The organism is Flavobacterium sp. UBA7680 (genome assembly GCF_002482975.1).
Taxonomy (GTDB): Bacteria; Bacteroidota; Bacteroidia; order Flavobacteriales; family Flavobacteriaceae; genus Flavobacterium.
Map to the genome: position 1 here is coordinate 138,247 of NZ_DLHA01000031.1, position 46,001 is coordinate 184,247.

A 46,001-nucleotide genomic window follows, 5' to 3' on the forward strand; every position below is an offset into this window, starting at 1 on the left:
TCAGGAGTTGATCAACAATATCGCGAAAGGTCACGGTGGACTTTCAGTATTCGCAGGAGTAGGAGAAAGAACACGTGAAGGAAATGACTTGCTTCGTGAGATGTTAGAGTCAGGAATTATTAAATACGGTGATGATTTCATGCACTCTATGGAAAATGGAGGATGGGATTTATCTAAAGTAGATATGCCAGGAATGAGAGAGTCTAAAGCTACTTTCGTTTTCGGACAAATGAATGAGCCACCTGGAGCTCGTGCACGTGTGGCACTTTCAGGATTATCTATCGCTGAGTATTTCCGTGATGGAGCTGGATCTGATCAAGGTAAAGATGTATTATTCTTCGTAGATAATATCTTCCGTTTTACACAAGCAGGTTCTGAGGTATCGGCACTTTTAGGTCGTATGCCTTCTGCAGTAGGATACCAACCAACTTTGGCAACAGAGATGGGAGCTATGCAAGAGCGTATTACATCTACAAACAAAGGATCTATTACATCTGTACAAGCGGTTTACGTTCCTGCGGATGACTTAACTGACCCGGCGCCGGCTACAACTTTCGCCCACTTAGATGCAACAACAGTATTGTCTCGTAAAATTGCTGAGCTAGGTATTTATCCAGCGGTTGACCCGTTAGATTCTACTTCAAGAATTTTGACTCCTCAAATTTTAGGAAACGAGCACTACGACTGTGCACAAAGAGTTAAAGAAATTCTACAAAAATACAAACAACTTCAAGATATTATCGCGATCTTAGGTATGGAAGAATTATCAGAAGAAGATAAACTTTCTGTATCAAGAGCTCGTCGTGTACAACGTTTCTTGTCTCAGCCGTTCCACGTAGCAGAGCAATTTACAGGTATTCCTGGAGTTTTAGTAGATATTAAAGATACTATCAAAGGTTTCAACATGATTATCGATGGTGAATTAGATCACCTTCCAGAAGCAGCTTTCAACTTAAAAGGATCTATTCAGGATGCTATTGAAGCTGGAGAAAAAATGTTAGCAGAAGCATAATCAAGCATAGCTTGATAAACATCAAAAAATAAAAATTCCAAATTCCAAAATTGGGATTTGGAATTTTATAATTTGGAATTTAAAAAAAAGTTATGATTTTAGAAATAGTATCACCAGAGGCAAAATTATTTTCAGGAGAAGTAACTTCGGTTACACTTCCGGGAGTTGATGGAAGCTTTCAGATTTTGAATAATCACGCTCCTATTGTTTCTATTCTAGAAAAAGGAACTATTAAAATTGCAGCGGCAAGCTTTGATTTTTCTAAAGAGGTAGCAAATAAATTTACGAAAGTGAATGACCAAACCTATACATTAGATATTACGTCAGGAACAATCGAAATGAAAGATAACAAGATAATTGTTTTAGTAGACTAATAACAATTTCAAAATAATCTTAAAAAAGCCATTCACATAGTGAGTGGCTTTTTTTATTTTTGATATATGAAACATCAACAATTAGATAAATTAGTTTATATGTCAGAAAGACCTTTTTGGCATTTTCTTTTGGCAGCGCCACTATATTATTTTACCATTTCTATGTCGCTTAAAATGTTTGATCTTTTTTATACAGGCAGGATTATGAATGGTTTAAAATTTACTTTAGCAGTCTTTTTTATGTTTGTCTGTGCTGCCGGATTGACTTTTACTAAAAAAGTATATACAAATTCTGCGAAGAAAAATGTTCGTTTCAATTTTACTTTATTTAATATTCCTTTATGCAAAGACATTCTTTTTAAGGAAATACAATATGTATCTGTATATAAAAATCATTCAGATCGAGATTTTGAAGTTCAAATCTGGTTATCAGAAACCAAGAAAAAATCTGTCTCTGTTCATTTTAATTCTCTGTCTGCTTTTAATTTAGCGTCTAAAATGGCAAATGGATTGGAAGTTAATTTACTAGATGCTACTGAAAGAGGAAATTTTAAATGGATAGAAAAAGAAAATCTATAATATTTCGAAAGCCAAACAGAAATGTTTGGCTTTTTTGTTTTCGTTTAGATTGACGATTTTCTATTATTGTATTATTCCCCAAAAACCAGTGGAAACATAAGCATTTACAGTAAACCCTGAGATAATTCCCCAAGAGATAATCCCGAAAACACTTACAGAAAATGCTTTTAGTAATTGTAGTTTGGTACTTTTATTTAAAAACTTGTAATAAAAGATCGTAAAGTAAAAGAGCTGAAAGAGTAGAAAAAGCAAAGCCTGATAATTAGACGATAAGTGAAATAATAAAGAAATCGGTAAAATTAATAGGGTATTCACTAATATACAAAACCCCAGCATGTACATGCCTGCGACTAGATGTTCTGTATAGTTGTAATTCTGTTTTTTATAAAACAGCCAGAAAAAAAATGTAGTAAGAGGTAAAGCCATCATTGCCATTAAATTAGAATACTTTTTCATGAAATGAATCATTTTTTCTTTTCGTTCATAAACATGTATGACTTTTTCTTTTTGAATAGGATCTGAAATAGCTTTAAGTTCCTGATTTTCTTTTTGGATGTTGATAGGAGGTGTTTCTTTTGGAATATTGGAAATGAAAACAAAGACGGCGGCAACCAATAAGAAAAAATTAAGTGGAGGAAAGTACTTTTTTCTTTTACCATTGATGTATTCCTTAGCTACAACTCCACTTTTTAAAGCCAAATCCCTAATGAGTTGAAAAATGCCTTTGTCGGCATGTGTAAAATAATGAACAGCTTCATGAAAAACCTCGTGCGGACTTATACGATGCAAATTAACTTTTTGACTGCATTCAGGACAATAATTAAAATTTGGATAATTAGGTGTTTCACAGTTTTTACAAATGATCTTCATTCTTTTCGTTTTTAATGCAATATACAAATTACTGAGAATCAGTTTGTAATTTGAAAATTAGAAATATTAATGTTTTAATTAACAATAATATCTATGTTGAGACTAGGTAATTGAGTATTTCAAAATAAATGATATAGCTAAGTCGTATTGTTTGGCTTTTTTTTATTTCCTGTAATTGATTACTTTTGAAGTATTAAAATCTCTTTATAAAATATTGATTCAATTATAAAGGCTCAGTAAGCTTTTATGTTTTCGTTTTATCGATTTGATAAAGCGTAAATTATTTATGTCAAATTTTATAAAAATTACATATGAAAAATATATCAAAAGTCGCTGTTCTGGGCGGCGGCGGAAGAACTGGAAAATATCTTGTAAACCAGTTATTAAAAGAAGGATTTAGTTTAAAACTTTTATTAAGAAATCCCGAAAATTTCGAAATTCAAAATCCCAATATTGAAATTATTCAAGGTGATGCTCTTGATTTTGAATCCATAAAATTATTGTTGAAAGACTGTCAAGCTGTTGTAAGCACAATTGGCCAGAGAAAAGACGAACCTTTGGTTGCAAGTGCCGTAACAAATAATGTCTTAAAAGCAATGAATGAATACGGAATTGAATGCTACGTTCTTCTTGCGGGTCTTAATATTGATACTCCATTCGATAAAAAAAGTGAAAAAACAATAATGGCAACAGATTGGATGAAAACCAATTTTCCTGTAATTCAGGAAGATCGCCAAAAAGCTTATAATCTTTTAGTCGAAAGTGATGCAAACTGGACGCAGGTTCGTGTTCCTTTTATTGAATTCACAGATAATAGTTCTGATATAGCAGTTAATCTTGAAGATTGTTTAGGTGACAAAATCAGTGCATTTGATATTGCCGAATTTATGGTTAAAGAAATGACCGGATCAAATTATAGCAGGCAATCGCCTTTTATAAGTGTCATTTAGAATACACTAAAGAACAGCGGGAAATATGAAAAACCCGCTGTTTGTTTATATCAAGTTTCAATTTCATAACTTTGTTTTTATGAAATTACCTGAAAACCTTAATCAGAAACTTGAAAACCGAAAGCAGAATAACTCGTTTCGCAAACTTCCTGTGTTTAATAATCTGATTGATTTTTCTTCTAACGATTATATTGGATTTTCAAAATCCGAATCAATTTTTAAATTGACACATGCTTATCTGCATGAAAATGAAATTTTTCAAAACGGAGCTACAGGTTCAAGATTAATTTCGGGAAACCATTCTTTATATCATATTGCAGAAAACTTTATTGCGCAATTTCATGACGCAGAAGCCGCTTTAATTTTTAATTCGGGTTATGATGCCAATTTGGGTTTTTTTAGTGCTGTACCGCAAAGAAATGATGTTATTTTGTATGATGAGTTAAGTCACGCTTCCATTCGGGATGGAATTGTAATGTCAAACGCAAAATCATACAAATTCAACCATAATGATTTTGAAGATTTAGAACGACTTATTCTAAAATTTCCAGATACAAATATTTACATCGTTACCGAAACTGTTTTTTCTATGGATGGCGACAGTCCGAACTTAGAAGAATTAGTAAAACTCTCTGAAAAATACAACTGTTATTTGGTAGTTGATGAAGCCCATACTTTGGGTGTTTTTGGAGATAAAGGAGAAGGTCTTCTTCAATATTTGGAATTACACAACAGAATTTTTGCCCGAATCATGACTTTTGGAAAAGGTTTAGGTTGTCATGGCGCAGTTCTACTTGGAAGCCCTGAACTGAAAGAATATCTAATAAACTTTGCCCGAAGTTTTATTTATACTACAGGATTATCTCCACATTCTGTTGCAACAATTTTAACGGCATATCAACAACTGGAAACTGAAAAAGAAGCGATCGAAAAGTTACGCCAAAATATTGTTTTCTTCAATCAGCAAAAAAACTTATTAGGCTTAAAACCAATGTTTGTTCGAAGCAAATCAGCAATTCAATCTGCCATTGTTCAGGGAAATGAAAATGTCAAGAAATTAGCCCAGCAATTACAGGACAAAGGTTTTGATGTAAAACCAATACTTTCTCCAACCGTTCCTGAAGGTCAGGAACGTTTACGTTTTTGCATTCACAGTTACAATTCCGAAGAAGAAATTAGTTCCGTATTAGAACTTTTGCGGGATTTTATATTTTAAGATGTAGTTGTCAGGCTGAGCGAAGTCGAAGCCCATTTTTAGTTAGCGAGCCCTTCGACTCCGCTCAGGGTGACATTTGGTTAACGAAATCTTGCATTTTATCAGCAGGCTAAAATAATTTTTAATATTTATCTGTAACGTTTTGACTATTCCTATACTTACAACTCGTAATTACAAAATGAGTTTTAGTCATTAACTTAATCAACCCTCAAAATGAAAAAAGTATTCCATTTATTTATAGCATTTATATTAGTTGTTTTTAGCATAAAATCACAAGCTCAAACCAAATCTCCTAAATTAGAAAATTCTCTTTTATGGGAAGTTTCCGGAAACGGACTTTCTAAACCTTCTTATTTATACGGAACGATTCACATGATTTGTTCATCAGATTATTTTCTAACTGAAAAAACTAAAAAAGCCTTAGAATCTTCAGAAAAACTAATACTAGAAATCAACTTTTCTGATCCAAAAGAAATGTCAGAAATGCAGCAATTGGCAATGGGAAAAGAACCTTTAAGCAAAAAACTGAACCCGGAACAGCTGACAAAATTAGATGCAATTCTCAAAAAAACTACCGGAATGACCGTGCAGCAAGTTGACAGCTTTAGTTTGCTGACTGTAATGAGTTTGATTTCAATGAAAAGTTTTGGCTGTGCCGATTTAAAATTCTACGAAATGGAATTTATTGAGCAGGCTAAAAAAAGAACTATTGAAATTGGCGGGCTTGAAACTGTAAAGGAACAATTCGGAATGTTTGATAAAGCATATTCTACTGATGAAATGATTTCAATGTTAGAAGAATCGACTCCTGAAGAATCGGCTAAATTAGTTTCCGCTTATAAAACCGAGAATATTGATTTAATGTATGATTTTACAACAGATAAAAAGTATACAAGCGAAAAGACCAAAAAGATTATTCTGGACGAAAGAAATTTAAACTGGGTAAAAAATATGCCCGAATTGATGAAGAAGAAAAGTATCTTTTTTGCCGTTGGATCAGCACATTTAGCAGGAGAATTTGGAGTTATTAATTTATTAAGAAAAGCAGGTTACAAGGTGAAACCAATTCTGAATTAATAGATTTTGAAAGAAAGGGAACAAGAGTTTTTAAATCGGATTGAAAGTCATAAAGGAATTTTGTACAAAGTTTCTAAAATGTACATGGATACACATGACGATCAGCAGGATTTATTTCAGGAAATTATTTGTCAGCTCTGGAAATCATATGATTCTTTTAGAAATGAAAGTCAGTTTTCGACTTGGATGTATCGCGTTGCTGTAAATACGGCAATTGTTTTCCTGAAGAAAGAAAAACGAAAACTTGATAAATATGAAATCGCTTCAGAAAATGTAAAAGAAGAAGAAGGCGATTCTCAAATTAAAGAAAACCAAATAGAACACTTTTACAAAGCAGTTCAAAAACTGGAGAAAATCGACAAAGCCATTATTTTTTATCAGTTAGAAGGATTTTCACATAAAGAAATTGGAGAAAACCTCGGAATATCTGAAGGAAATGCCAGAGTAAAACTGAACAGGGCAAAAGAAAAATTAAAAGAAATAATTAAAAACCAAGGATATGGATTTTGATGAAATACAAAACGCATGGAATAACGATAAACCAAAAAACGTTGTTGTTCCTCACAATTTAGAAAAAATACAATCGGCAAATACACCTTTGGATAAAATCAAAAAAAATCTAAAAACAGAATTTTATTATCAAATCCTGTCCATAGTTTTCATTGGTACAGTTCCTTTAATTGCAAATCTGCCGCCAAAATGGACTTTTTTTTATTATCTACTTTTTAGTCTTTTTGTGGCCGTTTGTGTTTATTATTTATTAAAGCTTTATTTCTTTTATAAAAGATTAAATAACACCACTTTAACAACAAAAGACAGTTTGTATGAAACTTATTTTGACATACGATTGAATATGGAATTGTACAAAACATTTGGTTTTGCCTTAACGCCGTTTTTGGTTTTATATCTTTTGGGAATTTATTATTATGCATTTTCAAAAATTCCGGGATTTTTTGATCATGAATTTTCAAATGGACAATTAGTTGGATTCTTTTTGGTTGTTGTTTTTGGAGTACTTTCTATGGGGATTTCTTTAGAATGGTGGGTTCAGAAATTTTATGGAAAATTCGCCAGTGAAATAAGAAAAGTAATTGACGAATTAAAAGAAGAATAATAAACAGAACCCATCGTAATGATGGGTTTATTTTTATTGGTATTTTTGAGGAAATTATTACACAGAGATACACAAAGAAAAACACAAAATAGCGCAAAGTATAAAAATAACTTTGTAAATCTTCGTGGTTCTTTGTGTATCTCTGCGAAACAACAAACCTATGAAAATATTCGTAACAGGAATTTCGACTGATGTTGGTAAAACAATCGCTTCTTCGATTATTGTCGAAGCTTTAGAAGCTGATTATTGGAAACCTATACAGGCTGGAGATTTAGATAATTCTGATAGTCATAAAATTCAATCCCGAATTTCTAATAAAAAAACTCAAATTTTTGAGAACAGTTATAAGTTAAATACACCGGCAAGTCCACATTTGGCCGCAGAAATTGATGGATTAAGAATTGAGTTAAGTCAAATTCACGAACCAAAAACAAATAAACATTTAGTTATTGAAGGCGCTGGAGGAATTTTTGTTCCCTTAAATGATAAAGAAACAATCATTGATCTAATAAAACCAGATTATAAAATTGTTGTTGTTTCAAGACATTATCTGGGAAGTATCAATCACACTTTATTAACGATTGAAGCAATTCAGAATCGCGGATTTAAAGTCGCCGGAATTATCTTCAGCGGAAGCGAAAACAAATCAACAGAAAGTTTAATTCTGAATAAAACCGGAATAAATTATATCGGAAGAATTGACGAAGAACCCTATTTCGATCAAAATGTAATTAAAGAGTATGCTGATTTATTTAGAGATAATTTGCTTAATTTATAGCGTAAAGATTATAGAATAAAGAAAATAGACTTTCCTATCTTTGCTTAAACAATTGAGTTTAGTCTTTTTTCTATTCTCTTTCTTCTATTTTCTTAAAAATGAGCTTAACAAAAAAAGACCGCCAATACCTTTGGCATCCTTATACACAGCATAAAACTTCACAAACGCCAATTGCAATTACTCGAGCAGAAGGTGCATTACTTTGGGATGAAAATAACAAAGAATACATCGATGCAATTGCTTCCTGGTGGGTAAACCCATTTGGACATAGTAATAAATTTATTGCCGATGCTATTTACAAACAGTTGACGACTTTAGAACATGTTTTGTTTGGTGGTTTTACACATGAACCGGCAGTAAAGGTTGCTGAAAGATTAATGGAAATTCTTCCGAAAAATCAGCAGAAGATTTTCTTTTCAGATAATGGCTCTACGGCGGTTGAAGTAGCGATAAAAGTGGCGCTACAATATTTCTTTAATAAAAATGAAAAGCGAACAACGATTATTGCTTTTGAAAATGCTTTTCACGGAGATACTTTTGCGGCGATGGCGGCAAGCGGAATTTCATTTTATACACAAGCTTTTCAAGGTATGTTTATAGATGTAGTTCGAATTCCGGTTCCAATAAAAGGACAGGAGCAGGCAAGCTTTGATGCTTTAGAAAATGCAATTAAAAAACATAATTGTGCCGGATTTATTTTTGAACCTTTAGTCCAGGGAGCAGCAGGAATGGTAATGTATGAACCGGAAGCTTTAGAAAAATTGATTCAGATTTGTGCAGGAAATAAAGTCCTAACAATTGCGGATGAAGTAATGACGGGTTTTGGAAAAACCGGAAAAACTTTCGCGATGGATTATGTTTCAGAAGAACCGGATATGATTTGTCTTTCGAAAGCGTTAACCGGAGGAACAATCCCAATGGCGATTACAACTTTTACTCAGGATATTTTTGATGCATTTTATGATGATGATATTAATAAAGCCTTATTTCACGGACATACATTTACAGCAAATCCAACGGGTTGTGCAGCAGCTTTAGCTAGTATAGATTTATTGCAGACAACAGAAATGCAGCAAAATATTGAAAGAATAAATGCAAGTCATTTAAACTTTCAAAAGAAGATCGAGAATCATCCGAAAGTAATTACTGCCAGAACTTTGGGAGTTATTTTTGCTGTTGAAATAAAATCAGATTCAGAAGAAAGTTATTACGGATCAATGCGGACAAAGTTGTATAATTTCTTTATTGATAAAGGAGTTGTTTTGCGCCCCGTTGGGAATATCGTTTATATTTTACCGCCGTATATAATGACCGATGAACAACTTCATAAAGTATACACTACAATTGAAGAAGCCATTGAAATGGTATAATTTTGCCCACAGATTTAACGGATCAAACTGATGAACACAGATTAATTGTTTTCTCCGTGTAAATCTGTTCAACCCGTGTCATCAGTGTGCTATTTTTTATAGACCTTTGTGATAAATAAACTATTGTGAATACACCAAAAATTGCCATAACCGCTTTCTCATCAATTTCTCCATTAGGGAATAATGCTGATCAAGTTTGGGAAAAATATCTTGATAATAAACATTGTTTTACGAAACAGTTTTTGGATCACCAAGAAACCTCTGTTGCTGCTCTGGATATTGATTCAAAACAGATTATTGCCGAAATCCGTGAATCTGATATTAAGTATAAATTTTTAGATGATTCTGTTTTGTTTGCTTTAGCCGCTTCGCGAAAAGCAGTTGAAAATGCAGGCTGGAATTCAAATGATATTTTCGGAATCAATATTGGATCTTCTAGAGGTGCTACAGATTTATTCGAAAAACATTATAAGGAATATCTTGAAACTGGAAAAGCTCAAACTTTAGCATCACCAACAACAACTTTAGGAAATATTTCGTCTTGGATTGCGCATGATTTGCATAGTGTGGGGCCTGAAATTTCTCATTCCATTACCTGTTCAACTGCACTTCATGCACTTTTAAACGGAGTTGCATGGTTAAAATCCGGAATGGCAGATAAGTTTTTGGTTGGAGGAAGTGAAGCTCCTTTAACCGATTTTACCATTGGACAAATGCGGGCTTTGAAAATTTATTCGCGGATTGATCAGAATATTGATTTGTGGCCCAATTTGGCTTTTGATTTCAAAAAAACACAAAACACAATGATTCTGGGTGAAGGCGCAGCAGTTTGTTGTTTAGAAGCGCGAGAAAAAGAAAATGCAATCGCTTATGTGATTGGTGTTGGTTATGCGACTGAAATTTTGGAACATAATATTTCAATTTCTGCAGAAGCAGACTGTTTTCAAAAATCGATGAAAATGGCTTTAAAAGATATTGATTTAGAAAGTGTTGATGCGATTGTGATGCATGCGCCCGGAACTATAAAAGGAGATTTAACAGAATTACGTGCAATTGAAAAAGTGTTTGGGTCTAATTTGCCTTTATTAACGACTAATAAATGGAAGATAGGGCATACTTTTGGAGCATCTGGAATGTTGAGTTTAGAATTAGCACTTTTAATGCTGCAGAATGATACTTTTATAGAAACGCCTTTTTCGGAATCAAAAAAGCAAGACAAATCAATTAAAAGGGTTTTAGTTAATGCAGTAGGTTTTGGCGGAAACGCTGTGAGTATTTTAATTGAAAAAGCCTAAATATTTATCTTATTTAAAAACAAAAAATCCATTCCGTTTTCGGAATGGATTTTTTTATTAGAAGAAGTTTTTATTATTTAAAGATAATCTTTCTTGTTACTTCTGCTTTGTTTTCAAGAGTTACTTTTACCAGTAAAACCTGTTCAGCAGCCTGAAGATTTGAGATTGACAATTCCGTAGCTCCAACTTTCTTTTTGTTGTATAAAAGTTTTCCAGTAACATCAAAAACAGCAACTTCTTTGATGTTTTCTTTAGAAGACGTTACTTTGATTACTTTGTCTTTTACAGAAACCAAAAGTCCGTCTTTTACATTTTCGAAATCACCTGTTCCTAATGTTTTATTAGTATAACGTAATACAAAACGATCTGTAAAAGTTCCTATCTCGGTAGTAAATTTATAGTTTCCGGCTTTAAGGTCATAAATAGTACCATTTGTTTTATCTTCTAAATAAACTGCCTGACTGTTCAATAATCCATCAGTATGGTCAATTGCGATTGTAAATTCTCCTGCAACGGCAGTTTTGTACCCAAGGGGAACTAAATCGGTATCTTCAAAAGGAAGTTCACGCCCCTGAATCGTTAATTTTTTAGCATCACTAATGCTATAGAAATCTACATAAGTATTTCCGTTAAGGGTTGCTGCATCATAATTTTGATCCCAGCTGTTTGTTGCTCCTTCTATATAACCTACCAGGACTTGTTTAAATAACCCTGTTGTAGTTGACATATTCAGCCATACACGGTTTCTCTCAATATCGCCAGCTGTTTTAAAGAACTGGCTGTTATCGCCTGGAATTCTCATACTGTTTGTAAAAACAACATCACTTCCTGTACTTGCTTTAAAGAAAAATCCCTGACCTGCTGCAATTTTTCCACTTGCAGGTGGACCGTTTGAAGGACCTGTGCTTCCCGATAAGGTATATACTGAATAATCATCAGAATCATAGTTGTAAGTTTCGTTTCCAGTGTTACCTGCATCAGGTTGATTGGTGTGTGACCAGAAATACAATGCTCCAGTTCCTGCGTCGGTTATTAATTTGTTTGCACTAATTGCTGACGGGTATGGATTTCCGATTAAATGCCACTTTGTAGCTACAGGTGTAATGGTAAAATCCCCATTATTTGGAACTCCCGTAAAAGAAGCTTGAAAAACAAGCGGGCTTGCGTTCTCCTGTGGCCCTCTTACAATATATCCTTGTCCCGGTGTCATAACCTGAGTTCCGTTATAACTAATTACCCATCCACTTGATGGATTAAAACTTTGGTATTTATCTGCCAGAGTAGTTGGTGATAAATCATGAAGTGTTATACCCGGTGTTGCAGTAACTGGTACTGACCAGTAAACATAATCGTAACGATTTATAGGAGTTGTGCTTCTTAAATAAGTAATGTTTCCGCTGTTAACAGCATTGGTTGTTTGAACTAAACTTGCATTGTTCTCAAAAGTCAAAGTACTTCCTGTATTAACTGTTACGGCGTTGGTAACTGTTAGAGTATTTGTACTTCTTACGATGAAAGAACTATTATTATTTAAATTGATTGTATGGGCTTTAAATTCAGTATTTGTCCCTGTAATTTCTGGCTTGTTTGTGATAGCGATTAAATCTGGAATCACTACACAATCATCTACTGTAGGAACACCATTTGGAGTCCAGTTTCCGGCAACGTTCCAGTTTGTACTTAAACTACCGTTCCATGTTTTACCTGCATAAGCATTTACAGAAACAACTGTAATTGGAGATTCACAACCGGAACTATTTTTCGTAGTAACATTATATGATGATCCAGTTGCTACTCCTGAGAATATACCTGTAGTGTTATAAGTCGTTCCGTCAATACTATAAGTAATCCCTGCAGCTGGTGCTGGGCTTGAAACTGTAATAGTTGCCGTAGGTACAGCACATGTTGGCTGAGTTGTTACAGATGCAGTTGGCGCAGTTGGCGTAGGATTTACGGTTAATAAAGCAGAATTTGAAGTGATCGAACAAGTTCCAACTGTAATGATACAATGAACATAATTTCCAGAGTATGAAAGTGGAATGCCTGTAACATTTAAAGATGCACTCGTATGCCCTGTTACGCCGCCAGCTAAGTCTGTGTTTGTCCAGGTTGCATTATCGGGTGAATACTGCCATTGATATGTTGGACTTCCAGCAGAAGTAACTACAGTGAATATATGATTTTTTCCTTCACATACCGCAATTGGTTGTGGATGTGCTGTAATTATTGGTAATGCGTTTACATTAATTGTAGATGATGTTGCTGATGTTGCAGTACAGCCATTTGAATTAGTGTAATTAACAGATACAGTTTTGCTTCCGGATGTTATCCATCTTAATGTAACGGTATTACTTCCTGTACCAATTCCTCCTCCTGTAATGTTATAATCTGTGCCTGCTGTACCTGGAACAGTCCATATATAATTTGTCTGACTAGCTTCTGTTGTGTAAGTAACATCACTGTCTGCACAAACAGGAGAACTAGGAGAAGCTGTAAAAGTTGGTGTTGGTAAGGCATTTACTGTAAGTGCAACTGCATTTGAAGTTACACTAGAAGAACATGCCCCCGTAACAACTACAGTATAATTCCCCGCATTTGCAGCTGTTGGACTAGTTAATGTAAGAGTGTTAGTCCCTTGTCCAGAAACTACTCCTCCTTCAACAAGATCAACGCCATCTTTTTTCCATGTATATGCTAAACTTAATCCTGTAGCAGCAACAGAAATTGTTCGTACACCAGTACCAGAACAAACTGCTGCGGGAACAGTTGGCTGAGTTGTAATGACTGCTGAACTCATGTCAACAAAAACTGGAGTTGAGTTTACAGAAGAAGTCCCACAAGTAATTACAGCACGATAGTATGTTTTAACAGTTTGTGATGTTGTAAATTTAGATTTTGAATTAGCAGAATCTAAAAAGGTAATAACAAGATCATCTATACTATGTATATCTTTTAAACCTCCTGTACGTGCAGAAAATTTAAATTTCCATGTAGATTTATCAGTAGTGGAATAATTTGGTAAAAGAAGTTTAGAAACAATTGTTACCATTGCCGCACCGTCTTGAATTGCAAGAGATAGATACCCATCTGTATCTACATATAATTTAACATCTTTGTAAGTAGTAGTTCTTAAATTAATAGGATCATTGATTCCGGCATTAAAAATAGAAGCATTATTATACACAATCCTTACACGGCTTCCTGTCGCAACATCTTCATTGTCATACGTGTCAAATTGTATTCTAAGTCCAGAACCTTCTCCGCCTTCACCTCCACCTTCATTGGCAACAAAACCAGGTCCATAACTTAAACTTAAACCATCAGCTCCTACTGCGCCTCCACCGTCAATTTTATATTTAAAAGTAGCAGTAAATGGATTGATATTGTCTGTATTAGCTTTGTCTATAAAAAAACCTCCATTATGTCCATCTGGAGCAATTGTGGTTAAGATTAATTCTCCGCCTGTAATTTGAGTATCAACACCTCTTACACTTACATCTCCTACAGTTGTATTAAGCCCTTGAGCTGTTGAAAAATCATTATTATAAAATGCTATAGATGGTGTAGCGGCACCTGTCCAAGGTCCAGTGCTTGTTGGGCTAGTTTGCCATAAATAAGTTGCTCCTTCACCAAATGTGTTTCCTAATGAAAGTGTAAAAGGAACATTAGGACAAACAGTAGAAGCGGTTGAATTTGTACTTACTGAAACAGGAAGTGGTCCGACACAGTTTGATTGTAAACTAATCGTATAATCTTTAACCTGACCTATTCCTGAGTTTACTGTACAAGGAGTCGAGTTAGGAGTATTTCCACGTAAACCAATAATACGCATGGCTATATTTGTCCCAGTAGCTCCTGGAAGAATTCGAAAATAAGCTGAAGTAGCTTTATCATCAGCTCCAGAAGAGTTTCTTATTGTTCCAATAGATATTGGTCCCTCATCAGGATCTACAAAATCTCCATCACCATTCCAGTCAAAAAATGCAGTATAATACATATTATAGTCGCCATTTGTATTTCCTTTAATGACTAATGAATAGTAATCTCCTTTGGTTACTGTCGTCGTAGCTGTTGTACTTGGAATATTTTCATAAGATGTAGTTCCAAGTGGTGTAGAATCTAATGTGTTTAACTTTACAGAAGTTATTTGTGCAACTCCAGAGAAAGCTAAACAAGAATCTGTTGTAACAACAACCCTTCCTGCACCATTGTTAAAGGAGTTTGTGTCTGTAATTGTACCAGACGTTCCAGAGCCTCCATATGAACTTGCGGTTTTTGTAGAGCCCGCAAGTACTAATGCAGCAGCATTATGAACAAAAGTCGATAGACTTGCTTTAACACCAGAAGCTATAGAGAAAATATTGTTGATATTTGTTGCAGCTGAAAATATTTTATTCCCACTTCCTGTAAAATAAAGATTGTAGAATGTGTTGCTTGATGATGATAAAGTTTGATTAGCTCCTCCAAAATTAACTGTACTAGTACCAGCATTAAAATTGGTTCCAGTTCCGCCCCACGCCGTAGTAGAAGTAGAATTTACATTTAATGTACTAGATCCTCCATTTAATGTTCCAGCAGTAAGTGTAACATTTCCAGTAAAAGTATGTGATAAGCCAGTTCCTAAATTAAGTGTTCCTCCAGAACCATTAATTGTGAACGCAGCACCATTAATATTTCCTGTTAATGTAGCAGTATTTCCAGTTTTATTCATTAAAACTGTTCCTGTTGTTGTAAAACCTGCAACACTTTGACTTGATGTTCCAGAAATTGTAACACCTCCAGTTGTTCCACTTATTGTCCCATTTCCGTTATTTATAAGATTACCACTCAAGGTTAGTGAAAATGTAGACATAGCCAAACTAGTATCATTATTCAATGTTATTGAATTAGTATTTGTTGTAGCTGCCCCTAATGTCTTTGTACCTGAAGTTGATAATATTAAGTTTGAATAAGTTGTTCCTTTTATTGTTTGTGTTGTACCATTGTAATTTACGGTATTTCCAGCTACTGTGGCTGTAAGATTTGTTATAGGAGTTGTTGTTGCAGTAATATTTAATTGACTGGCAGCAGTAGCATTATTGAAAGTTGTAATAGTTCCTGAACTCGTTAAATTAGCAGTTCCATTATTTGTAATCCCAGCTATAGTGCTAGAACCACTAATGTTTAGAGTTCCAGTACTTGTATTTACAAAATTTGCTGTTACCGTATTAATAGCAGCTGATGCATTTATCGTTGCTGTTCCAGAATTTGTTATACTAGTTATTCCACTTGCATTAGTAGTGTTTATATTTAGGGTTGCTCCTGAATTATTAGTTAAGGAACTAGATCCTGCAAGTGTGTTGCTTACTGTTAGGGTTCCATTGTTTGAAACTCCGATATTAGCAGTTAATCTTGAGATACTGATTGTACCGTTTAAAACTTGTGCATTTGTGTCAAAAGTCTGAATTCCAGTGCCAGATGTAAATGTTCCATTATTTGTAATCCCCCCTCTAAATGTAACTCCTACATTCGAAGAATTATTCCAAGTTCCTCCTGAATTCACAGTTACCAGTCCAACATAAATTTTTGTTCCAGTATTGTTACTGTGTTGTAACGTTCCAGAAATTGTAGTGGTTCCCGAAATTGTAATGTTATGATTAACGACAACCAAGGATCCTCCAGTAGCAATTTGTAAACTACCAGTAATACTCCATGCTGCAGTAGTTGTCATGGTATCTCCATTTTGTATTATAAAAATATCTCCTGGAGTTGTAAAATTTGCAGGGTTACCACCTGTTCCATTCATATTAGTCCACCAATTACCTAAAGTACTAGGTGAGCCATTTACAGAAGTATAATAAGTTGTTGCATTTGCAGTCGAAAAAACAAAAAACATCCCCAAACAAATTAATCTTAAACTAAGTGTGAAAGACTTTTCTTTAGAAGAATTAGGGAATAATGAAAATAAAGAACGAACGAACAAAAGTAGTTTTCGAATCATAGTAGGTTGTGGTATTAAATTTGTTTTTGGGGCAAATTCAAATAAAAAATTTTAAGTTTCGTTATGAACGAAAAACTAAATTTTGAACTTAAATTCTTATTAATAACTGTTTAACAAACAGGGCAGTTTAACAAACAGAATTTACGCACAAAATTATTATTAATCCTGAGATACACAATAGTTTTTTGAAAGTCTTTTGTGAAATAGGAAATAAACATATCATAATTTAACATTTAAATGGTTATTTTTACCACTTATAGTTAAAAAGAAAGAAAATACTCATGAACTCAATTTGTACTCCAAAAGAAGCTTTACAGAAATTAGAACGCTTTTGTGTTTATCAGGAACGCTGTCATGACGAAGTTGTTTCAAAACTTTATAGCTTAAAAATGACTTCTGATGAGATTGATTCTATTATAGTTCAGTTAATTGAAAATAATTTTTTGGATGAAACTCGTTTTGCCTGTAGTTTCGCAAGAGGCAAACACAGAATCAAAAGTTGGGGAAAAATCAGGATTACAAATGAGCTTAAACTTCGAAATATTTCTTCAACAAATATTAATCTTGCCCTCAAGGAAATTTCTACAGAAGAATATTTTGAAACTTTTGAAAATTTATCTGAAAGATGCTGGAATACCATTCAGGAAAAAAACAATTTAAAAAAACGAAAAAAATTTTGTGATTACCTTCTTCGAAGGGGTTATGAAAGTAATCTCGTTTATGAAAAAGTTAAAGAATTAGAGCAAGAATAAACATCAGAAAATTATACTTAAAAGCATACTTTTTGCTTCTTTTCAAGGTTTCAAATTTTTATCTAAAACATCTTAAATTCCTTACGGAATAAAAAATAACCTCCAGTTGTAAAATATCGCTTTTCTGAGTATTTTTTATAAAACCAGACGTTTTTTCGATTATTACCTGAAAAAATCAGAGCAAAACACCTCATTGTTACGGATTTTTCTTATTTTTCAAGACTCCATTTTATAAGAATTTCCATAAAACACCAATTTTTATTATCCATTTCGTCGATTATTTTATCAGTTTATCGATTATATGGCTATTCTAAAAACCCTCATAATTTCTAACACGTATATGTATATATCTTTGCGGGTGAGATAACTCTTATGCTCGCATAACAACCTGATAGAAAACATATAACATGAAGAAAACATTACTTTTTAGTTTTTTATTTTTTGTAATTTCCTTTGTTTCTTTCGGACAAACCGTTACAAAAACTTATGTGACAGCTACAACTCCTAAAACCTTTACAGTTCCTGCTGGTGTTACAACCGTGGCAGTTGAATGTTGGGGAGGCGGTGGAGCTGGAGGAGGATCTACAAATGCTGTGGGAGCTACTGCAAGAACAGGCGGCGGAGGCGGCGGAGGTGCTTATGCAAAAAGTAACCTAACAGTTGCACCAACAAATGTACTTGATGCAACAGTTGGTGCCGGAGGAACAGCAGCTAGCGGTGCAAGTGGTGGTAATGGGGGTTTTTCTACTGTAAGTATAAATGGAGCTTCAGCTTCTGGTTTGATATATGCGGCAGGAGGATCTGGAGGAACGGGAAATACTAGTGGAGGGAACCCTATTTTGGGAGGAACTGGAGGAACAACCGGAAATGTTGGTGGAGTACAGGTCATTGCGGGCGGTACTGGAGGAAATGGAGAAAGTAATAACGGTGCAGACTCTGGTATTGGTGGAGCTGGTTCCGGACCAACAGGAGGAACAGGAGGAGCAATAGTAGGTGGTTCTGGAAATACAGCAACTGGTAATTCTGGAAATGTTTATGGTGGAGGTGGAAGTGGAGGCAGAACATCACAAACAGGAGGAAACAGAGCTGGTGGCGCTGGTGCAGCAGGCAAAGTTGTTATATCTTATGATTGTCCAACTTCTGCAGGAACTCTTTCCGGTAATCAATATATTTGTACTTATGGAAGTACATCTACTACTTTTGCATCTACAGTTCCAGGAGGAACATGGACTATTAGTCCAGCAGGTATAGCTTCAATCAATGCAAGTACAGGTGTAATAACTTCTACTGCAAATGGAACAGCTACTGTTACTTATACAATTCCATCAACAACAGATTGTCCTACACAGAGAACGGCAACCAGAACAATTTATGTTACGAATGGACCTGGAGTAGGGCCATCAAATTTGGCAGGTTCTCAAACTCAATGTCAGAGTTCTACAACAAGTTATACAATTAGTGCCGTTCAAGGTTCGTATGCTTACAATTGGTCTTATTCAGGAACAGGGGCAACTATTACACCTGCGGCGGATGGTCTTTCTGCAAGTATTACTTTTAGTGCTTCAGCGACTTCAGGAAATGTTCAGGTTACCTCAACAAACGCATGTGGTACAGGAGGACCATCAAGTTTATTTATTACAATAGCACAAACGAGCAGCGGAGGTACTTTGCCATCTGCAAGTGGCTGTCCAAATACTTATATTACATACTTAAATTTAACGGGATATATTGGTTCAGTAATTCGTTGGGAATCCTCTACAGATAATTTTGTAAGCAATACAACAACGATTAATAATACAAATAACGGAATTGATGTACAAAATTTAACACAAACAACGTATTACAGAGCTGTTGTGCGAAATTTACCATGTACTAATATTGCGTATTCAACTGTTTCAACAATTACAATTGGATCTACTTCTTATACTGTAGGTAGTGCTTCTTCAAGTCCAAATGTATGTATTAACACAGCAATAACAAATATAACACACAGCACTACTGGCGCAACAGGAATATCTAATAATGGAGTAGCTGGAGCAAATGGTTTACCAGCAGGTGTATCAGCATCATTTGCATCAAATACAATTACTATTAGCGGAACTCCAACAGCATCAGGAACTTTTTCATATAACATTCCGCTGACTGGTGGTTGTGGAAGTGCTACAAATGCTACAGGAACAATAATTGTTAGAACAAATACAGTAACAGGTGCTTCATCAAGTCCAACTACTTGTATCAATACACCTATTACGAATGTAACCCATACTACTACTGGCGCATCAGGAATATCTAACAATGGTGTTGCCGGAGCAAATGGTTTGCCAGCAGGAGTTTCTGCATCTTGGGCTTCTAATACTATTACTATTAGTGGTACTCCAACAGCATCAGGAACTTTTTCATATAGTATTCCGTTAAATGGTGGATGTGGTACGGTAAATGCAACGGGAACAATTACAGTTAATGCAGACAAAGCTGTGGGTGCTGCGTCATCAAGTCCAAATGTTTGTATCAATACAGCAATAACAGCTTTTACACATACAACTACTGGAGGTGTAACAGGAATAGCTAACAATGGTGTCGCCGGAGCAAATGGTTTGCCAGCAGGAGTTTCTGCGTCTTGGGCTTCTAATACTATTACTATTAGTGGTACTCCAACAGCATCAGGAACTTTTTCATACAGCATTCCAGTTAATGGCTGCGGTTCAACTGCGGTTAATGCTACAGGAACAATTACAGTTAGAATAAATACAGCGACTGCTGCTGCATCAAGTCCAACTACTTGTATTAATACAGCAATAACAAATATAATACATACTACAACTGGCGCAACAGGAATAGCTAACAATGGTGTTGCAGGAGCAAACGGTTTGCCTGCAGGAGTTTCTGCATCTTGGGCTTCTAATACTATTACTATTAGTGGTACTCCAACAGCATCAGGTAATTTTACTTATAGCATTCTGTTAAATGGTGGATGCGGTACAGTAAATGCTACAGGAACAATTACTGTTAATGCAAACAAAGCTGTTGGTGCTGCATCATCAAGTCCAACTATTTGTATTAATACAGCAATAACAAATATTACACATACAACTACAGGGAGTGTAACAGGAATAGCTAACAATGGTGTTGCCGGAGCAAATGGTTTACCAGCAGGAGTTTCTGCATCTTGGGCTTCTAATACTATTACTATTAGTGGCACACCAACAGCATCAGGAACTTTTTCATATAGTATTCCGGTTAATGGCTGCGGAGCAACTGCAGTTAATGCAACAGGAACAATTACAGTAAATGTCGTAACTGCAATTACAGTACAACCAACTGCTCCTGCCGCGGCATGTTCAGGAAGTGGTACACAAACAATTTCGGTTACAGCAGTAGGAGGTACATTAACGTATGTTTGGAAAAAAGATGGAACAACTCTTACTAATACTGGCGGTGTAAGTGGACAGGGAACAAATACTTTAACATTAACTAATCCAACAACTACAAACGTCGGGAATTATACTGTAGAAGTTAGCGGAAGTTGTGGTTCTACAGTGATATCAAATCCTGTAGCGGTAACTGTTATTACAACAGACAGAGGACGTACTCATGGAGGTAGACACATCTGTTATGGAACTCAGCCTAATAAATTGACATTGGCTAATGCCGATGCCCCTAATCAGGGAGATCCATATTCTTATTCTGCAAAAGTCGTAAGATGGGAATATAGCGATGATAACAATGTAACCTGGATTCCTATAGCAGGAACAGCAACTTTAATAGAGTATCAGCCTACAGAATTACTTTATGCCAACAGAGCTTATAGAGCGGTTGCACGAACTCCTGGTTGTCCACAAGGTTTTGCAGCTATCGAAACTACTTTTGATATTGATCCGCTGCCAACAGTTACTTTTACAAGTCAGGCAGGAACAAATACTTGTACAGGAACAAATGTGGTTTATACAACACAAGGAGGACAATCAAATTACGCTTGGACTATATCTGGAAATAGTGGAACTGACTATACTATTACCGGAGGAGGAATCGGGACAGGAAGTAATACTGTAACATTAAGATGGTTAACAACAGGAAGTAAAACAGTTACAGTTAATTATAGAAATTCTAATGGATGTTCAGCTGCCTCTCCAGTTTCTTCTACAACAACAGTAGAAACTTCTTATGCAGCTCCAGTACCGGGAACAATAGTTAGACCAACTTGCGCAGTTCCTACCGGAAGTGTTACATTGAATGGTTTACCAAATTCCGGAACGTTACTTTTTAATGGACCAAATTCAACAAACGGGACTTATAGTATTTCAGGAACGGGAACAATGACAATTTCGGGATTAGTTCCTGGGGATTATAGTTTTGCAATACAAAGTAATTGCGGATCAGTATATTCTGCAGTAGTAACGATACAATCAGCAAATAAATGGAATGGAACAGCATGGTCTAGTGGAGCAGATCCAACATTAAATGATATATTAGAGTTTGATGCCAATTATAGTTTAGACAAAGATATTAATGGATGTTCATGTAAAATTGCAAGCGGAGCAAACGTTACTATAAAAACCGGCAGAACTCTAACAGTTACTAACGCATTAAACGTTAATTCAGGAGGTTCTTTAACTTTTGAGAACAATGCAAGTTTAGTTCAGACTGCAAATGCCGTTAACACAGGAAACATTACTTATTTAAGAAGTACTACTCCTATCAATCGTTACGATTATGTATACTGGTCAATACCAGTTACAGCAACACCTGGTATGACGCTTCATGATTTATCGCCAACGACACTGGCAGATAAATACCAAAGCTTTAATCCATCAAGTGGATGGGTAATTAGTTATAACGGAACTTTGGTAATGACTCCGGGACAAGGATATATCGTAAGAGGGCCACAGGAAAATGTTAGTGCAGCTGTTTTTCAAGCCTCTTTTACTGGAGTTCCAAACAATGGAGATATTACTATTACTCCAGTAGCTACAAAGTGGCATTTAATCGGAAACCCATATCCATCAGCAATTAGTGCAAACAAATTAATAACTGACGCAGGAACTGGAGCATTATATTTCTGGACACACAGTAATCAGCCTGATAGTGGTATCGATGGAGATGCAACTTACAATTATGATCCGGATGATTATTCAGTATATACCTTATCAGGAAGTACGGGAACTTCAAACGGTCCGGCTGCAAGTGGAAAAATTGCAGCAGGTCAGGGATTTTTCTTCAAAGCCAGTACAGGAAATAATGTTGTTTTTACAAACAGTATGAGAATAGCAGGTAATAACAGCCAGTTCTTTAAAACAGCTGCCGATATTGAGAAAAACCGTGTATGGCTGAATATGAAAAATACAACAGGATTGTATAAACAAGCACTGATAGGTTATATAGAAGGAGCAACAAACAGCTGGGATCAAAATTATGATGCGGCTACTCTTAACGGAAGTGCTTATTTAGACTTTTACAGTTTAAATGATGCTAAAAAACTAACCATCCAGGGACGTGGGCTTCCTTTTGAAGATACTGATTTAGTTCCGCTTGGGTACAAAACTGCTGTTGCAGGAGAATTTACAATCGCAATTGATCATACTGATGGATTACTGAATGATCAGAAAGTGTATTTGGAGGATAAAACAACAGGAACTATTTATGACCTAAAAGCAGGAAATTATAAGTTCAATACAGAAATAGGAACTTTTACAGATCGTTTCGTCCTTCGTTATACGAATAAAACTTTAGGAACAGGTGATTTTGAAAATGTAAAAGACGGACTTTTAGTTTCTGTAAAAGACAAAGCAATCAAAGTTACTTCTTCTAAAGAAAACATTAAAGAAGTAAACATATACGATATTACAGGAAAACTTGTATATAGTAAAAACAAAATAGGAACAACAGAATTGTCAATTTCAAATCTGCAATCTGCCGATCAGGTTTTACTGGTAAAAGTTACTCTTGAAAATGACTTTGCAACAACGAGGAAAATCATTTTCAAATAATAAAAATAAAATATAAAAAAAATCCGACAGTGAAAACTGCCGGATTTTTCCATGTAATAACCTTACTAAATAAAAAGAATGAAATAAGTTTAAAATCTTTTAAGAATTAAATTATTAATAGCCGAATCAAACCCAAAACACAAATTGTATGCCCCAAAAATTACTTTTGTTTACCCGTTCTTTATTTAAAAAAATACTGTTTATATTTTTATTGTTCTCTTTAAAAATGTCGGCGCAGCTAACTGCTGTTTCAAGAATCTATACGGATTGGAACGGCTATTGGACTTCGAATTCGACTACTGGAGTTGGTAATCGTCCCGATAGAGAAAACAATTTATTAGCATTTTCATGGAATGGGACTACCTATTCAACAGGAGTTAGTAATACGACTCTAGATTCTCACTCTGTAGTTTATAATGCTCAAAAATTTAGAGCTTTAAAAATTCAATCTTTAGGCTCTACGACGGGATCTTATTTCTTGCAAGGTTCAATGATAGATGGATCTGCAAGTGGTGCAACTTTAGTTCCCGCTTTAGCCGGCTCAAGTGCTACAGGCGCTGAACTAGCGTCAAGATTAACCGATGGGACAAGTGGTTTGTCGCTTGGTACTGGTGTGGCTAATATAAAAGCAGGTACAGCAGAATTTAAAGTTGGTACTAATAACTTAAATGTTACAGGTGTTGGTGATGGAATTCCCGATTTAATTGTAACTCAGGTAGCAGATCCTGGCGGAACACCAGATACTTTTAAATTTATTGATGCCTCTGGAAATACAGTTGGAACGGAATTATCTATAAAATTTGATGCTGTTGCTGCTATCGGTACTTATAGTTTGGATTTATTTAAAATGAACGGAACTTATGATTACACTCCAGCTGCAACAAGAAACATTAGAATGCTTGCAATTGAAACCGGTCAATTTGGAATAACATCTGCAAACGCAGCTCAGGTTGATCGTTTTGTAGTAACTTTTTCAGGTAGTTCAGATTGTGCTTTTATTGCTTTTAATACCAATTCATTAAAAATTGCAGAATTAAGTCTTATAAAAACAGCTTCAATGCCATCATGTGGAAAAGCTGGTGATGTTATTAATTATAGTTTTAATGTAAAAAATACAGGAGAGGTTCCTATTAGTGATATTCTTGTGACTGATCCAATGCCTGGAATCACTATTACAGGAAACCCAATTGCTAGTTTGGCCGCCGGAGCAACTGCTACATTAACCGGAACTTATACTATTACTAGTGCAGATGTGATTGCAGGAAGGGTTGTTAATTCTGCAAAAGTTACCGGAACGGACCCATCGTTAAATGTCGTTGAAGACATTTCGGGACATACCTACACAGATAATATCTCAACATCGATAGATTTATTGTCACCGCCTACTATTGGTACAATAAGTGACGTTTCATGTGCTGCTACAGGAAGTGTTATTTTGAATAACTTACCTGCAACCGGAACTTGGACAATTGAAAGAAGCCCAGGATCTGTTACATATACTGGTACTGGAACGAGTACAACAATTTCCTCTCTCGCTGCCAATACATATACTTTTAGAGTAACTAATAGTACTGGCTGTAAATCACCATCCAGTCTTGGAGCAACAATTACAGATCAGTCTTCTACAACCTGGAATGGAACTGCTTGGTCAAATGGAACACCAACTGCAACAAAAAGAGCTGTTTTTACTGGAGTATTTACAATTTCGGCAGATTTAACTGCTTGTTCATGTACCATAAATAGTGGTGTTAATATGACAGTTCCATCAGGGCGAACTTTAACAATTACAAACGCATTAACGGTTAGTTCAGGCGCCTCCTTAACGTTTGATAACAACGCAAGTTTAGTTCAGACAACTAATGCAGTTAATAGCGGAAACATTACTTATATAAGAAGCACTACTCCTGTAAACCGTTACGATTATGTTTACTGGTCAGTACCCGTTACTGCAACACCGGGTATAACACTTCATGATGTATCTCCAACAACACTTGCAGATAAATATCAAAGTTTTAATTCGGCAACAAGTTCATGGGTAATTAGCTATAACGGAACTTTGGTCATGACACCAGGACAGGGATATATTATAAGAGGTCCTCAAGGTAATGCAAGCCCTGCTGCTTTTCAGGCATCATTTACAGGAGTTCCAAACAATGGAAATATTACGGTTACTCCAGTCGCTACAAAGTGGAACTTAATCGGAAATCCATATCCATCAGCAATAGATGCTGATAAATTAATTAATGATGCTGGTGTTGGAGCATTGTATTTCTGGACACACAGTAACCAGCCTGACGAAAACACCAATGGAAATGCAACTTACAACTATGACCCGGATGATTATTCGGTATATACCTTATCAGGAAGCACAGGTACATCAAATGGTCCGCCTGCAAGTGGAAAAATTGCAGCGGCTCAGGGGTTTTTCTTCAAAGCAAGTACGGGCAGTAATGTTGTTTTTACAAATAGTATGAGAATAGCAGGTAATAACAGCCAGTTCTTTAAAACTGCTCAGACTAATCTTGAAAAAAACCGTTTGTGGCTGAATATCTCAAATGCAACAGGGCTATATAAACAAGCATTGATAGGTTACATTGAAGGAGCAACAAACAGCTGGGACCAGAATTATGACGCAGCCACTCTTAACGGAAGTGTCAATTTAGATTTTTACAGTTTAAATGATGCCAAAAAACTAACGATTCAAGGACGTGGACTTCCTTTTGAAGATACAGATTTAGTTCCGCTTGGATATAGAACTGCCGTTGCAGGAGAATTCACAATTGCCATTGATCATACAGATGGATTATTGAATAATCAGGCAGTTTATCTTGAAGATAAAAAGGCAGGAGTTATTTACGACCTAAAAGCAGGAAACTATAAATTCAACACAGAAATAGGAACATTTACAGATCGTTTCGTACTTCGTTATACGAATAAAACATTAGGAACCGGAGATTTCGAAAATGTAAAAGACGGACTTTTAGTTTCTGTAAAAGACAAAGTAATCAAAGTCACTTCATCAAAAGAAAACATAAAAGAGGTTTCAGTTTTTGATATTACCGGAAAACTTTTATACAATAAAAAGAAAGTTGGAACTACAGAATTATCAATCTCAAATCTGCAGGCTGCTAATCAAGTTTTACTGGTAAAAGTGACACTTGAAAACAAAGCTGAAGTAACAAGAAAGATTATTTTTAAATAAAATAAACTTCTTCTAATAAAAAAATCCATTCCACAACGGAATGGATTTTTTGTTTTTAAAATAAATGAAAAATCACTAAAAGTGGGTATTGTATTATTTTGTAAAGTCGTTTAATTTCGGTTAATTCTTACAAATTATATTAACCGATTATTTACGATTTTGATAAAACATATACTGTTCTTTATTTTTTTGCCTTTCACAAACATCCTTATTGCTCAACAAGGAAAAGTAGATAATACTTTTAATACAATCGACGACGGTTCAAAAGGAGATGGATTTAATGCAACTGTCCGAACTCTATTTTTGCAGCCAGATAATAACCTAATTGTTGGGGGTGATTATACAAGTCTACACGGAATTCCTTCTTCATACTTAACCCGCTTAAGACCTGACGGAACAATAGATGAAAGTTTTGATACAGAAGCTGGTTTTAATGGTAAAGTTTATTCTTCTAATGTTCAGCCCGATGGTAAAATACTTGCCGGAGGAAATTTCTCAGCTTATAATGGAAGAAGTGCGGGAGGACTTGTTCGTCTTAATAGTGATGGTTCATATGATTCATCTTTTAGCACAGTGGTTGCAGCTAGTTCAGGAGCAGGAATTATTCATGATATAGATGTGCAACCCGATGGAAAAATTATAATTGTGGGCACTTTTACAAAATATGGTAATACAGCAGTAAACAGAATTGCACGACTGCTGCCAAACGGCTCAATTGATAATTCATTTAAAATTGGCATAGGATCCGCTCTACAAATTTCAAAAGTTCGGGTTTTGCCTAATGATAAAATTTTAGTTGTAGGCAATTTTACATCCTTTAATGAAGTCGCTTCTAATCGAATCATCATGTTAAATTCGGATGGAAGTATTGATCGAGATTTTAATATCGGAACTGGTTTTGACAATAATGTAAATGCCGTAGAAGTTCAGTCCGATGGCAAGATACTCTTAGGAGGAAGTTTTACATCATATAATGAAATTACCGCCAATAGAATTGTACGTCTAAATGAGGATGGTACTCGTGATTTCAGTTTTCTTGGATCCGGATTTAGTAATGGTGTTGTGCAAATTATTAAAATAGATAACGCAAGTAACATCATGGTAGGTGGATCTTTTAATGGTCGCTATAATGGAGTAACGGCTAATTATATTGCTTTTTTAAACTCAGATGGAACTATAAAACCCGATTTTGATATGGGCACAGGGCCAGCATCTACTGTTTGGACCCTCGTAAATGACTCAGAAGGATCATGGTTTATTGGAGGAACATTTTCTGTTTTTGATGGACAAAATCAGGGAAGATTGGCAAAAGTTAATTTTGAAGGAGAGCAGGATACGGGTTATTTAGCGTCTGGAATTGGTTTTGATAATTCTGTTTTTAAAATAATTCCGTTAGAGAATCAAAAAACAATAGTACTGGGAAACTTTACGAAATTTAATAATAATCCCGCTTTTAGAATTGCAAGACTCTTAGAAGACGGATCTTTTGATCCCAACTTTAATACAGGACAAGCCGGAGCAGATAAGTTAATAAAAACAGCTGTTCTTCAATCAGATGGTAAAATAATTTTGGGTGGAAATTTTACGAAGTATAATAACCAGTCTTATAATAGGATTGTAAGGATTTTTCCAGACGGATCGATAGATAATACATTCAATATAGGTTCAGGATTCAATAGTCAAATTTATGCTATGGCATTGCAATCCGATAATAAAATTATTGTAGCAGGAAATTTCGAACGCTACAACGGCAATTCTTCAATAATTAGAATTGTAAGATTGTTCTCTGATGGTTCACATGATTCAACTTTTAATGCAGGTCTTGGTGCCAATGACGAAATAGAAGATATTTTGATACAGCCCGACGGAAAGATTTTAGTTGGAGGAAGATTTATAAAATTTAATGATCAGCCATATCAGCATTTAATTAGATTAAACATAGACGGAAGTATTGATAACAGTTTTAATATTGGAGATGGTTTTGATAAGAATGTCTACTCAATAGCATTACAATCAGATGGAAAAATAATTGTTGGAGGTTCTTTTTTAACATATAATAAAAGTTCGCAAAAACGTATTCTTCGTCTTAATCCTAACGGAAGTTTAGACACTAGTTTTAATTCTGGAATAGGTTTTAACAAAGGAGATGTTCGTGCAATTTTGGTACAGCGAGATGATCGTCTTTTAGTTGGTGGAACCTTTTCAGGAACTTATAAAAATTATCCTTCTTTAAGATTAATAAGATTGCTAAAAACAGGAGATTTTGACAACACCTTCAATACATCGGTCAATAATAAAATTTTTGTATTAAGTATTACATCTGATTTTAGACTTTTAATTGGAGGAAATTTTAATTCTGTTTCAGGATTTTCCAAGCATAGAATTTGTCGGTTAAAACTTTGTCTCGAATCAACAATTTGGGATGGCCGTTCTTGGTCAAACGGTTATCCATCTGGAGGGAAAGAAGTGTTTTTTAAAGAAGATTTTCCGAATTTAAATTCGTCGAATGTTTGCAGCTGCAGCATTGAAGCAGGGAAAAAAGTTACACTTTTAAATGGAAATAATTTAGGAATTGAATTTTCATATTCAGGATCAGGAATATTAGTTTTAGAAGATTCAGCCAGTTTATACCAATCAGATGATGATATGGTAAACTCTGGAATTATTCAGATGAAAAGAAAAACAAATCCTGTTTTAAAATTTGATTATACCTATTGGTCTTCTCCAGTCAATAATCAAAAACTAATTGATCTTTCACCTCATACATTATTTGATAAATACCAGTCATACAATTCTGCGTTGCCAGGTTGGAAAATTGAAGAGTCATCCAGTTATATGTCTTTAGGAAAAGGATATATAATAAGATCTCCTCAGGAATTTTCTCAATTTGAACGATCAGTATACGAAGGAACTTTTATTGGTGTTCCAAATAATGGAAAGGTTGAAGTTGATTTACAAGAAAATAATAGGTTTTACTTAATTGGGAACCCATACCCATCAGCCATTGATGGTGATAGTTTTTTGAGCAAAAATGAATTTAAAACCAAAGGCGCACTTTACTTCTGGACACATAATACATCAATAACAAATTTAGAATATACATCAGATGATTACGCCGTTTATAACTTAGTTGGCGGAGTAGGTACAAAAGCGATTTCCAACGGTATTAATGAAACAATTCCCGATGGTAAAATCGCTTCCGGACAAGGATTTTTTGTTAAAAGTAATCAGCTAGGGTTTTTGGAATTCAATAATAGTATGCGAATTTCCGGAACAAATAATAAGTTTTTTAAGCCTGCAAAAAAAGAAACTAGTAAAGAAGTAACTAAACATAGATTGTGGCTGAATCTTAAAAATGATAGTGGTGCATTTAAACAGATTTTAATTGGATACCTGCCAGGCGCAACAAACTCTTATGATCTAAATTATGATGCGGAAACCTTAAACGGAAATCAGTTTGTAGATTTTTACAGCATTAGTGAAAGTAAAAAACTAACGATTCAGGGAAGAGCTTTACCTTTTCAGGATTCTGATGAAATTATTTTAGGATATAAAACGGTCATCGCTGATAATTTTACAATCGCGATAGATCATTCTGATGGTAATTTGTCTGGTCAGGCAATTTATTTAGAAGATAAACTAAAGAACAGCATTACTAATGTTACCCTAAAAGATTACACTTTTCATAGCGAAATAGGAGCTTTTACAGACAGATTTATACTTCATTTTACAGATAAAAATTTAAGTGTTGTTGATTTCCGGAATACTAAAAATGAAATTTTGGTTTCATCAAAAGATAAAATAATCAATATAAAATCGAAAAATCAAAAACTGAAAAATGTTCTGCTTTATGATATTACGGGAAAATTACTTTTCGAAAAAAGAAATTTAGACGACTTTGAATTGGTAATATCAAATTTAAGAATTGTTCATCAAATTATGTTAGTGAAAGTAATTTTAGAAGATGATTTTTCTAAAACAAAAAAGATAATTTTCTAAAATAGAATTTTCATCAATGTAGTCAATCCGCCAACATATATAGGTAAGGCGGTTTTTTGTTTTTAAATAGCTTTTGTAAATGTAAAAATCATTTAATCAGTGTTTTATAGTAATTAACACAACTTACACAATTTTTAAATTATCAGGTTAAAAGTGTTAAATCTACAATATTTAACATCTTACCTCTTTATCTTATGTAAAAAAAATCGTACCTTGTTGTAATAGTCATTCGACGAACATAACATAAAAGCCGTTAATATACATTTTCAAATCCCCTTAAACAAAATGTAACTTATTTTTTATCTGCCAAATACTATTTAATGCTTGTTTAAATACTACAAAAAGCAACATTTACTAATATTCTTTGCTTTTGGTTTCAAATCATTTTTTGAAGTCAATGTTATTTTTTGAGGTATTTAGAAATTAAACTAAGCCAGACTTTCTGCTGCTGGTGAATCTTTTTCTGTTAATTAAAAAATAGTGCGATGAAAAAAAAATTACCAATCTTCCTAATCTTACCTCAATTTTTTATTCGTTGTTTTTCTTTATGCAATGAATGCCAAGAGAACTTTTTATCAAAAAAAATTAAGCTCTCGCTCTTATTTTCATTTTTTTGTTTTTCCTTATGGGCACAGCCCCCACATACATTAACAGCTAATGGAACTATAGTAGTTCCCGCTGGTGTTACGTTAATGGATGTTCAGGCTTGGGGCGGAGGCGGTGCCGGTGGTGGCGCAGGCGGCTCAGGTTTACTTGAAGGACGAAGCGGAAGTGGAGGTGGAGGTGGTGCCTACGCAAGAAGCAATATCACTGTGGTTGCCAGTAATACTTTAAATGTTGTAGTTGCCGGTACAGTAGCAGGAACAGTAAATAATGGTGCTGCAGGCGGGCATTCAACTATTACCGGTTTTGAAGGCATTATCTATGCTGCAGGTGGAGCAGGAGGTTTGGCTAACAATGCAGGTGGTGCGCCTGCCGGAGGTGCTGGCGGATCTACAGCAGCTTCTTTTGGTACTACAAAAGCTGCTGGTGAAGCGGGAGGTGCTGGAGGAAATGTTTTAGCTGCACTTTTATTAAGTTCCGGAAAAGGAGGAAATGGAGCAAGTCCGGGAGGAGGACTTGGAGGAGCATCAGTGCCAAGTTTAGTTCTTGGAACTGCAGTAGGAAACCCGGGTACTGCCCCTGGAGGAGGAGGAAGTGGTTCAATGAGCTCTGCTCTTGCCGCCGCTCAGCCCGGAGGATCAGGAGCACATGGTCAGGTTATAGTAACCTATACTTGCCCTACTTATAGTATTACAGGAATTTCAGCAGTAAATGTTTGCAGTAATCTTGGAACTACTTCAGTTGTAACACTGACATCATCTGCTGCATCTTTACCAACAGGAACTTATACCGTGACATACAGTCGAAGCCTTCCAAATGCGACAGGACTTACAGCAACAATGACTGTAACTACTGCCGGAACAGGAACATTTACAGCAGTAGGTTTAAATACCGTTGGAACAAGTAATATTACCGTTACTAATTTAACATCCGGAGTTTGTTCTTCAAATATATCTGCTTCTAACGTTACAACAGTTACAATTTTTGCTCCTTCGGCTGGTGGAACAGTTGCAGGCGGAACAACAATTTGCGCTGGGGCAACAAGTGCTGCCTTATCTTTAACAGGAGAAACTGGTACAATTCAAAAATGGCAATATTCTATAGCTCCATTTTCAACTTGGACTGATATTGCGAATACGACAAATACTTATACTTCTGGTCCGCTTAGTGAAACAACTCAATTTAGAGCTGTTGTTCAAAATGGAGTTTGTACAGCTGCAAATTCTATAGCAACAACAGTAACAGTTAATCCTTTACCACAAGGGACTTTATCAGCAAATGGTCCTTTTTGTGTAACAGGTTCCGGGTTTTTAACTTTTACGGCTACAGCAGGAGCTGGTCCATATACAGTTGTTTACAAAGAAAATGGCGGAGCAGACCGCACCGCAAGCGGAGTTGTAAGTGGAACACCTTTTGCTACTTTTACAACGCCTGTTACTGCTACAACAACTTATACTTTAGTTTCAGTAACCGGAGCAAATACTTGTTTTAGAAGTTCTGGTTTTACAGGAAACACAGCTACAATAACTATCAATCCATTACCACAGGGAAACTTAATCGCAAATGGCCCATTTTGTGCAACAGGTTCCGGGTTTTTAACTTTTACTGCAACAGCAGGTACGGGCCCGTATACAGTAGTTTATAAAGAAAACGGCGGAGCAGACCGCACCGCTAGCGGAGTTGTCAGCGGAACGCCTTTTGCCGCTTTTACTCCCACAGTTACAGCTACGACAACGTATACTTTAATTTCAGTTACAGGATCAAATACCTGTATTAGAAGTTCTGGTTTTACAACAGGTTCAGCAACAATAACGGTTAATCCATTACCGCAGGGAAGTTTGACGGCGAATGGCCCGTTTTGTGAAACGGGTGCAGGACAGTTAACTTTTACAGCGACATCAGGAGCAGGCCCATATACAATAGTTTATAAAGAAAATGGAGGGGCAGACCGTACCGCAACAGGAGTAGTGAGCGGAACACCTTTTGCCACTTTTACAACCCCAGTTATCACAACGACAACTTATACATTAGTTTCAGTTACTGATGCAAATACCTGTATTAGAAGTTCTGGTTTTACCCAAAATTCAGCAGCAATAACTGTTAACCCATTACCACAGGGAAGTTTAACTGCAAATGGTCCGTTTTGTGAAACTGGCGCAGGACAGTTAACATTTACAGCAACAGCAGGAACAGGTCCATATACAGTTGTTTACAAGGAAAATGGAGGAATAGACCGTACTGCAACAGGAGTTGTGAGTGGAACACCTTTTGCCACTTTTACAACGCCTGTTACTGCTACAACAACTTATACTTTGGTTTCAGTAACCGGAGCAAATACCTGTATTAGAAGTTCTGGTTTTACAACAGGTTCAGCTACAATAACTGTCAATCCATTACCACAGGGAAGTTTGACAGCAAACGGCCCATTTTGTGCAACTGGTTCCGGACTGTTAACTTTTACAGCTACAGCGGGAACAGGTCCATATACAATTGTTTACAAAGAAAACGGCGGAGCAAATCAAACAGCATCAGGAGTTGTAAGCGGAACTCCATTCGCCACTTTTACAACTCCCGTTATAGCAACGACAACTTATACATTAGTTTCAGTAACCGGATCAAATACCTGCATTAGAAGTTCTGGTTTTACAACAGGTTCAGCCACAATAACGGTTAATCCATTACCACAGGGAAGTTTAACAGCAAATGGTCCATTTTGTGTAACAGGTTCCGGACAGTTAACTTTTACAGCTACGGCAGGAACTGGTCCATATACAATTGTCTACAAAGAAAATGGAGGAGCTGATCAAACTGCAGCAGGAGTTGTAAGCGGAACACCATTCGCTACTTTTACAACACCAGTTACCGCAACGACAACTTATACTCTAGTTTCAGTAACCGGATCAAATACCTGCATTAGAAGTTCTGGTTTTACCCAAAATTCCGCAACAATAACGGTTAATCCATTACCACAGGGAAGTTTAACAGCTAACGGTCCGTTTTGTGCATCAGGCTCTGGACAATTGACATTTACTGCAACAGCAGGAACTGGGCCATACACAGTTGTTTATAAAGAAAATGGAGGAGCTGATCAAACTGCAACAGGCGTTGCAAGCGGAACTCCATTTGCTACTTTTACAACCCCAGTTACCGCAACAACAACTTATACTTTGATTTCAGTAACGGGAGCAAATACCTGTATTAGAAGTTCTGGTTTTACAACAGGCTCAGCTACAATAACAGTAAACCCATTACCGCAAGGAAGTTTAACAGCAAACGGCTCATTTTGTGCAACAGGAGCAGGACAATTGACATTTACTGCCACATCAGGAACTGGTCCGTATACAATAGTTTATAAAGAAAATGGAGGAGCAGATCGCACGGCTTCAGGAGTTGTAAGCGGAACTCCATTTGCAACTTTTACAACTCCGGTTACAGTAACGACGACTTATACTCTAGTTTCAGTAACGGGAGCAAATACCTGTGCTAGAAGTTCTGGTTTTACTGGAGGTTCGGCAACAATAACAATTAACCCAATTCCAATTCCAACATTTACAACTCAGCCCGCAGCTTCGGTTTGTGTGAATACTGATGCTACGTATACAACACAAAGCGGACAATCAAATTATGTTTGGAATGTTCCGGGAGTTTTGAATACAGATTATATTATTACCTCAGGTGATCTATCTGCATCAAGTAATACCGTAACAGTACAATGGCTGACAGCAGGAAATAAAACAGTAACTGTAGGTTATTCTTCTATAGGGTGTGCATCAAACACAAGTGCAAGTAATACTACTACAGTAACAAAAACTGAGCGTGGTGCAGTACATGGAGGAAATCATATTTGTGCAGGAGATCCAAGTCCGTTATTGACTTTAACAGATTACACCGGAACAATTGTAAGATGGGAATATGCGGAATCTATACCATATGTATGGCAGCCTTTTGCAAATACATCTAATACTTTTCAGCCAGGAGTATTAACAACAAGTACCAGTTACAGAGCTGTAGTTAAAAATGGAACTTGCCCTGAAGAATTTGCTATAGAAACAAGAATTGATGTGGAGCCAAAACCATCTACACCAATATTGGCAATTATTACACAGCCAACTTGTGTTAATCCAAACGGAAGTGTACATCTGACAGGTTTACTGGCATCACCAAATTGGACAATTACGCAAAACGGAACAGTTTCTCAAACCTATACTTCATCAGGAACTAGTTATACCATAACAAATCTAGCTCCCGGAAATTATACTTTTACAATACATGATATAAATATCTGCCCTTCTTTACCCACTATTAATCTGGAGATAAAAGCTCCAATTACAAATATTTGGAATGGTACAAGCTGGTCAAAAGGAAGTCCTCCGATAGTTACAGATGCTGTTCGGTTTTCGGGTAATTATTCTACCACTGGTGATTTGAGCGGCTGCTCTTGTGTTGTTGATCCTGGTGCCAATGTTACAGTAAATTCTAATCATACCTTAACGATTACCAATTCTGTTAACAATAATGGAGGTTTACTGACTTTTGAAAATAATGCGAGTTTAATGCAGGTTAATAATGTTGTAAATACAGGGAATATTATATATAAACGAAATACTACACCAGTTCGAAGATATGATTTTACCTATTGGTCTTCGCCAATTGTACGCACACCGCCTTATACATTGCACGACTTGTCACCAAACACATTAGCCGATAAATACTATAATCATAGTGCGATTACCGGATGGATAATAAATTATAACGGAACGATGGAAATGAGCCCGGGATCTGGCTATATTGTTAGAGCACCTCAGAATTTCGATATCACCGCTCCTTCAGTTTATAATTCATTTTTAGAAGGAGTTCCTAATAATGGTACAATTACCGTCCCTTTATTAGCCGCAGAGAAATCTCACTTGCTTGGTAATCCATATCCTTCGGCAATATATGCGGATCAATTTATTTTTGATAATGCTGCCAATTTATATGGAACATTATATTTTTGGACTCATAATTCTGCGCCAAGCAGCTCTGTTCCCGGTGATGCTCAATTTAATTACAATAGCGATGATTATGCTATTTATAATTTAACAGGAAGTACAAGTGTAGGCGGCATGACTGGAAATGGAGCAGGAACGCCCGGAAACCAAAATCCTCCTTTGGGATATATTGCAGCTGGTCAGGCCTTCTTTGTAAAAGCAAAAAGTACTGGAAATGCTGTTTTTACAAATTCAATGAGAGTTCCCGGAAATAACAGCCAGTTTTTTAAGACAGCAGAAAGCAGTAAAGAAGCGATTGAAAAACACAGAGTCTGGCTTAATATGACAAATACTCAAGGACTTTTTAAACAACTGTTAGTAGGATATGTAGAAGGGGCAACCAATACTTGGGACAATAATTACGATGGAGTTACTATAAACGGAAATATATATGTAGATTTTTATAGTATTAATGAAGGAAGAAAATTAACAGTTCAAGGGCGTGCCATACCTTTTCAGGAGACTGATGTTGTTCCTTTAGGATACAGATCTGGAATTGAAGGAGAATTTTCAATAGCAATAGATCATTCAGATGGTGATTTAGCAAATCGTGCTATTTATTTAGAAGATAAATGGAACAATACAACACATAATCTGCAAACAGGTAAATATACTTTTACTACGTCAATAGGAACCTTTTTAGACCGTTTTGTTTTGAAATATGCTGCAGTAAATTTAGGAGTTGATGATTTTGAAAATCAGGAAAACAATCTTTTTGTTTCGGTTAAGAATAAAAACATTAAAGTGAATTCAACACATGATTTTATAAAAGAAGTTTCCATTTTTGATATTTCTGGAAAATTGATTTACAACAATAAAAAGATTGAAAATGCAGAATTACAGATTCCAAATCTGCAGTCAGGAGATCAGGTTTTGATTGTGAAAGTGGCTTTGGAAAACGGAAAAACAACAACCAGAAAAATTACGTTTCATTAAAATTATAAATTCAAATAAAAATCCGGCTGCAAAATTAATTCTGCAGCCGGCTTTTTATTTTTCTTAAGCACTCTTTCGAAGGTTTTCATGCGTGTTTTGAATTGCTTTTTCATTTTTGTAGTCAATCCATTTCTGTCCTTTGAATTTTCGCATCATAATATCAAAATGACGCATAATCAAAACATTGTACGCTGCTCTAGATAAATTCGCAATGTTTCTGGGAAAAGCCCGCAGACTCATCGAAAATCCCGGAGTCAAATATTTCATATAATGCCAGTAACCTTCGGGCATATATAACATTTCTCCATGTTTAAGATTAGTAATATATCCTTCAGCATTTTTAAGCGCAGGAAATTTTTCATAATCAGGATTATCAAAATCAATGTCTTCCCTCGAAATCAAAGCATGCGGAACCTTGTACATATACTTTGACTGGTTTGGTGCGAAAATCATGCATTGTTTTTCGCCGTGAAAGTGAAAATGCAGAATGTTTGAGTAATCAATATCGTAATGCATAAATACTCTGGCGTTTTCGCCACCAAAAAATAACATCGGTAATTGCTTAACAAGTTTTAGTCCAATATCCGGCCATAAGAAATCATTTTTCAATCGTGGCACTTGTTTCATTAAGTTGTAAAGAAAAATGCGGTAATTGGTAGGTTTTGATTCTAAAAGGTTGATATAATCGCTCATTTTCATTGTCATATGAGCTTCATTAAAACCTTCTTCATGGTTTACTGGTCGATCATCATACAAAGGAACCGTAATATCACCGGCAATATCATTAATATAAGATAATTTCCATTTTTGATAAGCGGGCCAGTCTTCAGTTAGTTCTTCAACAACAACCGGAATTTGCTTTTTTACATATTGGGAAATAAAATCTTCCTTAGAGATTTTTTTAACCCTTTGGATTTGTTTTAACTTCATTTTTATAAATAAAAAAATTGCTTATAACTCTGTGTCATAAGCAATTTAAAAAATTTTATTGAAGTTTTTTAACTCTTTTACCTAAATTTTTGATTTGATCGAAGCTTCAACGTTTCTTTCAATTGTATGTCCGGGTCTAGTCCATCTAGGTTTTTCTCCTAAAGAATTAAATTGAGAATCAGCAGCTTCAATTGTTTTTGGCTGCGAAACTTTTATAAAAGGCTTTTGCGGAATCAATCCTAACATTTCAAACATCTTCATATCTTCACTAACATCAGGGTTTGGAGTAGTCAATAATTTATCTCCTGCAAAAATTGAATTTGCCCCTGCAAAAAAGCACATTGCCTGACCTTCACGAGTCATGTTCGTTCTTCCGGCAGATAAACGAACCTGAGTTTCCGGCATTACAATTCTGGTTGTAGCAACCATACGAATCATTTCCCAGATTTCAACCGGTTTTTCTTCTTCCATCGGAGTTCCTTCAACAGCAACTAAAGCGTTAATAGGAACAGATTCCGGCTGCGGATTTAAAGTTGAAAGCGCAACAAGCATTCCGGCTCTGTCTTCAATACTTTCTCCCATTCCAATAATTCCACCGCTGCAAACCGTAACATTTGTTTTACGAACATTTTCGATAGTTTGTAAACGGTCTTCAAAACCGCGGGTAGAAATTACATCTTTATAATATTCTTCAGAAGTATCTAAATTATGATTGTAAGCATATAAACCAGCTTCGGCTAAACGCTGTGCCTGATTTTCAGTAAGCATACCTAAAGTACAGCAAACTTCCATATCAAGTTTATTGATCGTACGAACCATTTCTAAAACCTGATCAAACTCTTCGCCATCTTTTACATTTCTCCAGGCAGCTCCCATACAAACGCGGGAAGATCCGCTGGATTTAGCTCTTAAAGCCTGAGCTTTTACGTGGCTCACCGTCATTAAGTCATTTCCTTCAACTCCGGTATTATACCTTGCAGCTTGTGGGCAATAACCACAATCTTCAGGACATCCGCCTGTTTTTATTGATAATAAAGTAGAAACCTGAACGACGTTTGGATCGTGTTTTTGTCTGTGAATTGTTGCAGCTTCATAAAGCAAATCCATTAGTGGTTTATTATAGATTGCTATTATTTCGTCTTTTGTCCAATTGTGTTTTGTTATGCTCATGGATACAATTTTTTTTGAAGTTTTAAAAGTAATTAAATTGTAGTAACCAACAACACTGATTGTTGTAATTGAATATTTGGCAAGTCTTTTAAAAAAGAAGCGCTCAAAAATCATAAAATTATAGGTTTTTATGATTTTTGAGCGCTTAAATGGTTGTTTTTATTTTGAATAATTAATCGGCTGCATATTTATTGTTCCAATATAACATCATCATTAAGGTAACAATTACCGATGAAGCGAGCCCTTCAAAAAGCAGACAAATACAATAAGTTGGTACAGAAGGATTTCCTCCAAACATAAAAGTTTTGGATAAAGTTTCTACATAAGCATCCCCGCCTCGGGCATAACTGTAAACCAATAATCCAAAAACACTCAATGCAACACCAACAACAGAAGTTGTAATTGCAGAAACTGCATTTGATACAAAACTCGTTTCCCCTTCATGAAGATTCATTACCATTGTTCTGTTTACGCCATAAAATATAAAAAATACATTCAGCGTACGCAGGTAAAACAAATCTGCTAAACCTAATACATTCATCAATAAAAAATAAATGCCAATTCCGAGGAATATTAAAAAACCGTTTGTTATTTCTTTAGGTAATTTCATAGTGGTTATTTTTAAAGAAGTTAATAGTAAATGTTTGGGAAACAGAGTCCTATATCAAATTTACTAAAAAAATAACTACGATGATCTAAAATTGGTAAAATGTTATGTATGAGGAATAATGTTCAGAAAAAAGAATTCTTTTCTTGAAATAGGTGAAGTCCTTACAGGACATTAATGCAGGTGCGGTATTTTTTTTTGTTACCGATGTTTAACTCCTAACGGAGTACGTTTTAAGAAGTTTTATATTGATAAAAACCAGATTAGTTATTTTTACAACACATTTTTAGCCCCAAACAAATCATATCTCGTAGAGATTTAATATCGGTAGAAAATTATTGTAAGCGATTCCATTTTGTTCCGTAGGAACTATATATTTGTTGATGTTTAACTCTTAAAGGAATATATTAAGATTTATAATAATGGAAATAAGATACGTCATGTTTGCAGCTTATTTTTAATCCCTATAGAATATATCTCGTAGAGATTTTATATCGGTAGAATATAATTTTCAAGTATTTATTTTGTCCCGTAGGGACTATACATATTGTAATTATATCAATCGAAATATAATTATTGAAACTTACTTACAAAATTTAAAGAATCCTGTTTGTCTTGATTTAATTGAGCTTTCATTAAATCAATTGAACCGAATTTTTGTTCTCCGCGAAGATATTGCAATAATGAAACCTCAATTTTTTTGCCATAAATATCAGCATCAAAATCAAAAAGGTTTACTTCAATAGTTTGTTTTTGGCCATTCACAGTTGGATTGAAACCGATATTCATCATTCCGAAAACTTCTAAATCATCAATCAAAGCTTTCACAACATAAACACCATTTTTCGGTATTAACTTATATTCCTCTTCAATTTGAATATTTGCCGTTGGAAAACCTATTGTTCTTCCTAACTGTTTTCCTTTTACAACTTCACCGCTCAAAAAATAGTCATAGCCTAAATATTCATTGGCTAATTCCATATTTCCTTCATCTAAAGCTTTTCTGATCTTGGTAGAACTGACAGAAACATCTTGTATTTCTTCTGCAGAAATTTGTTCCACTTCAAAACCATATTCAGCACCAAAAGCAATTAAATTATCAATATTGGCCGTTCTGTTTCTTCCAAAACGATGATCGTGACCAATAATTATTTTTTGAATATGAAACTGATTAACTAAAATAGTGCTGACAAATTCTTCGGCAGTTAATCTTGAGAAACTTTCATTAAACGGATGAATAACTAAATTTTCAATTCCGGTTGCTTCTAAAAGTTTTGTTTTTTCAGCAATAGTATTCAGCAGTTTTATTTCTGATTTTTCTTGTAAAACCATTCTCGGATGCGGAAAAAATGTAAGTACTAAACTTTCGTATTTGCCATTTTCCGTGTTTTGAGTAATTCTTTCCAGAATTTTTTTATGACCAATATGTACGCCATCAAAAGTACCAAGAGTCAAAATTGTTTTCTTGGTCGAATGGAAATCGTTTATAGAATGAAAGAGCTTCAAAACAAATTATTTAAGATGCTGCAAATTTATACTATCTATTTTAAATTTTGTACTAAGGGCAATTGATTTTTTAGGAACATTATGTTTCTTTTGTCGAAAAAATCACGGATTCGTCGACTAAAAAACGTTAAATGTCGTTTAGATGTAAGAATTTGATTTAATTCGACTAAATTTGATTTCATAAAAATATCACTCAGCATGAAGAAACAATTACTTTATTTTCTGATTATCTTTTCATTTGTACAACTTCATGCACAAAGTGACGACCTGTGGCAAAAAGTTAATTCGGTTTCAGTCTCTGGAAAAAAAACTTCAGTATCTGATTCGGAAAACCTGTATTATAAATTAAACACAGAATCCTTAACGGCAAAATTGGCCAAAACAACTCAAAAATCAGCATTAAGTTCAAATGCTGAGATTACAATTCCTAATGCAAAAGGGGTTTTAGAAAGATTTCAGGTTTGGGAATCTTCTAATTTTGATCCTGAACTACAAGCAAAATACCCAGAAATTAGAGCTTATGAAGGAAGCGGTTTAGACGATAAATCGGCAAAAATACATTTTAGTCTTTCGCCTAGAGGTCTTCAAACAATGCTTTTTAGAGCAGATAAAGCCACTGAGTTTATCGAGCAAAATCCAGATAACAAGGCAGAGTATGTTTTGTTTTCTTCGAAAGATGCAGCTTCAAAAACAAAGTTAGTATGTAAAACTATAGATGCTGTTGTAAATAATAAAGAAGGAAAAACTGCTAAAACAACATCTAATAATAAAGTTTTTAAAACACTTCGTTTAGCATTGTCCTGTACAGCAGAATATACAGCGTATTTTGGCGGAACAAAAGCGGGAGCTTTAGCCGGAATGAATGCAACACTAACAAGAGTGAATGGTGTTTTAAATAAAGATTTAGCATTGAAACTGGTTTTGATTGCCAATAATGATGCAGTAATTTATACCAATGTTGCAAACCAGCCTTATTCTAATGCTTCAGATGGTGCAGATGGTGCATGGAATCAGGAAGTTCAAACAACGTTGACAAATATTATCGGTAATAATAATTATGATATTGGACATTTGTTTGGTGCTTCTGGCGGAGGAGGAAATGCCGGTTGTATAGGTTGTATTTGTTCAAATCCAACAACAGGTGATCCTTTAGCAAAAGGAAGTGCTTTTACTTCTCCTTCAGATGGAAAACCAGAAGGTGATACTTTTGATATTGATTTTGTGATACACGAATTCGGACATCAATTGGGTGCGAATCATACTTTTTCATATGATTCAGGTGAAAGAACATCAGTAAATGTTGAGCCGGGAAGCGGTTCTACAATAATGGGATATGCCGGAGTTACTGGCGATTATGATATTCAAAATAATTCTGACGACTATTTTGCTTATGCAAGTATTTTACAGATCCAGAATACACTTGCAGGAAAAAGCTGTCCGGTTAGCACCAATTTAACCAATAATCCGCCTGTAATTAGTGCAGGAAGTAATTATACAATTCCAATTAGTACGCCATTTATTTTAAAAGGAACCGGTTCAGATCCCGAAGGAGATATTATCACGTACACTTGGGAAGAATATGATAATGCTACTACAACATCTGAAGCCAATAGTATCGCATATCCAACAAAACCAGACGGGCCTTTATTTAGATCATTTGCTCCAACAACTTCACCTGTTCGTTATTTTCCAAGTTATAATTCGGTATTACAAAATAAATTAACCACAACCTGGGAATCTGTTTCGTCTATCGCCAGAACATTAAATTTTACTTTAACAGGTAGAGATAATGCAGCTTTAGGTACAGCTCAGACGAATACAAGTGCAATGTCAGTGAATGTGGTTGCTACAGCTGGTCCTTTTGCGGTAACATCGCATAATGGCGATAATGTGAGCTGGCAGCAAGGTACAAGTCAAACCGTTACATGGAGCGTTAATAATACCAATAACCTGCAAGGTTCTTCTTTAGTAAATATCAAACTTTCTACAGACGGCGGTTTAACTTTTCCAACCACTTTAGCGGCTAATACCGCAAATGATGGTTCAGAAGTTATTGCTCTGCCTGCTAGTATTCCTTCGTCTACAAATTGCAGACTTCTTATTGAACCAACGGCAAATATCTATTATACTTTAAACAGTAAACCGTTTGCTATTGGGTATACAACAACAACAAGCTGTAATACCTATAGTTTTGAAAGTCCTTTTAATATTCTGGCTTCAACAAGTTATACAACAAAATCAGTTAGTGTACCAAGTGCAACAGGAACAATTTCAGATGTAAATGTTTTGGTAAATGTTACGCACGAACGATTATCAGATCTTGAAATCCAAATCGTGAGTCCGCAGGGAACAACAGTTCGTTTGTTTAATAAATCATGTCCAAGTTTAAATTCGACATTGATTCTTAATTTTGATGATTCAGGAAATGCTTTAGATTGCAGCAAAACAACAGAACAAATTGTTATTCCGGTTAATGAATTGAGTGCTTTTAATGGGCAGACACAACAGGGAACATGGACATTTAGAGTTCGTGACGCCGTTTCGGGAATGTTTGGAAAAATAAATTCAGCATCAGTAAACATCTGTACCAAAACATTTACTTTGGGTACAGATGATTTTGAAACTCTTGATTTTGCGCTTTATCCAAATCCAAACAAAGGAAGTTTTACAGTTCAATTTGCAAGTCAATCAAATAATGTTCAGATTTTTGTACACGATATTTTAGGAAAAAGTGTTTACACGAAAACCTTCGAAGCATCTGGAGACTTTAATCAAAACATTCAGCTTCCAAATGTTTCAGCAGGAATTTATTTAGTAACCGTTATCGATGGAAACAGAAGAACAGTTAAGAAAATAATAGTCAACTAAAATTATTAAACTTCAATAAAAAAGAAATTCCAAATACCAAAAAACAACTTAAGTTTTGGAATTTGGAATTTTTCTTTTATTGGAATTTCCTTTTTTAAGAGTTCGCCATCGCCATACAAACAATGCTGATTTTTGTTCCCGGAATTTTTAACAATGCTCTGGAACAAGCTTCGAGTGTTGCTCCGGTTGTCAATACATCATCAACAATTAAAAAATGTTTGTTATGATTTTCTTCGGTTGAAATTACATCGAAGATATTTTCGATGTTTTCAGATCTTCCCAAAAGATTCTTTTTTGATTGTGTTTTAGAATATTTCTTTCGATATAAAACCGAACTATTATACGGAATTTTTAAACCTTCGGCTAAAGCCTTTCCAAAAGTGGTAACCTGATTGTAACCGCGTTCCTTAAATTTTCGCGGATGTAAAGGAACCGGAATTACAGCATCAAAAGGTATTTCAAGTTTCAGTTCTTTTAAATCCTCTACATACCAGTTTCCTAAAACGGTGCCAATTTCTTCGTGGCCTTTATATTTCAGGTTATGAATGAGTTCCTGAACAATTCCTTTTTTAATAAAATAAATAAAGGCAGAAACATGTTCGGTTTCTATTTTGCCATAAAACTTTTTGACGGCTTCATTATTTGAATCTAAATGATATTGAGTTAGAGGTAGTTCATGACGGCAATTCGTGCATAAAACAGTTTCGTTTGTCATTAAAACGGCACGACAGCCAGAGCAAACTTTAGGGAAAAAGAGATCAATTATAAAATTAAACACAAATAGAAAGAATTTAGTTACAAAACTAACCAAATTTAAACTTCAATCTTTTTTATTTTTCTTTTTTTTATAAGTACTTTTTATATTTTTGCATTACTATGGCAAAACAAGAAGATTTATTTAAGAATGTGGTTTCGCACGCAAAAGAGTACGGATTTATTTTTCCGTCAAGCGAAGTTTACGATGGATTGAGTGCAGTTTATGATTATGCACAAAATGGCGTCGAATTAAAAAAGAATATCCGTGAATATTGGTGGAAATCAATGGTTCAGATGAATGAAAATATTGTCGGCCTTGATGCTGCAATATTAATGCATCCAACAACCTGGAAAGCTTCAGGCCACGTTGATGCCTTCAATGATCCGTTAATTGATAATAAAGATTCTAAAAAAAGATATAGAGCCGACGTTTTAGTAGAAGAATATGCTGAAAAGATAAATATAAAAGCTCAAAAAGAAATTGAAAAAGCAAGAGCTCGTTTTGGTGATGCTTTTAATGAGGAAGAATTTATTACAACAAATGCACGCGTTGTAGAATATCTTGCAAAATATAAAGAAATTTTATCAAGGCTTGCAAAAGGAATGACTGATGATCTTCAGGATGTAAAAGCTTTAATCGAAGAATTAGAAATTGCTGATCCTGAAACGGGTTCTAAAAACTGGACAGATGTTAAGCAATTCAACTTAATGTTCGGAACTAAATTGGGTGCTTCTGCTGAGTCTGCAATGGATTTATATTTACGTCCGGAAACAGCGCAGGGTATTTTTGTGAACTTTTTAAATGTTCAGAAATCAGGTCGTATGAAAGTTCCGTTTGGAATTGCTCAAACTGGTAAAGCGTTTAGAAATGAAATCGTTGCAAGACAATTCATTTTCCGTATGCGTGAATTCGAACAAATGGAAATGCAGTTTTTCGTGCGTCCGGGAGAAGAAATGCAATGGTACCATCATTGGAAAGAAACACGTTTAAAATGGCATTTATCTTTAGGATTAGGAAAAGAGAATTACCGTTTTCACGATCA

At 35.1% G+C, this 46,001-nt stretch carries 25 protein-coding genes; 18 read left to right on the plus strand and 7 right to left on the minus strand.

The genetic code is table 11. From position 1 onward, the window contains the following. The 3 genes from atpD to B3C18_RS14005 all read left to right on the plus strand — a co-directional run. A partial coding sequence (atpD, locus tag B3C18_RS13995; protein ID WP_291147800.1) for a F0F1 ATP synthase subunit beta occupies positions 1-1,012 on the plus strand: 1,012 nt, incomplete at its 5' end. A 92-nt stretch (positions 1,013-1,104) separates the two neighbouring features. Then, a complete protein-coding gene (locus tag B3C18_RS14000) occupies positions 1,105-1,386 on the plus strand; it encodes a F0F1 ATP synthase subunit epsilon (RefSeq protein ID WP_291147802.1) in 282 nt (93 codons plus the stop codon). 66 nt (positions 1,387-1,452) lie between these two features. Beyond that, positions 1,453-1,965, plus strand: a complete 513-nt coding sequence (locus B3C18_RS14005; RefSeq protein ID WP_291147804.1) for a hypothetical protein — start codon at positions 1,453-1,455, stop codon at positions 1,963-1,965. A gap of 63 nt (positions 1,966-2,028) precedes the next feature. On the opposite strand, the gene B3C18_RS14010 is transcribed toward B3C18_RS14005, so the two are convergent. Further along, a complete protein-coding gene (locus tag B3C18_RS14010) occupies positions 2,029-2,835 on the minus strand; it encodes a DUF3667 domain-containing protein (RefSeq protein WP_291147806.1) in 807 nt (268 codons plus the stop codon). 311 nt (positions 2,836-3,146) lie between these two features. Here B3C18_RS14010 and B3C18_RS14015 point away from each other — a divergent pair, with 311 nt between their 5' ends. From B3C18_RS14015 to B3C18_RS14050, 8 genes are all read left to right on the plus strand, one after another. Next, positions 3,147-3,785, plus strand: coding sequence for an NAD(P)-dependent oxidoreductase (locus tag B3C18_RS14015; RefSeq protein WP_291147808.1), 639 nt, complete (start codon positions 3,147-3,149; stop codon positions 3,783-3,785). A 79-nt stretch (positions 3,786-3,864) separates the two neighbouring features. Next, positions 3,865-5,001 (plus strand): aminotransferase class I/II-fold pyridoxal phosphate-dependent enzyme, encoded by a 1,137-nt coding sequence (locus B3C18_RS14020; RefSeq protein WP_291147810.1) that lies wholly within the window; start codon positions 3,865-3,867, stop codon positions 4,999-5,001. A 213-nt stretch (positions 5,002-5,214) separates the two neighbouring features. After that, positions 5,215-6,078: a TraB/GumN family protein gene (locus B3C18_RS14025; RefSeq protein WP_291147812.1), complete on the plus strand. Its 864-nt coding sequence runs from the start codon at positions 5,215-5,217 to the stop codon at positions 6,076-6,078. Positions 6,079-6,084: 6 nt separating this feature from the next. Beyond that, positions 6,085-6,588, plus strand: coding sequence for an RNA polymerase sigma factor (locus B3C18_RS14030; RefSeq protein ID WP_291147814.1), 504 nt, complete (start codon positions 6,085-6,087; stop codon positions 6,586-6,588). Continuing rightward, the gene (locus B3C18_RS14035; protein WP_291147816.1) at positions 6,578-7,192 is read left to right on the plus strand and encodes a hypothetical protein; all 615 of its coding nucleotides are present in this window, start codon (positions 6,578-6,580) and stop codon (positions 7,190-7,192) included. The genes B3C18_RS14030 and B3C18_RS14035 overlap by 11 nt, the downstream gene beginning before the upstream one ends. Positions 7,193-7,352: 160 nt before the next feature. Then, positions 7,353-7,970, plus strand: a complete 618-nt coding sequence (gene bioD, locus B3C18_RS14040; RefSeq protein WP_291147818.1) for a dethiobiotin synthase — start codon at positions 7,353-7,355, stop codon at positions 7,968-7,970. A 98-nt stretch (positions 7,971-8,068) separates the two neighbouring features. Next, positions 8,069-9,340, plus strand: a complete 1,272-nt coding sequence (bioA, locus tag B3C18_RS14045) for an adenosylmethionine--8-amino-7-oxononanoate transaminase (RefSeq protein ID WP_291147821.1) — start codon at positions 8,069-8,071, stop codon at positions 9,338-9,340. Positions 9,341-9,465: 125 nt separating this feature from the next. After that, the gene (locus tag B3C18_RS14050) at positions 9,466-10,635 is read left to right on the plus strand and encodes a beta-ketoacyl synthase N-terminal-like domain-containing protein (protein ID WP_291147823.1); all 1,170 of its coding nucleotides are present in this window, start codon (positions 9,466-9,468) and stop codon (positions 10,633-10,635) included. Positions 10,636-10,708: 73 nt separating this feature from the next. On the opposite strand, the gene B3C18_RS14055 is transcribed toward B3C18_RS14050, so the two are convergent. Next, positions 10,709-16,615, minus strand: coding sequence for a T9SS sorting signal type C domain-containing protein (locus B3C18_RS14055; protein ID WP_291147825.1), 5,907 nt, complete (start codon positions 16,613-16,615; stop codon positions 10,709-10,711). Between the two features lie 281 nt (positions 16,616-16,896). Between B3C18_RS14055 and B3C18_RS14060 the strand changes: the two genes are divergently transcribed. The 5 genes from B3C18_RS14060 to B3C18_RS14080 all read left to right on the plus strand — a co-directional run bounded on the left by B3C18_RS14060 (position 16,897) and on the right by B3C18_RS14080 (position 37,121). Beyond that, positions 16,897-17,367 carry a regulatory protein RecX gene (locus B3C18_RS14060; RefSeq protein ID WP_291147827.1) on the plus strand — a complete coding sequence of 157 codons (471 nt, stop codon included), beginning with the start codon at positions 16,897-16,899 and terminating at the stop codon, positions 17,365-17,367. A gap of 407 nt (positions 17,368-17,774) precedes the next feature. Further along, positions 17,775-23,351: a T9SS sorting signal type C domain-containing protein gene (locus B3C18_RS14065; protein ID WP_291147829.1), complete on the plus strand. Its 5,577-nt coding sequence runs from the start codon at positions 17,775-17,777 to the stop codon at positions 23,349-23,351. Between the two features lie 148 nt (positions 23,352-23,499). Beyond that, a complete protein-coding gene (locus tag B3C18_RS14070; RefSeq protein ID WP_291147831.1) occupies positions 23,500-26,553 on the plus strand; it encodes a DUF7507 domain-containing protein in 3,054 nt (1,017 codons plus the stop codon). A gap of 189 nt (positions 26,554-26,742) precedes the next feature. Then, entirely contained in the window at positions 26,743-30,552 is a 3,810-nt protein-coding gene (locus tag B3C18_RS14075; RefSeq protein ID WP_291147833.1) for a T9SS sorting signal type C domain-containing protein, read from the plus strand. A 485-nt stretch (positions 30,553-31,037) separates the two neighbouring features. Further along, positions 31,038-37,121, plus strand: coding sequence for a T9SS sorting signal type C domain-containing protein (locus B3C18_RS14080; RefSeq protein ID WP_291147835.1), 6,084 nt, complete (start codon positions 31,038-31,040; stop codon positions 37,119-37,121). 63 nt (positions 37,122-37,184) lie between these two features. On the opposite strand, the gene B3C18_RS14085 is transcribed toward B3C18_RS14080, so the two are convergent. The 4 genes from B3C18_RS14085 to B3C18_RS14100 form a co-directional block, all read right to left on the minus strand. Continuing rightward, positions 37,185-38,051, minus strand: coding sequence for a cupin-like domain-containing protein (locus tag B3C18_RS14085; protein ID WP_291147837.1), 867 nt, complete (start codon positions 38,049-38,051; stop codon positions 37,185-37,187). Between the two features lie 81 nt (positions 38,052-38,132). Then, entirely contained in the window at positions 38,133-39,221 is a 1,089-nt protein-coding gene (bioB, locus tag B3C18_RS14090; protein WP_291147839.1) for a biotin synthase BioB, read from the minus strand. Positions 39,222-39,393: 172 nt separating this feature from the next. Continuing rightward, entirely contained in the window at positions 39,394-39,831 is a 438-nt protein-coding gene (locus tag B3C18_RS14095) for a hypothetical protein (protein ID WP_291147841.1), read from the minus strand. Positions 39,832-40,401: 570 nt separating this feature from the next. Then, positions 40,402-41,334 carry a bifunctional riboflavin kinase/FAD synthetase gene (locus B3C18_RS14100; protein ID WP_291147843.1) on the minus strand — a complete coding sequence of 311 codons (933 nt, stop codon included), beginning with the start codon at positions 41,332-41,334 and terminating at the stop codon, positions 40,402-40,404. A gap of 198 nt (positions 41,335-41,532) precedes the next feature. Between B3C18_RS14100 and B3C18_RS14105 the strand changes: the two genes are divergently transcribed. Then, positions 41,533-44,202: a reprolysin-like metallopeptidase gene (locus B3C18_RS14105; RefSeq protein WP_291147845.1), complete on the plus strand. Its 2,670-nt coding sequence runs from the start codon at positions 41,533-41,535 to the stop codon at positions 44,200-44,202. Positions 44,203-44,296: 94 nt separating this feature from the next. On the opposite strand, the gene B3C18_RS14110 is transcribed toward B3C18_RS14105, so the two are convergent. After that, positions 44,297-44,917, minus strand: a complete 621-nt coding sequence (locus B3C18_RS14110; RefSeq protein WP_414655351.1) for a ComF family protein — start codon at positions 44,915-44,917, stop codon at positions 44,297-44,299. A gap of 161 nt (positions 44,918-45,078) precedes the next feature. On the opposite strand from B3C18_RS14110, the gene B3C18_RS14115 reads away from it, so the two are divergent. Continuing rightward, positions 45,079-46,001, plus strand: a 923-nt coding sequence (locus B3C18_RS14115) for a glycine--tRNA ligase (protein WP_291147847.1), incomplete at its 3' end; no start/stop codon positions are given.

What these genes read in the sequence shown, in the direction of transcription:
- B3C18_RS14000 (WP_291147802.1), top strand. Translation starts at nt 1,105, where the DNA reads ATGATTTTAGAAATAGTATCACCAGAGGCAAAATTATTTTCAGGAGAA.
- B3C18_RS14005 (WP_291147804.1), top strand. Translation starts at nt 1,453, where the DNA reads ATGAAACATCAACAATTAGATAAATTAGTTTATATGTCAGAAAGACCT.
- B3C18_RS14010 (WP_291147806.1), bottom strand. Translation starts at nt 2,835, where the DNA reads ATGAAGATCATTTGTAAAAACTGTGAAACACCTAATTATCCAAATTTT.
- B3C18_RS14015 (WP_291147808.1), top strand. Translation starts at nt 3,147, where the DNA reads ATGAAAAATATATCAAAAGTCGCTGTTCTGGGCGGCGGCGGAAGAACT.
- B3C18_RS14020 (WP_291147810.1), top strand. Translation starts at nt 3,865, where the DNA reads ATGAAATTACCTGAAAACCTTAATCAGAAACTTGAAAACCGAAAGCAG.
- B3C18_RS14025 (WP_291147812.1), top strand. Translation starts at nt 5,215, where the DNA reads ATGAAAAAAGTATTCCATTTATTTATAGCATTTATATTAGTTGTTTTT.
- B3C18_RS14035 (WP_291147816.1), top strand. Translation starts at nt 6,578, where the DNA reads ATGGATTTTGATGAAATACAAAACGCATGGAATAACGATAAACCAAAA.
- bioD (WP_291147818.1), top strand. Translation starts at nt 7,353, where the DNA reads ATGAAAATATTCGTAACAGGAATTTCGACTGATGTTGGTAAAACAATC.
- bioA (WP_291147821.1), top strand. Translation starts at nt 8,069, where the DNA reads ATGAGCTTAACAAAAAAAGACCGCCAATACCTTTGGCATCCTTATACA.
- B3C18_RS14055 (WP_291147825.1), bottom strand. Translation starts at nt 16,615, where the DNA reads ATGATTCGAAAACTACTTTTGTTCGTTCGTTCTTTATTTTCATTATTC.
- B3C18_RS14060 (WP_291147827.1), top strand. Translation starts at nt 16,897, where the DNA reads ATGAACTCAATTTGTACTCCAAAAGAAGCTTTACAGAAATTAGAACGC.
- B3C18_RS14065 (WP_291147829.1), top strand. Translation starts at nt 17,775, where the DNA reads ATGAAGAAAACATTACTTTTTAGTTTTTTATTTTTTGTAATTTCCTTT.
- B3C18_RS14070 (WP_291147831.1), top strand. Translation starts at nt 23,500, where the DNA reads ATGCCCCAAAAATTACTTTTGTTTACCCGTTCTTTATTTAAAAAAATA.
- B3C18_RS14080 (WP_291147835.1), top strand. Translation starts at nt 31,038, where the DNA reads ATGAAAAAAAAATTACCAATCTTCCTAATCTTACCTCAATTTTTTATT.
- B3C18_RS14085 (WP_291147837.1), bottom strand. Translation starts at nt 38,051, where the DNA reads ATGAAGTTAAAACAAATCCAAAGGGTTAAAAAAATCTCTAAGGAAGAT.
- bioB (WP_291147839.1), bottom strand. Translation starts at nt 39,221, where the DNA reads ATGAGCATAACAAAACACAATTGGACAAAAGACGAAATAATAGCAATC.
- B3C18_RS14095 (WP_291147841.1), bottom strand. Translation starts at nt 39,831, where the DNA reads ATGAAATTACCTAAAGAAATAACAAACGGTTTTTTAATATTCCTCGGA.
- B3C18_RS14105 (WP_291147845.1), top strand. Translation starts at nt 41,533, where the DNA reads ATGAAGAAACAATTACTTTATTTTCTGATTATCTTTTCATTTGTACAA.
- B3C18_RS14110 (WP_414655351.1), bottom strand. Translation starts at nt 44,917, where the DNA reads ATGACAAACGAAACTGTTTTATGCACGAATTGCCGTCATGAACTACCT.